At 68.4% G+C, this 56,131-nt stretch carries 54 protein-coding genes; 31 read left to right on the forward strand and 23 right to left on the reverse strand.

Features of this window, described 5'->3' with window-relative positions; translation table 11 throughout:
* The first annotated feature begins 50 nt into the window (after positions 1 to 50).
* From AB0B91_RS51715 to AB0B91_RS51725, 3 genes are all read left to right on the forward strand, one after another.
* Entirely contained in the window at positions 51 to 581 is a 531-nt protein-coding gene (locus AB0B91_RS51715; protein ID WP_214635196.1) for a PH domain-containing protein, read from the forward strand.
* A gap of 97 nt (positions 582 to 678) precedes the next feature.
* Positions 679 to 2,022 (forward strand): helix-turn-helix transcriptional regulator, encoded by a 1,344-nt coding sequence (locus tag AB0B91_RS51720; RefSeq protein ID WP_358337987.1) that lies wholly within the window; start codon positions 679 to 681, stop codon positions 2,020 to 2,022.
* A gap of 97 nt (positions 2,023 to 2,119) precedes the next feature.
* Positions 2,120 to 2,797, forward strand: coding sequence for a FadR/GntR family transcriptional regulator (locus AB0B91_RS51725; protein WP_219535040.1), 678 nt, complete (start codon positions 2,120 to 2,122; stop codon positions 2,795 to 2,797).
* Positions 2,798 to 2,806: 9 nt separating this feature from the next.
* Here the strand turns inward: AB0B91_RS51725 and dnaN are convergent, their stop codons facing one another.
* From dnaN to AB0B91_RS51740, 3 genes are all read right to left on the reverse strand, one after another.
* Positions 2,807 to 3,904 (reverse strand): DNA polymerase III subunit beta, encoded by a 1,098-nt coding sequence (gene dnaN, locus AB0B91_RS51730; RefSeq protein WP_358337990.1) that lies wholly within the window; start codon positions 3,902 to 3,904, stop codon positions 2,807 to 2,809.
* Positions 3,905 to 3,967: 63 nt separating this feature from the next.
* Positions 3,968 to 4,618, reverse strand: a complete 651-nt coding sequence (locus tag AB0B91_RS51735) for a response regulator transcription factor (RefSeq protein WP_219535042.1) — start codon at positions 4,616 to 4,618, stop codon at positions 3,968 to 3,970.
* Positions 4,615 to 6,048, reverse strand: coding sequence for a histidine kinase (locus tag AB0B91_RS51740; protein ID WP_358337993.1), 1,434 nt, complete (start codon positions 6,046 to 6,048; stop codon positions 4,615 to 4,617). The genes AB0B91_RS51735 and AB0B91_RS51740 overlap by 4 nt, the downstream gene beginning before the upstream one ends.
* Before the next feature lie 109 nt (positions 6,049 to 6,157).
* Between AB0B91_RS51740 and AB0B91_RS51745 the strand changes: the two genes are divergently transcribed.
* The gene (locus AB0B91_RS51745; protein ID WP_358337996.1) at positions 6,158 to 7,063 is read left to right on the forward strand and encodes an ABC transporter ATP-binding protein; all 906 of its coding nucleotides are present in this window, start codon (positions 6,158 to 6,160) and stop codon (positions 7,061 to 7,063) included.
* The gene (locus AB0B91_RS51750; protein WP_358337999.1) at positions 7,060 to 7,794 is read left to right on the forward strand and encodes an ABC transporter permease; all 735 of its coding nucleotides are present in this window, start codon (positions 7,060 to 7,062) and stop codon (positions 7,792 to 7,794) included. The genes AB0B91_RS51745 and AB0B91_RS51750 overlap by 4 nt, the downstream gene beginning before the upstream one ends.
* Before the next feature lie 2 nt (positions 7,795 to 7,796).
* Here the strand turns inward: AB0B91_RS51750 and AB0B91_RS51755 are convergent, their stop codons facing one another.
* Positions 7,797 to 8,726 (reverse strand): SMP-30/gluconolactonase/LRE family protein, encoded by a 930-nt coding sequence (locus tag AB0B91_RS51755; protein WP_358338002.1) that lies wholly within the window; start codon positions 8,724 to 8,726, stop codon positions 7,797 to 7,799.
* A 19-nt stretch (positions 8,727 to 8,745) separates the two neighbouring features.
* Between AB0B91_RS51755 and AB0B91_RS51760 the strand changes: the two genes are divergently transcribed.
* Genes AB0B91_RS51760 through soxR form a run of 3 tightly spaced genes read left to right on the forward strand, consistent with a single transcriptional unit; the run spans position 8,746 to position 10,438 of the window.
* Positions 8,746 to 9,183 carry an Lrp/AsnC family transcriptional regulator gene (locus tag AB0B91_RS51760; protein ID WP_358338004.1) on the forward strand — a complete coding sequence of 146 codons (438 nt, stop codon included), beginning with the start codon at positions 8,746 to 8,748 and terminating at the stop codon, positions 9,181 to 9,183.
* Between the two features lie 9 nt (positions 9,184 to 9,192).
* On the forward strand, positions 9,193 to 9,918 hold the full coding sequence (locus AB0B91_RS51765; RefSeq protein WP_358338007.1) for a metallophosphoesterase: 726 nt from the start codon (positions 9,193 to 9,195) through the stop codon (positions 9,916 to 9,918).
* Between the two features lie 4 nt (positions 9,919 to 9,922).
* Entirely contained in the window at positions 9,923 to 10,438 is a 516-nt protein-coding gene (soxR, locus tag AB0B91_RS51770; protein WP_358338010.1) for a redox-sensitive transcriptional activator SoxR, read from the forward strand.
* A 1-nt stretch (position 10,439) separates the two neighbouring features.
* On the opposite strand, the gene AB0B91_RS51775 is transcribed toward soxR, so the two are convergent.
* Positions 10,440 to 10,886, reverse strand: a complete 447-nt coding sequence (locus AB0B91_RS51775; RefSeq protein ID WP_358338013.1) for a universal stress protein — start codon at positions 10,884 to 10,886, stop codon at positions 10,440 to 10,442.
* Between the two features lie 134 nt (positions 10,887 to 11,020).
* On the opposite strand from AB0B91_RS51775, the gene AB0B91_RS51780 reads away from it, so the two are divergent.
* From AB0B91_RS51780 to AB0B91_RS51790, 3 genes are all read left to right on the forward strand, one after another.
* On the forward strand, positions 11,021 to 11,809 hold the full coding sequence (locus AB0B91_RS51780) for a phosphotransferase (RefSeq protein WP_358338016.1): 789 nt from the start codon (positions 11,021 to 11,023) through the stop codon (positions 11,807 to 11,809).
* 68 nt (positions 11,810 to 11,877) lie between these two features.
* Positions 11,878 to 12,423 carry an RNA polymerase sigma factor gene (locus AB0B91_RS51785; protein ID WP_358338019.1) on the forward strand — a complete coding sequence of 182 codons (546 nt, stop codon included), beginning with the start codon at positions 11,878 to 11,880 and terminating at the stop codon, positions 12,421 to 12,423.
* Complete coding sequence (locus AB0B91_RS51790; protein WP_358338022.1) at positions 12,420 to 13,055, forward strand: hypothetical protein; 636 nt, start codon at positions 12,420 to 12,422, stop codon at positions 13,053 to 13,055. Before AB0B91_RS51785 ends, AB0B91_RS51790 begins: the two co-directional genes overlap by 4 nt.
* 27 nt (positions 13,056 to 13,082) lie before the next feature.
* On the opposite strand, the gene AB0B91_RS51795 is transcribed toward AB0B91_RS51790, so the two are convergent.
* Positions 13,083 to 14,525: a S41 family peptidase gene (locus AB0B91_RS51795; RefSeq protein ID WP_358338025.1), complete on the reverse strand. Its 1,443-nt coding sequence runs from the start codon at positions 14,523 to 14,525 to the stop codon at positions 13,083 to 13,085.
* Between the two features lie 57 nt (positions 14,526 to 14,582).
* Positions 14,583 to 15,662: a serine hydrolase domain-containing protein gene (locus AB0B91_RS51800; RefSeq protein ID WP_358338028.1), complete on the reverse strand. Its 1,080-nt coding sequence runs from the start codon at positions 15,660 to 15,662 to the stop codon at positions 14,583 to 14,585.
* A 119-nt stretch (positions 15,663 to 15,781) separates the two neighbouring features.
* Here AB0B91_RS51800 and AB0B91_RS51805 point away from each other — a divergent pair, with 119 nt between their 5' ends.
* A complete protein-coding gene (locus tag AB0B91_RS51805) occupies positions 15,782 to 16,438 on the forward strand; it encodes a response regulator transcription factor (protein ID WP_358338032.1) in 657 nt (218 codons plus the stop codon).
* Positions 16,435 to 17,577: a HAMP domain-containing sensor histidine kinase gene (locus AB0B91_RS51810; RefSeq protein WP_358338035.1), complete on the forward strand. Its 1,143-nt coding sequence runs from the start codon at positions 16,435 to 16,437 to the stop codon at positions 17,575 to 17,577. The genes AB0B91_RS51805 and AB0B91_RS51810 overlap by 4 nt, the downstream gene beginning before the upstream one ends.
* 242 nt (positions 17,578 to 17,819) lie before the next feature.
* Here AB0B91_RS51810 and AB0B91_RS51815 read toward each other — a convergent pair whose 3' ends face one another.
* A complete protein-coding gene (locus tag AB0B91_RS51815; RefSeq protein WP_358338042.1) occupies positions 17,820 to 21,209 on the reverse strand; it encodes a replicative DNA helicase in 3,390 nt (1,129 codons plus the stop codon).
* Between the two features lie 282 nt (positions 21,210 to 21,491).
* Between AB0B91_RS51815 and AB0B91_RS51820 the strand changes: the two genes are divergently transcribed.
* Both AB0B91_RS51820 and AB0B91_RS51825 read left to right on the forward strand, forming a co-directional pair.
* Positions 21,492 to 22,793: an MATE family efflux transporter gene (locus tag AB0B91_RS51820; protein WP_358338045.1), complete on the forward strand. Its 1,302-nt coding sequence runs from the start codon at positions 21,492 to 21,494 to the stop codon at positions 22,791 to 22,793.
* 68 nt (positions 22,794 to 22,861) lie between these two features.
* Entirely contained in the window at positions 22,862 to 24,334 is a 1,473-nt protein-coding gene (locus tag AB0B91_RS51825) for an amino acid permease (protein ID WP_358338048.1), read from the forward strand.
* Between the two features lie 3 nt (positions 24,335 to 24,337).
* Here the strand turns inward: AB0B91_RS51825 and AB0B91_RS51830 are convergent, their stop codons facing one another.
* From AB0B91_RS51830 to rpsF, 7 genes are all read right to left on the reverse strand, one after another.
* Positions 24,338 to 25,081, reverse strand: coding sequence for an amino acid ABC transporter ATP-binding protein (locus AB0B91_RS51830; RefSeq protein WP_358338051.1), 744 nt, complete (start codon positions 25,079 to 25,081; stop codon positions 24,338 to 24,340).
* The gene (locus AB0B91_RS51835; protein WP_358338054.1) at positions 25,078 to 25,926 is read right to left on the reverse strand and encodes an amino acid ABC transporter permease; all 849 of its coding nucleotides are present in this window, start codon (positions 25,924 to 25,926) and stop codon (positions 25,078 to 25,080) included. The genes AB0B91_RS51830 and AB0B91_RS51835 overlap by 4 nt, the downstream gene beginning before the upstream one ends.
* Positions 25,923 to 26,798, reverse strand: coding sequence for an ABC transporter substrate-binding protein (locus AB0B91_RS51840; RefSeq protein WP_358338057.1), 876 nt, complete (start codon positions 26,796 to 26,798; stop codon positions 25,923 to 25,925). Before AB0B91_RS51840 ends, AB0B91_RS51835 begins: the two co-directional genes overlap by 4 nt.
* Before the next feature lie 127 nt (positions 26,799 to 26,925).
* Complete coding sequence (gene rplI, locus AB0B91_RS51845; RefSeq protein ID WP_219535071.1) at positions 26,926 to 27,372, reverse strand: 50S ribosomal protein L9; 447 nt, start codon at positions 27,370 to 27,372, stop codon at positions 26,926 to 26,928.
* Between the two features lie 14 nt (positions 27,373 to 27,386).
* Positions 27,387 to 27,623, reverse strand: a complete 237-nt coding sequence (gene rpsR, locus AB0B91_RS51850) for a 30S ribosomal protein S18 (protein ID WP_020543048.1) — start codon at positions 27,621 to 27,623, stop codon at positions 27,387 to 27,389.
* Between the two features lie 84 nt (positions 27,624 to 27,707).
* Entirely contained in the window at positions 27,708 to 28,286 is a 579-nt protein-coding gene (locus tag AB0B91_RS51855) for a single-stranded DNA-binding protein (RefSeq protein ID WP_358338060.1), read from the reverse strand.
* An 88-nt stretch (positions 28,287 to 28,374) separates the two neighbouring features.
* A complete protein-coding gene (gene rpsF / locus AB0B91_RS51860) occupies positions 28,375 to 28,665 on the reverse strand; it encodes a 30S ribosomal protein S6 (RefSeq protein WP_026214314.1) in 291 nt (96 codons plus the stop codon).
* Between the two features lie 177 nt (positions 28,666 to 28,842).
* Between rpsF and AB0B91_RS51865 the strand changes: the two genes are divergently transcribed.
* Positions 28,843 to 29,169 (forward strand): hypothetical protein, encoded by a 327-nt coding sequence (locus tag AB0B91_RS51865; protein ID WP_246653078.1) that lies wholly within the window; start codon positions 28,843 to 28,845, stop codon positions 29,167 to 29,169.
* Positions 29,170 to 29,239: 70 nt separating this feature from the next.
* Here AB0B91_RS51865 and AB0B91_RS51870 read toward each other — a convergent pair whose 3' ends face one another.
* Entirely contained in the window at positions 29,240 to 29,419 is a 180-nt protein-coding gene (locus AB0B91_RS51870) for a hypothetical protein (RefSeq protein ID WP_219535073.1), read from the reverse strand.
* Between the two features lie 72 nt (positions 29,420 to 29,491).
* On the opposite strand from AB0B91_RS51870, the gene AB0B91_RS51875 reads away from it, so the two are divergent.
* Positions 29,492 to 30,235 carry a deoxyribonuclease IV gene (locus tag AB0B91_RS51875; protein WP_358338064.1) on the forward strand — a complete coding sequence of 248 codons (744 nt, stop codon included), beginning with the start codon at positions 29,492 to 29,494 and terminating at the stop codon, positions 30,233 to 30,235.
* Positions 30,236 to 30,298: 63 nt separating this feature from the next.
* On the opposite strand, the gene AB0B91_RS51880 is transcribed toward AB0B91_RS51875, so the two are convergent.
* The 4 genes from AB0B91_RS51880 to AB0B91_RS51895 all read right to left on the reverse strand — a co-directional run bounded on the left by AB0B91_RS51880 (position 30,299) and on the right by AB0B91_RS51895 (position 35,900).
* The gene (locus AB0B91_RS51880) at positions 30,299 to 31,363 is read right to left on the reverse strand and encodes a mannosyltransferase family protein (protein WP_358338067.1); all 1,065 of its coding nucleotides are present in this window, start codon (positions 31,361 to 31,363) and stop codon (positions 30,299 to 30,301) included.
* A 2-nt stretch (positions 31,364 to 31,365) separates the two neighbouring features.
* Entirely contained in the window at positions 31,366 to 32,685 is a 1,320-nt protein-coding gene (locus AB0B91_RS51885; protein WP_358338070.1) for a glycosyltransferase 87 family protein, read from the reverse strand.
* Positions 32,682 to 35,054, reverse strand: coding sequence for a transglycosylase domain-containing protein (locus tag AB0B91_RS51890; protein ID WP_358338073.1), 2,373 nt, complete (start codon positions 35,052 to 35,054; stop codon positions 32,682 to 32,684). The genes AB0B91_RS51885 and AB0B91_RS51890 overlap by 4 nt, the downstream gene beginning before the upstream one ends.
* 393 nt (positions 35,055 to 35,447) lie before the next feature.
* Positions 35,448 to 35,900 (reverse strand): DUF5318 family protein, encoded by a 453-nt coding sequence (locus tag AB0B91_RS51895; RefSeq protein WP_358338076.1) that lies wholly within the window; start codon positions 35,898 to 35,900, stop codon positions 35,448 to 35,450.
* Between the two features lie 46 nt (positions 35,901 to 35,946).
* Here AB0B91_RS51895 and AB0B91_RS51900 point away from each other — a divergent pair, with 46 nt between their 5' ends.
* Both AB0B91_RS51900 and AB0B91_RS51905 read left to right on the forward strand, forming a co-directional pair.
* A complete protein-coding gene (locus tag AB0B91_RS51900) occupies positions 35,947 to 36,528 on the forward strand; it encodes a PadR family transcriptional regulator (protein WP_358338079.1) in 582 nt (193 codons plus the stop codon).
* Between the two features lie 13 nt (positions 36,529 to 36,541).
* Positions 36,542 to 37,621: an inositol-3-phosphate synthase gene (locus AB0B91_RS51905; protein ID WP_358338082.1), complete on the forward strand. Its 1,080-nt coding sequence runs from the start codon at positions 36,542 to 36,544 to the stop codon at positions 37,619 to 37,621.
* A gap of 27 nt (positions 37,622 to 37,648) precedes the next feature.
* Here the strand turns inward: AB0B91_RS51905 and idi are convergent, their stop codons facing one another.
* Positions 37,649 to 38,257 (reverse strand): isopentenyl-diphosphate Delta-isomerase, encoded by a 609-nt coding sequence (gene idi / locus AB0B91_RS51910; protein WP_358338085.1) that lies wholly within the window; start codon positions 38,255 to 38,257, stop codon positions 37,649 to 37,651.
* A 91-nt stretch (positions 38,258 to 38,348) separates the two neighbouring features.
* Here idi and AB0B91_RS51915 point away from each other — a divergent pair, with 91 nt between their 5' ends.
* Positions 38,349 to 39,638, forward strand: a complete 1,290-nt coding sequence (locus tag AB0B91_RS51915) for an MFS transporter (RefSeq protein ID WP_358338088.1) — start codon at positions 38,349 to 38,351, stop codon at positions 39,636 to 39,638.
* 32 nt (positions 39,639 to 39,670) lie between these two features.
* Here the strand turns inward: AB0B91_RS51915 and AB0B91_RS51920 are convergent, their stop codons facing one another.
* Positions 39,671 to 41,074, reverse strand: a complete 1,404-nt coding sequence (locus AB0B91_RS51920; RefSeq protein ID WP_358338091.1) for a CCA tRNA nucleotidyltransferase — start codon at positions 41,072 to 41,074, stop codon at positions 39,671 to 39,673.
* 227 nt (positions 41,075 to 41,301) lie between these two features.
* Between AB0B91_RS51920 and AB0B91_RS51925 the strand changes: the two genes are divergently transcribed.
* From AB0B91_RS51925 to trxA, 8 genes are all read left to right on the forward strand, one after another.
* Positions 41,302 to 41,748 (forward strand): YbaK/EbsC family protein, encoded by a 447-nt coding sequence (locus AB0B91_RS51925; protein WP_358338340.1) that lies wholly within the window; start codon positions 41,302 to 41,304, stop codon positions 41,746 to 41,748.
* A 47-nt stretch (positions 41,749 to 41,795) separates the two neighbouring features.
* The gene (locus tag AB0B91_RS51930) at positions 41,796 to 43,910 is read left to right on the forward strand and encodes a DUF6049 family protein (protein WP_358338094.1); all 2,115 of its coding nucleotides are present in this window, start codon (positions 41,796 to 41,798) and stop codon (positions 43,908 to 43,910) included.
* On the forward strand, positions 43,907 to 45,520 hold the full coding sequence (murJ, locus tag AB0B91_RS51935; protein ID WP_358338097.1) for a murein biosynthesis integral membrane protein MurJ: 1,614 nt from the start codon (positions 43,907 to 43,909) through the stop codon (positions 45,518 to 45,520). Before AB0B91_RS51930 ends, murJ begins: the two co-directional genes overlap by 4 nt.
* A 165-nt stretch (positions 45,521 to 45,685) precedes the next feature.
* Positions 45,686 to 47,191 (forward strand): protein kinase family protein, encoded by a 1,506-nt coding sequence (locus AB0B91_RS51940; RefSeq protein ID WP_358338100.1) that lies wholly within the window; start codon positions 45,686 to 45,688, stop codon positions 47,189 to 47,191.
* A gap of 16 nt (positions 47,192 to 47,207) precedes the next feature.
* Positions 47,208 to 47,843: an RNA polymerase sigma factor SigM gene (gene sigM, locus AB0B91_RS51945; protein WP_219535086.1), complete on the forward strand. Its 636-nt coding sequence runs from the start codon at positions 47,208 to 47,210 to the stop codon at positions 47,841 to 47,843.
* Positions 47,833 to 48,708 carry a zf-HC2 domain-containing protein gene (locus AB0B91_RS51950; RefSeq protein ID WP_358338103.1) on the forward strand — a complete coding sequence of 292 codons (876 nt, stop codon included), beginning with the start codon at positions 47,833 to 47,835 and terminating at the stop codon, positions 48,706 to 48,708. The genes sigM and AB0B91_RS51950 overlap by 11 nt, the downstream gene beginning before the upstream one ends.
* A 154-nt stretch (positions 48,709 to 48,862) precedes the next feature.
* Positions 48,863 to 49,795: a thioredoxin-disulfide reductase gene (gene trxB, locus AB0B91_RS51955; protein WP_358338342.1), complete on the forward strand. Its 933-nt coding sequence runs from the start codon at positions 48,863 to 48,865 to the stop codon at positions 49,793 to 49,795.
* Between the two features lie 10 nt (positions 49,796 to 49,805).
* Positions 49,806 to 50,120 (forward strand): thioredoxin, encoded by a 315-nt coding sequence (gene trxA, locus AB0B91_RS51960; protein WP_214635245.1) that lies wholly within the window; start codon positions 49,806 to 49,808, stop codon positions 50,118 to 50,120.
* Positions 50,121 to 50,202: 82 nt separating this feature from the next.
* Here the strand turns inward: trxA and AB0B91_RS51965 are convergent, their stop codons facing one another.
* The gene (locus AB0B91_RS51965) at positions 50,203 to 50,820 is read right to left on the reverse strand and encodes a GNAT family N-acetyltransferase (protein ID WP_219535088.1); all 618 of its coding nucleotides are present in this window, start codon (positions 50,818 to 50,820) and stop codon (positions 50,203 to 50,205) included.
* A 269-nt stretch (positions 50,821 to 51,089) separates the two neighbouring features.
* Between AB0B91_RS51965 and AB0B91_RS51970 the strand changes: the two genes are divergently transcribed.
* From AB0B91_RS51970 to AB0B91_RS51980, 3 genes are all read left to right on the forward strand, one after another.
* Positions 51,090 to 52,322, forward strand: a complete 1,233-nt coding sequence (locus tag AB0B91_RS51970) for a PLP-dependent aminotransferase family protein (RefSeq protein WP_358338344.1) — start codon at positions 51,090 to 51,092, stop codon at positions 52,320 to 52,322.
* 157 nt (positions 52,323 to 52,479) lie between these two features.
* Positions 52,480 to 53,436 carry a D-alanine--D-alanine ligase gene (locus AB0B91_RS51975; RefSeq protein WP_358338106.1) on the forward strand — a complete coding sequence of 319 codons (957 nt, stop codon included), beginning with the start codon at positions 52,480 to 52,482 and terminating at the stop codon, positions 53,434 to 53,436.
* A gap of 450 nt (positions 53,437 to 53,886) precedes the next feature.
* Entirely contained in the window at positions 53,887 to 54,936 is a 1,050-nt protein-coding gene (locus AB0B91_RS51980; protein ID WP_358338108.1) for an aminotransferase class V-fold PLP-dependent enzyme, read from the forward strand.
* Positions 54,937 to 56,131: the final 1,195 nt, after the last annotated feature.

Here is a 56,131-nt window from a genome sequence, read left to right on the forward strand (position 1 = left end):
ACCATGATCAACGGAGCCGACTCACTGGCTCAATTCGTGAACGTTCTCTCATGAGACTTGTGACCCACGGGGACTCTGCTCCGGCGTCGGTCAACCGTTACCTTCTCCCCCACGAACAACAGGTCATCATGGTACGGCGTCACCCAGCCGTGCTGCTTCGCCCGGTCGCCGAGGTCTTCGGCGGCCTGATCGTCGCCGGGCTGCTCAGCAAGATTTTCGGCGGCGAGGGGAGCAGCACGGCCCTCGTTGTCGTGTGGTGGCTCTGGCTGCTGCTGTTGATCCGTTTTGTATGGAAAGTCGCGGAGTGGTCGGTTGACTACTTTGTGGTTACCTCAAAGCGGATGTTGCTCACCACGGGCCTCATCACCCGCAAAGTCGCGATGATGCCTTTGGGCAAGGTCACCGACATGAGCTTCCAGCGATCTCTGCTTGGGCGCATGCTCGGCTACGGTGAGTTCATCCTCGAATCCGCTGGTCAGGATCAGGCACTGTCAACAGTCGAGTACATTCCGTATCCGGAGACCTTGTACCTCGAGGTCTGCCAGATGCTTTTCCCCAGCAAGGACGACAGCGACGATTAATCCTTGGCTCGGGGAATTCTTCACGTGGGGATACCCGATTGCGGGACTTCATGCAATCATTGCGGAGTGTTGACCCTTCCCCGCCTTGAGAGATGAGATGCCGAGTCAGGGAACCATCGGTGACCGCGTCCGAGGACTGCGGCTAAACAGGCGGATGTCTCAGGCCCAACTGGCCGGACCCGACCTATCTGACAGTTATGTCTCGCTCATCGAGTCGGGCAAGCGGACACCGACTCCGGTTGTAGCAAGACTCCTGGCCGAGCGCCTGGGGTGCACCACCGAGTTCCTCCTGCATGGGATCGAGCCTCGGCAGCGCATCGATACCGAGCTCGGCCTCCGCCACGCGGAGCTGGAGCTACAGCACGGCGACCCCATCGTCGCGGCCGACCGCTTCACTGAGATCGTGAAGGCATCCGACGAGGAAAACGCGCTGCTGACCGCGCACGCCCGCTTCGGCAGGGCGCGCGCCCTCGAGGCACAGGGACGGCTCGGCCAGGCGGTCGAGGCGTTCGAGCGACTGCGCAGGGAGGCGGCGGCGCATCCCGAGCGGCTGGCCGACCTGCCGCTCGCCGTGGCGCTGAGCCGCTGCTACCAGCGGGCGGGCGACCGTCTGCGGGCTCGAGACCTGGCCGCGCACGCGCTGGAGCAGGCGGAGCGGCTGGCGATCACGCAAGGCGAGATCGCCATCGATCTGGCTGCCGCACTGGTTGAGGCGCGCACCGGACGCGAGGGCGACTCCCCCGAGCTCGACTATGTCCGGCGGGTGCTCGACGCCGGCGGCGTGCCTGACATTGTGGACCGTTCCGCTGAGATCCACACCCTCTGGCAGGCGAGCGTCGCCGCGGCCGGTGGCGAGGACTCCGCGCTGGCCGTACGGCTGGCCGACGACGCGATCATGGCAGGCCGGCCCGCCAGGCTGGCGCTCCAGTTGGCCCGGGCGGCCATGCACTGGGCCAGTCTCGACTCGTCGCCGCTCGCCGAGGCCGACCTGTGGGCCGAGGCGGCGACTCGCGCGTTCGCGAGCACCGCGGGCAGCACGCAGGAGCACGGCGAGAGCCTCATCGCGCACGCCAGGGTCAAGCTGCGTGCGCAGGACGCCGTGCGGGCAGGAGAGCTGGCTACGTCGGCGCTCGACCTGGTGCACGACGCCCCGGGCACGGCACCGGCCGAGGCCCACCTGGTGCTCGCCACCGTCGCGCTCGCGCTCAACGCCGACACGGCGAGGCACCTGGGCGAAGCCCAGCGATTGCTCGACACGCTCAACCATCCAGTGTTCGGCTCTGACAGGCAGGCCGCACGCTGCTGGCGAGAGCTGGGCGACCTTTACGGCAAATCAGGAGACAAGGCACAGCAGACCCGCGCCTATCGCAAGGCGCTGGAAGCAGCCGGCGTCCATTCCGCACTGGCAGGGGTGAAGATCGACGCTTCTGTGTCCCGTTAGCCTCCGGGAGCTCCAGATTTGGTTTTTGAGTCTGGAATAATTAGGGTCTACCAGTCATTGACTCATGGGATGACTGGCACCCCGGAGGAGGCGGACTGTGAGTCTGCGTACGGCTCAGCGAGCTTCGCTCGTCGACCAGGTGATTGATCAACTCAAGGAGCAGATCACCTCAGGGTTGTGGCAGATGAACGGCAAGATTCCTACCGAGACGGTGCTCGCTGAGCAGCTCGGGGTGGGGCGCAACACCGTACGCGAGGCCGTACGCGCGCTCACCCACGCCGGGCTGCTGGAGTGCCGCCAGGGCGACGGGACCTATGTCCGAGCCACGAGCGAGCTCTCCGGCGCGATGCTCAGGCGCCTGCGCCAGGCGGAGCAGCTGGAGATCCTTGAAGTACGGCGCGCGCTGGAGGTCGAGTCGGCCCGCCTGGCCGCCACCAGGCGCACCGACGAGGACATCGTGCGCATCGAGGCCGCGCTCGCCGAGCGAGACCGCGCCTGGGAGCTGGACGACCCGGACGCCTTCGTCGAGGCCGACCTGGCGTTCCACATGTCGGTGGCGCACGCCACGCACAACCTTGTGCTGATCGACCTCTATGAGGACTTCTCAGCGGCGCTGCGGGCCAGCATCACGGCCGCGGGCACGTCGCTGAACAAGAGCTACATTCCCCACGACGCCATCGCGCGGGCCATCTCCTCGGGCGACGCCACCGCCGCCGAGCGCGCCGGCCACGCCTGCATGGAGCACATTCTCATCGCGCTCACCGAAGGCGAATGATCCAGCGGCTCAGCCGAGCCGCAGCGACATCACCAAATAGCGGAAGCTGGGCTGCGCGTCACCCGGAACGTCCTGGATGAGCGCGGCCCTGGTGGGTGACTCCATGTTGATGCGGGCCAGGTCGGTGTCGATGCCGGTCAGGCCGTCGAGGAGGAACTGCGACTGGAAGGCGATCTGGATGTCGTCGCCGCGCAGCTCGCACTCGACCACCTCGGAGCCGCGGCCGATGTCGCCGCCGCCGGCCTGGATGCGGACGTGGCCCTGGCTGAACGACAGCCGGATCGCGGTGTTGCGCTCGGCCACCAGCGCCACCCGCTTGATGGCGTTGACGAACGCCGTCACCGGCACATCGGCCCTGATCGACCAGTCGGCGGTCAGCCTGGTGCGGTAGTCGATGAACTGCTCGTCGAGCAGGCGGACCGTGGTGCTACGGCCGACGCTCTCGAAGCCCGCGACGCCGTCGCCCAGCGCCATCGCCACCTCGCCCCCGCGCAACGTCTTGGCCACGTCGACCAGCACGCGAGCGGGCACCATGGCGGACATGGCGACGTCGGGAGCCACCGGGCGCCAGGTGAGGTCGCGGGCCGCGATGCGGTAGCGGTCGGTGGCCGCCATCGTCAGCGACTCGCCCTCGATGTCGACCCTGATGCCGGTGAGCATCGGCAGCGTGTCGTCGCGGCTGGCCGCGGGCGCGACCTGGCTCACGGCCGAGGCGAAGACGCCACCGCCGATGGCGCCGATGCTCGGCGGCATCGTGGGCATGGTCGGGAAGTCTTCGACGGGCATCGTGATCAGGCCGAACTCGGCGCTGCCGCAGGTCAGGACCGCCTCTTGCCCTTCGGTGACGATCTCGACGTCCTCGGCGGGCAGGCTGCGGCTGATCTCCGCCAGCAGGCGGCCGGGAATGAGCACCTGGCCTTCCTCTGCCACGTCGGCCTCGATCCTGGCCTGCGCCGAGACGTCGTAGTCGAACGCGGACAGGCTCAACTCCTCATCGGCCCCCAGCAGCAAGCCGGAGAGCACGGGCACCACAGGGCGACTTGGCAGGACCCTGGCGGCCCATGCCACCGCGTCCGCCAGAACATCGCGGTTTACCCGGATCTTCACCTGACCCACCCTTTCGTGTCGCTGCCTCCTATGAAAGGTAGCCGGTGTCACCGACAATGCGGACTATCTGCTGTTGAGGTAGGCGAGCACCGCCAGGACGCGGCGGTTGTCGTCATCGGAGGGCCCCAGACCCAGCTTGGCGAAGATGCCGGCCGTGTGCTTGGCCACCGCGCTCTCGCTGAGGTAGAGCCGCTGGGAGATGGCGGCGTTGGACCGCCCTTCGGCCATCGCCTCCAGCACCTCCCGCTCGCGTGGCGTGAGGGCGGCCAGCGGTTCGTTGCGTGCGTTGCTGGCCAGCAGCTTGGCGATCACCTCGGGGTCCATCGCGGTGCCGCCTTCGGCGACCCGGCGAACGGCGTCGATGAACTGCTCGGCGTTGAACACCCGGTCCTTGAGCAGATAACCGATCGCGCCCGATCCGTCGGCCAGCAGTTCGCGCGCGTACAGCTGCTCGACGTGCTGCGACAGCACCAGGATCGGCAGCCCGGGCACCTGCTTGCGGGCCGCCAGCGCGGCCTGCAGGCCCTCGTCGGTGAAGGTGGGCGGCAGCCGTACGTCCACGATCGAGACGTCGGGGCGCAGCTCGATCAGGCCCTTGAGCAGCTCGGGCCCGCTCTCCACGGCGGCCACGACCGTGAAGCCGTGCGCCTGGAGCAGGTGAACCAGGCCGTCCCTGAGCAGGTAGAGGTCTTCGGCGATGAGAACGCGGTTCATCGGCTGAACCATAGACGGCGGGGTGTCGCCTCGGCCAGCCAGCGCTCCTTGTTGTGGCAGGCCGGAAGCAGTGCGGCCGTCAGGTACATGGCGGCGCCCAGTGTGATCATGAACAGGATGGCCGGCCACTGCCACGGCTCGGGCAGGTACAGCGCGAGGAACCACGACTTCTCCTCGATGCCGAAGACCTTGAAGATGCCCGCCACGATGCCTTGCGGGAACAGCGGGCACCAGGACGTCAGCCAGAGCGTGGCCACCACGGCGGCCTTCCAGCGCGGCAGCTTGGGCAGGCTGCCCGCCCAGTGCTGCGGCAGAACCCTGGGCATGTGCATGGTCACCGTGGTCGGCCCGCCGGGCGGGCTGCTCAGGGCCAGCACCCCGTCGAAGGCAGCGAGCCGCCGCTCGATGCCCATCAGGCCGGTGCCCTTGCTCGGGTCGGCGCCGCCCATGCCGTCGTCGGTCACGGAGATCCGCAGGTCGGGGCCGTTACTGCTGATGTCGATCGTGGCCGTGGCGGCGCCGCCGTGCCTGGCGGCGTTGGAGAGCAGCTCGCTGACCGCGAAGTAGGCGGCGGCCTCCACCGGCGGCTCCGGCCGGTGCGCCAGGTCGACGTCCACGCTCACCCGTAACGGGCTGTCGATGGCCAGGGCTCGAACGGCGTCGCCCAGCCCGCGTTCGGCCAGGACCGGCGGGTGGATGCCGCGGATGACCGTGCGCAGCTCGGTCAGCGTCTCCGAGGACGCCTCCTTGGCCTTGCTCAGCAGCGCCTTGGCCGCGGCCGGGTCGGTGTCGACGAGCTGCTCGACGGCCCCGAGCGTCATGCCGATCGCCACCAGCCTGGCCTGCGTGCCGTCGTGCAGGTCGCGTTCGATCCTGCGCATCTCGGCGGCCTGCGTGTCGGCGGCGAGGTTGCGTACGCGCTGGAGGTGGTTGACCTGTCCGGCAAGGCGGCTCGCGGCGGTCGCGGACAGGACCAGCTCGCTCCACAGGGCGTAGAGGCGCAGCCCGCGGTCGGGCAGCAGCAGGAACATCGGCAGCAGAGTCAGCTTGATCACCGGGTCCAGCAGCAGCCAGACGCAGTCGCGCCAGGTCGCCGGATCGGTGACCATCCATTTCCACCGGTCGTTCCAGGCCGGCACCCGCGGCGACTTGTACAGCGTGCGGTTCGACCGGTACATCCCGTCGGCCTGCCGCTGCGGAGGCGGCGGCTTGGGCAGGTACGGCGAGTCGATCCGGGTCCCCGTCCACTCCCCGAGCAGCCCTCTCGTGTGCTCCGCCAGCCGTCTGACGAGCCAGACCTGCAGCGGGAGAAGAGGGACCACGCCGAGACCGAAGGCCAGGACGAGCATGGTGAAGGAGGCGACGGCGGCGGGCACCTCGACGAGGATCAGCGCCAGCAGCACCGCGGCCTGGCCGTACCTTCTCAACATGCCTCCAGTGTGCGCGAGCCGGAGCTTCCCGCACATTGCACCTAGGTACACCTTCACCGGGTACCCAGCCCGATTCCCCGCGCGAGCCGGGATTCCTAGCGTCGAAGGCATGAAAATCATCGAGGTCAGGAACCTCCACAAGCGGTATCCCGACCATGTGGCGGTGGACGACGTGTCGTTCGAGGTGTCGGATGGCGAGATCTTCGGCATCCTCGGCCCGAACGGAGCCGGCAAGACCACGACCGTCGAGTGCGTCGCGGGGTTACGCACTCCCGATCGTGGCACCGTACGCGTGACCGGGATCGACCCCCAGCAGGACAGGGACGCGCTGCGCCGGGTGCTGGGCGCGCAGTTGCAGAGCGCCGCGCTGCCGGAAAAGATCAAGGTGTGGGAGGCCATGGACCTCTACGCCTCCTTCTACCCGGATCCGGCTGACTGGTCCGAGCTGCTCGACCGCGTCGGGCTCGGCGACAAGCGGGGCACGCACTTCGGCAAACTCTCCGGCGGCCAGCGGCAGCGCCTGTCCGTCGCGCTGGCGCTGGTGGGCAGGCCGCGCGTCGCGGTGCTCGACGAGCTCACCACCGGGCTCGACCCGCAGGCCCGCAGGGACACCTGGGAGCTGGTCGAGCAGGTACGCGACTCCGGCGTGACGATCGTGCTCGTCACCCACTTCATGGAGGAGGCCGAGCGGCTCTGCGACCGCGTCGCGCTCATCGACGCGGGCCGGGTCGTCGCCACCGACTCACCGGCGGGGCTGATCGCCCAGGTCGGAGGCGCGCAGCGGCTGCGATTCCGGCCGACCGGACCCTTCTCCGACGACCTCCTGCTGGCTCTGCCCGAGGTGACCGAGGTCGCCAGGAGCGGACAGCAGGTCGTGGTGACCGGCACCGGCGAGCTCGCGTCCGCCGTCATGCTGACGCTCGCCAACCACCAGATCGTCCCCGGTGACCTGCGCATCGAACAGGCCACCCTCGACGACGCGTTCCTCGCACTGACCGGAAGGAAGCTGTCATGAGGAAGATCCTCCTCGTCGAGACCAAGCTGCACCTGCGGCAGTGGCCCAACATGATCTTCACCATCGGCCTGCCGCTCGCCCTGCTGCTGGGGCTCGGCAGCCTCCCCGACCTGGGCAAGCCCGATCCGGCGATGGGCGGGCAGCGGTACATCGACACCCAGCTGCCGGCGCAGATGACCTTGCTGGCGATGCTGACGCTCGCCTGTTCGGTGCTGCCCGCCGTCCTCGTCACCTATCGCGAGCAGGGGGTGCTCCGGCGGATGTCGACGACGCCCGTGGCACCGGGGCGGCTGCTGGCCGCACAGCTCCTCATCAACCTGGTCGTCGGTACCGTGTCGGTCTTCCTGCTGGTGGTGCTCGGGTACGTGGTGCTCGGCGCCGCGATGCCCAAGCAGCTCCCCGGTTTCGTGCTGGTCTTCCTGCTCGGCTCGGCCGCGCTGCTGGCCCTGGGACTGGTGATCTCCTCGATCGCGCCTACGGGCAGGTCGGCGCCGGGGATCGGGTCGGTGGTGATGTTCCCGCTGATGTTCGTGGCGGGCATGTGGATCCCGCGCGAGGCCATGCCGGACGCGCTGCGCGCGGTGAGCGACTATTCGGTGGCCGGGCCGTTCGCCCAGGCGCTGCGCGACACCTGGGCGGGCCACGCGCCGCAGCCGCTGCACCTCATCGTCATGGCCGCCGGGCTGCTGGTCTTCGGCGGGGTCGCGATTCGGTTGTTCCGCTGGGAGTAGTGCTAGGACCAGACGGGGCGGGCGCCGGTGACGTTCAGCATCACCGAGTAGAGCGAGGTCGAGGCCGCGATGAACAGCCGGTTGCGCTTGAGCCCGCCGAACACCACGTTGGCGACGGAGTCGGGCAAGTGGAGCCGGCCGATCAGCGTCCCGTCGGGGTCGTAGCAGAGCACCGCCTTGCCCGCCGCCGCCCACACGCGGCCAGTGTCGTCCAGTCGCATCCCGTCGAAGGTGTCGCCGTCTGTCCCCTGCGCGAAGACCTTCCCGCCCGAGAGCGTGCCGTTGTCGTGCACATCGAACAGGCGTACGTGCCTGCGGCGGGTGTCGGCGATGTAGAGGCGGGACTCGTCCAGCGAGAAGGCCAGGCCGTTGGGCCGGTCGAAGTCGTCGGCCACCCGGGCCACCTCCCCCGTCACCGGATCGACGCGGTAGACGTGACAGCCGTCGATCTCGGGATCGGCCCGGTGGCCCTCGTAGTCGCTGTCGATGCCGTAAGCGGGGTCGGTGAACCAGATGGAGCCGTCGGAGCGGACCACCGCGTCGTTCGGGCTGTTGAGGCGCTTGCCCTGCCAGCGGTCGGCGATCACGGTGATCGAGCCGTCGGCCTCGGTGCGGGTGACCCGGCGCGCGCCGTGCTCGCACGAGATCAGGCGGCCCTGGCCGTCGAGCGTGTTGCCGTTGACGTAGCCGGCGGGCTGCCTGAACGGGCCCACGACGCCGGTCATCTCGTCCCAGCGCAGCATCCGGTCGTTGGGGATGTCGCTCCACACCAGGAAGCGGCCCGCCGGGAAGTAGACCGGCCCCTCGGCCCAGCGGGTGCCCGTGTAGATCCGCTCGACCAGGTCGTCGCCGCCGATCGCGGCGAAGCGCTCGTCCAGCACCTCGAACTCCGTGGGGATCGTGCTGGATGGGGTTCGGTAAATTTGCTCCATAGTCGAATAGCATACTGTCATGGACGAGATCGACAAGATGCTGATCGGCCTGCTTCAGGAGGACGCCACACGGTCGTACGCGGCTCTCGGCACGGCCGTGGGCCTGTCGGGCGGGGCGGCGCACGAGCGGGTGCGCAAGCTGCGGGAGCGTGGCGTGATCAAGCGCACCACGATCGAGGTGGATCCGGTGGCGCTCGGCCGGGACGTGGTGGCGTACGTGCTGGTCGACGGGGGCGCCTGGATGGGCGACGCCGCCGCGCGGCTGGCGGCGATCGCGCCGGTCGAGGAGGCGCACGTCATCGCCGGGCCCGCCTCGGTCCTGCTCAAGGTCCGTACGGCCGACACCCGGGAATTACAGCAGGTCCTGCGGCAGGTGTTCGAGGTCGACGGCGTGACCGGGACCCAGACGGTCGTCGTGCTGGAGACGTTCTTCGAACGGCCCATGCATGTGGAATAAAGTGCTCAGATGGCGATTTTTGCGCAGATCAGCGACGTGCACATCGGGGGCTCCGACGAGAGTGTCGAGCGCGCACGGCAGGTCATGCGGCACCTGCGTACGCTGCGTCTCGACGCCGTCCTGGTCACGGGCGACATCGCGGACCACGCGCTGCCGGAGGAGTACGCGATCGCGGACGAGTTGTTCCGCGGCGAGCTGCCGCTGGCCGTCTGCCCGGGCAACCATGACGCGGTGCCGGAGTTCGAGAAGCTGCTCGGCCCCGCCAACCAGGCGCTCAGGCTCGACGACGTGACGATCGCCCTGGCCGATTCGAGCGTGCCCGGCCACGCCCATGGCTACCTGGCCGACGAGACGCTGGCCTGGCTCGACGAGGTGCTGTCGGAGCGCCCTGACGTCCCGGCGTTCGTGGGGATGCACCATCCGCCGATCGAGCTCGGCATCCCGTACGTCGACAAGATCCGGTTGCGCGAGCCGGAACGGCTGGCGGACCTGCTGTCACGGCACCCGAACGTGGCCGCGGTGCTGACCGGCCACGCGCACACCGCCGTGTCGGCCCGCTTCGCCGGGCTGCCGCTGGTCGTCGCACCCGGCGTCATCTCGACCGCCCTGACCAGCGTGGAGACGGACGCGGAGTTCCCCGTCTCGTACGACCTGCCGCCCGCCTACGCGCTGCACATCTTCGACGGCGAACGGCTGGTCACCCACTTCCGCCCGGTAATCCTCAACTATTCTTGAGGTTATGACCAAGGTGGCATGGAACTCCAAGGAGCTGACGGTCGGCCAGCTCGCCGAGCGCAGCGGCGTGGCCGTGTCGGCGCTGCACTTCTACGAGGCCAAGGGGCTCATCGGGAGCCGCCGCACCGCGGGCAACCAGCGGCGCTACACGCGTGACACGCTGCGCCGGGTCGCGTTCGTCCGGCTGTCGCAGCGGCTGGGCATCCCCCTGCGGACCATCAAGGACGCGCTGGCCGAACTGCCGGAGGAGCGTACGCCCACCCGTGACGACTGGGCGCGGCTGTCGGCGACCTGGCGCGGCGAGCTCGACGACCGGATCGAGCAGCTCCAGCGGCTCCGCGACGACCTCACGGACTGCATCGGCTGCGGGTGCCTGTCACTCGACCGGTGCGCGCTGGCCAACCCGCACGACCGGCTGGGCAGCGAGGGACCGGGCGCCAGGCGCATCGACACGCGGCTCGCCCCGCCCCAGCAATGCTGCCCGGCCCCCGCCGAGACGGAGTCCTCGCAGGTCTGCTAGATCACTTCTTGGCCGGGGGGACGATCAGGGTCGGCCGGTGGGCGTGGTGCAGCACGTGGTTGGAGACGCTGCCCAGCAGCACGGAGCGCACGCCGGCCAGTCCTCGTGATCCGGTGACGACCAGCGACGCGTCGACCTCGTCCGCGACGTCCACGATCGTCCGCCAGATCGACTCGTTGTCGGCCACCGCCCGATAGGTCACGTCCGCGAGCCCTGAGGCGGTCGCCAGCTCGGCCCCTTCCTTGGCGTACTGCTCGGCCTGGATCCGCCACTCCTCACCGGAGTCGGAGACGACCCCGGCACCGGCCAGTGGATACCTCTTGATCTGCACGAGCAGGGGCTCCCACACGGTCACGATGAGCGTGGGCTCGGCGGCCAGGTGCTTGGCCGCGAACTCGATCGCGGCGCGCGAGTCGGCCGAGCCGTCGTAGGCGACGAGGATGGTCATGGCGTGCTTCCCTTCGCTTGAAGCTCACTCCCTTGTTGCAGCATCGGGACGATCAGCCGTGATTCCGTGCGCCGTTGTCTGTTGTGTCACACCTGGAGGACTGGCGAGGATCGGTTCTTGTGCCATTTCCCCGCGTGCCTCGTCTCGACATCGACGGCGTCCTGCGCCGGCTCGATGTCCCGCTCACCTATGAAGGCCCGTGCCCCGGCGGCCAGGTCGGTGCCGCGTACGTGCGCTGGCCCGACGGCCACCGGTCGGTGCTCACTCACGGGCCCGACGTGGGCGCGCTGCTGGAGGTGGCCCGCGCGGCGGGTGTCCCGGCGCCGCGCTACGAGCTGGTACGCCCGCCGATCGTGGTGCAGGAGCTGCTGCCCGGCTCTTCCCCGAACCAGCCCTCCCCGCGCACGATCGAGTCGATGCTCGACGTCAACCGGCGCTGCCGTGGCCTGCTGGCCGGCCGTACGGACCTGCCCGGGATGGCGCTCTTCCTGCGCGGCGACGGGCCGGGTTTCTGCCTGCACGAGCCGCTGCGGACGTACGACAGCCGGACGCGCCGCCTGCTCGACCAGGTGGAGGAGGTCGGCGCCGCCCTCCCGGAGCAGCTGGACGGCGACGACCTCGTCCACACCGACTTCCACCCCGAGAACGTGCTGGTCGACGAATCGGGCGCGGTCACGGGGGTGATCGACTGGGACGGCGCCACGCGGGGTGACGCCGACTTCGACCTCGTCACGCTGCGTTTCGACCTCACGCACCGGGCACCGGAGCTGGCTCGCCTGCTCGATGGGTTGGTGAGTGAGAAGGTGGCGCCGGCCTGCTGGGCCCACATGAGCCTGCGGATGGTCGACTGGGCGATCCGGCACTTCACCGCCGCCGAGGTCACCATCTGGCTCGACGTCGCCGAACTCCTTCGGCCGACCTGATCGGAAACGCTTCGCGGCCTTCGGTCCAAGTAGAGATGTAAGGGCGAACGACGAAGGGAGCGAGGCCTGTGCGCCTCAACGAAGACCCCGAGGCCTTTGAAGCCTTTTATCGCCGCCATGTCGATGGCCTCATGCGGTTCGTCGTACGCCGAGTGAGCGATCCTCATCTGGCCGCCGATCTGACTGCCGACATCTTCCTGGCGGTCCTGGACTCCGGGCACACCTACCGCCCCGGCCGGGGCAGCGAGACCGCTTGGTTGTACGGCGTGGCACGCAACGTCGTCTCCGCCCAGTATCGACGCAACGCCCGCGAGACGAAGGCGACCAGCCGCATCGCGGGCAGGCGAATGATGGACGACCACGATCTCGACCGGATGGAGGAACGGATCGACGCCGAGCGCCAGATGCGCCGTGCCCTGGAGGCCATGGGCAAGCTGCCCGAGGGCGAACGGGCCGTACTGGAGCTCGTGGCGATCGATCAGCTCACCGTCAAGGAGGCCGCCGCGGCCTTGGGCATCAACGGGGTGACCGCACGAGTCCGGTTGCATCGGGCCAGACGCGCCCTTGAAGACATCGCTTCGCCATCGGCTGTGTACGTGGAGGGACAGGCATGAGCAACTTCGAGGAGCGCCTGCTCAGTGCGCTCAAGGACGACATCGCCGCCAGGAAGGCGGACATGGTCGTCGAGACCCCGGTACGACGCCGCCGTGTCGTGGGACTGGCCGCCGCGGTGGCGGGGGTCGCGGCGGCCACGGTGGTGGCCATGAACGTGTACGGCGGAGCACCGGCCTTCGCTGTGACCAAGAGCGCGGACGGGTCGGTCGAGGTGCGGATCAACGAGTTCCGCGACTCGGACGAGTTGGCGGCCAAGCTCGCTGCGGCGGGAGTGGCGGCGGTGGTCGACTACCTGCCGGCGGGCCAGACCTGTAAGCAGCCCCGAGGCGAGCACGGGGCCGGCTACGGGCGGGTCGAGAACGGCATCAAAGTCGGGAGGGACGGGACGGGGATCGTGTTCCGGATCGACAAGGGGCAGGTGGTGGGCGATCAGACGCTGGTCCTGGCGGTCTCCGTCGACCAGGCGGACAAGCCGCCCATCGCGACCTCGCTGGAGGTGGTCAAGGGGACGGTGGCGCCCTGCGAGGCGACCCCGCTGAACCTCCCCCCGACCTCCGGCTCCACCGACGACGGCCCGTCCACCGACGAGAAGGCGGGCGAGGGGCCCGGCCCGACCACCAACAGCGGCTGACGTCCTCCGCCCTGGCCTGGAGTGCTCCTACCGGGCGGCCGGAAGCAGGGACAGGGCCTTGGCCATCGCTGGGTCGCGGCCCTTGCGCAGGTCCTTCGCGGTCAGTGGCAGGTAGTGGTCGGGCGCCACGCCGATGCCGTTGATCAATTCGTGGTTGGCGCCCACCTGGTAGGCCGCGGGCAGGGTCAGGAGGCTCCCGTCGTCCAGCGTGAACATCCCGGCGGATCCCGACACCATGCCCGACGTACGCGACCCGATCAGCGGCCCGACCTTGAGGTCCTTGACGGCGGCCGAGAAGGCGTCGCAGGCCGAGGCGCAGATGCCGTCGGTGAGCACGGCCACGGGCAGGCCGAGCAGCGGGACCGTGTCGTCGGTGCGGTTGGGCGTGCACGTGTCGTCCGGGGCGCAGTCGTAACTGTGCACCTTGCCGTGTACGAAGCCGCTGAGCAGCTTGACGACCTCGGCGGGCGAGCCGCCGTTGGTGCCGCGCAGATCGAGGACGAGGCCACGTAGCTTCTTGCCCTCACGCAGCCCGGCGATGGCGGCCAGGACCTGGTCGGCTGTCCCGGGCTGGAAGTTGGTGAGCTTGATCGTGGCCACGTCGCCGTCGAGCCGGCGGGCCGTCACGGGCCGCGCCGTGGGCGTGAACAGCTTCGGCCGCAGCGTCGTCTTCCTGACTCGTCCGGTGGACGGGTCGAGCAGCGCCAGCCGTACCGGGTCCGGGTGGGAACCGGAGTATTCGGGGTTGAGCAGGTTCATGGCACCGCTGGACAGGACACCGTCCACGAAGACGGGCGCGCCGTTGACGGATTGCACGATCTCGCCCGGACGGATACGGGCGGCGGCGGCCGGGCCGCCCTGCACGGCGTTGACGAACAGCGGAGCCACCGCCTTCTGCGGCGCCCGGTACGTGATCGAATAGCCGGGCGAGGTGGTGAAGCCGAGGCCATAGGCGTCGCCCGGCTTACCGGGCGGTTGCGCTCGGCGGCGCCACTGCGAGTGATTGTCGTGCAGGCTGCCCACCATGCCCTTGATCGTCGCCCCGGCCACGGCCTGTCGCAGTGTGGCGTCGTCCGGCAGAGTGGCCACCAATCGCTCGTACCCGGCCGCGAATGCGTTCAGGTCGGTCGTGCGGTTCCCGGTCAACGGCGGCATGGTGGCGTCGGGCCGGTCGGTGCCGAGGCGGTTCAGCTCCTCGGTGAGCCCGGCGAACCCGGCCGCGAGCACCGCCCGGTGGTCGAGTCGCTCGCGCCCGTAGAAGGCGGTGAAGATGCAGTCGTACGCCTGTTTGATGGTGCTCAGGCCGGTGGCGACGGGCTGATCCGGCTTGGAGTCGCAGGTGGAGGCCATGGTCCGTACGGCCGGCTCAGCCCGTACGACCGGCTCAGTCCGCACGGCCGCCACGGCGCCGGACGTCGCCAACGTCAGGACGCCGGTGCAGGCCAGCGCGGGTAGGCGGGAACGTTTCACGCTGATGGGTCTCCTTCACTCAGCTGGGCGGGTCTCGCGGTCCACGGATGGCTCCGGTTATTGGCCGGGGCAGAGGACGGCTTCCGCGGCCTCGTTGATGGCGTCACCGACGGCCATGGCCTGCTCGTTATCGATCTTCAATGTGGCGGCCACCGCGAACTGAACCCGGCCGTCGGTCGTGGAGAAGGTGATGGAGTTGATCCCGGGCATGCCGCCCGCGGCCGCCGCGACCGTTCCGCCGCACAGGCTGGGCCGTGGCCGCGGCGGTTGCATGTCCGGCGGCAGCAGCTTGCCCTGGTTGAGCGCGCTGTAGAAGGCGCTGACGTCGTGCGCGGTGGAGATCGCTCCTTCGGCGCCGATGGTGGCGTTGAGCCGGTCGACGTCGCGCGGCCTGCCCTTGGCATCGGGGTAGTAGCCGTGTCCGTGCGGACCCTTGATCTGGTCGGAGACCTTGGTGGCCAGATAGGTGTCCTTCATGCCGAGCGGGGTGAACAGGCGCCGCTTGAACTCGGTGGCCCGATCGTTGCCGGTCAGCTTCTCGATGATCATGCCGAGGAGGACGTAGTTGGTGGTGGAGTAGAGGTATTCCCCGGGCTCGCCCTTGCGAGGCACGGTACGCGCGGCCTTCACCAGGTCGATCGGCTTGTAGGCGGTGGTGAAGTCGAACACGTCGAACTTCCCACTCTCCATGAAGTCGGGGATGCCGGAGGTGTGACGGATCAGCTGCTGCACGGTGATCTCGCCGGCCCGATCCACATAGTCGTGCTTGGCCATATCGGGCAGGACGTCGCTGAGCTTGTCTTCCAGGCCGAGCTTGCCCTCCTTGACCAGTTGCAGGACGATCGTGGCCTCCATGAGCTTGGTCTGGGACGCGATGCGGTAACGGGAATCCGCCGGGATGCGCCCACCCTTGCCGCCGAGCAGGCGTGAGCCCGCCGTCCCCTGGCCCACCCGCCTGCCGTCGACGTACACCTGTCCGATGGCCCCCACCACGCCGTCGGTCTTCGCCACGGTCTCTATCGCCTGCTGGACGTCTCCCAGCTTGACCTGGTCGGCGGCGGCCGCGGGTGCTGGGACGCTCAACGCCAGCACCGCGCAGGCCAGCCCGGCCATGCCGGTTGCTCTGCCACGCCTCATGGTCGATCACCCTTTCCTGACGGGACTTCAAGGGCGACCAGATCTACCGGCCGGCACCGATCGGTGGCCGATCGGCGGACCATATCCGTGCCATATGCGGGCGTTGCGATACTGCCCTGATGCGCGTGCTCTTGGTGGAAGACGAGCAACCCCTCGCCGGGTACATCGAAGCCGGGCTGCGCAAGCACGGCTTCACCGTCGACGTCGCCCTCGACGGGCAGACGGCTCTGGACAAGTGCGAGATCACGCCGTACGACGTGGTGGTCCTGGACAGGGATCTACCCGTCGTGCACGGCGACGCGGTGTGCCGCCGGCTCGCCCAGCGGGGCAGGTCGCGGGTGCTGATGCTGACCGCGTCCGATGCCATCGAGGACCGGGTCGGCGGACTGATGCTGGGCGCGGACGACTACCTGGGCAAGCCGTTCGCGTTCTCCGAGCTGGTCGCGCGGGTCCACGCCCTGGTACGGCGGAGCGCGCCGGCCCGCCCGCCGGTGCTGCGCGCCGCCGGTGTGGCTCTGGATCCGGCCCGGCGTAGCGCCGAGCGGGATGGGCGGCTGCTGAGCCTGACGCCCAAGGAGTTCGGTGTGCTCCAGCAGTTGCTGGCCGCCGACGGTGACGTGGTCAGCGCGGAAACCCTGCTGGACAAGGTGTGGGACGAGTACGCGGACCCGTTCACCAACGCGATCCGGATCACCGTCGGCACGCTGCGCCGCAAGCTCGGCGACCCGCCGCTGATCGAGACCGTCACCGGCGCCGGCTACCGGATCGGACCGTGAAACTGACCGCCCGGGCTCGGCTCGCGTCGCTGCAGACCGCCCTGGTGCTGGCCGCCGGTGCCGCGCTGACCGGGTTGACCTACCTGCTGATGCGGCGCCGCGTGATCTTCACGCATCTGGACCCGATCGGCACTCCCTCGCCGGACACGCCGCCGCAGGACGGGTTGTCCGCCCTCGCCAACCGGGTGCAGGCCGACACCCTGTCCGCGCTGCTGCCCCAGGCCGCTCTGGCGCTCGTGGTGGTGACCGGGCTGGCCGCCGTACTGAGCTGGCTGGTGGCCGGTCGGGTGCTACGGCCGATCCGCGTGATCTCCTCCACCGCCCGGCGGCTGTCAGCCGAGAACCTCACCGAACGGGTCCCGGTTACCACCCCCGCTGACGAGCTGTCGGCGTTGGCGGGCACGGTCAACGGGATGCTGGACCGCATCCAGCGCGACGTGGCCGAGCGGGATCGGATCCTGGACAGCCAGCGGCTGTTCACCGCCAACGCCGCCCACGAGCTGCGGACACCGCTGACCACCGCGCGTACGGCGATCGACGTCACCCTGGACGGAGACCCCAGCCGTGCCGAGCTGCTCACGATGGCCGGCGACGTACGCGGCGCCGTCGAGCACATGCAACGCGTCCTGGACGGGCTGCTGCTGCTGGCCCGCAGCCAGGCCGGGCTCGGCGCGCGGGAACCGGTCGACCTGGCCGCCGTCGCGGCCGCCGCCCTCGACGCCGCCGGAACGCGGGCGGCAGCCGCCGGCGTCACCGTACGATCCGAACTCCGGCCGGCACCGGTCACCGGCGCACCCGTCCTGCTGGAACGGATGATCGGCAACCTGGTCGACAACGCGGTCCGCTACAACCGGGCGGGTGGGCACCTGGTCGTCGACACGGGTACGGCGGGCGGGCGTGCCGTCCTGCGCATCTCCAACACCGGCCGACAGATTCCGCCCGAGGAGGCCGAGACGCTGCTGGAACCGTTCGTGCACGGGCAGGGGACCCGCGTCCGTACTGACGGCCTGGGGCTGGGACTGTCGATCGTGCGCGCGGTCACACACGCCCACCGGGGACGGATCGCGGTCACCGCCCGCATCGGGGGCGGCCTCGACATCACCGTCGACCTCCCGCGGAGCCCGATGGCGGGTGTTTAGGGTCCAGGTTTCGGTGAGCATCGGTTCCTGAGAAAACGCCCACGTCACGAGGTGGCTTCCCCGACGAGAAGGCCCGCCTCGGCCGCGTGCGGCCGGCTCCCACCCCCGATTCCGCGGACGAGGCGGCTTCGGCGGTGGGACTGCTTCCTGCCGTTGTTGCGCCCCACGAGCCTGGCCCCGCGGATGACCGCCGAGCAGATGGCGAACAAATGTGCCGTAAGTTCGACATCGCGGAGCGACCCCTAATGCTGAGCCATGTCGACAAAGCGCGAATAATGTCCCTGGAAGGCGACAGTGACGGTGGCAGTTGGACCATTTCGATGCTTGGCAACTATCAGGTCCGCCTCACCCGCCCTGGGCGACTCACGCTCGTACGCGTCCTCGCGATGGAGCAAAATGACCATGTCCGCATCCTGCTCGATGCTGTTGTGAACGGATATGCCGTTGGCAACGAAGTTGTGGGCGCCCAGCACCGTGGCGTCATAGACCGACTGCTCGCCCAGGCTCTCGATCGAGGCGACCTCGTCCCAAAAGACGTCGTTCGTCGCCAGCATGTCCATCTGAGCGTCGTCCAGAATCGCCGCCACCCGGCCAAGGCGCTCGCGGCTGGGTGCGTGCTTCCACAGGGTGCTGCCGCAGAATTGGGTGCCCAGTTCGGCAGAGAACGCCCGATGGGTCATGCCCTTCTCTGTCAGCGCGCCACGAACACGGTCCCAGACTTCGCGCGGAACCGTGTCGAGGTTCGTGTTGCCCTTGGCCGCCCGAAGTTCCGGTATGCAGCGAGCGGCTTGTTTCGCCCGTTCGCCATGCACGCCCACCTCGTCCAGGAAGCGGAGCTGGTTGTCCGAGCCGTAGACGTGGAGCTGGAACCCCGGCCGGTGGTCGCCCTTCTGTGTCGTCTTGATGCGAGTCATCACATTGAACCGAAGGAGCAGCCGCGCAACGTCATCGATCAGGCGGCGGCTCGTCGAGGCGTAGTAGACCCGCGACTGGCCGCGCTTTTCGTCCCACCAGACGCATCCGTCGGTCGCCCACAGGTGCCGGAGGAACAGGGCGATCTGCTTCTTCGGCAGGGAGAAGACCCCCTGCGGAATGAACTTCTCGTGGCTGCGGAGGCCGAACAGCCCCAGACCGTCAAGCCAGGCGGCGATGGGGTTGCGCTTGCCGTGTGTGAGCCGGTAGGGAGCGGGGAGCCGGAGCGTGGTGACCCGCGCGGCGGGGTATTCGTCCCGGACCGCACTGACTCCGAAATGCGTGGCCGCTTTCGTGACCGCTTCCAGGCAAGCCTCGTCCTTGCTCGCGTACCGGATCGGCTGCCTCCTGACGAACGAACCGTCTCCGATCATGTGCCCCAGCAGGATGACTTCCTCTTCTGGCCACTCCTGAAGGTCCCGAGGGGGCGGGACGTGGCGCGGGACGGCGAGGCGAGCACCCGGGCCGACCTCCCCCAAGGGGCGCCAGCCGTCGTAGGTCATGAAGGGGTGATTGGCCGTCGCCTTGATCTCCCGACCCGACGTCAGCCGTAGTTTGAAGACCTCCTTCGTGCCACTGGGAAAGACATGCGTCATGGTGCACTGCACAAGCCGCATGTTCTCGTCCAGGGACCACACGGGGATGTCGCGTGCGCCGGACTCCAGAAGCTCGCCCAATGGCGCCTCCGCCCCCGTGTCGGCTCGCAGGACTCGGGTGTCAGCCGTCAGGCATCCCGATTCGCGCAGGTCGCTGACCGCGGGCCGCTTGTCCGTACGCTGCTCGGGGCCTCGGTTGAGCTGGGAGATCGCGATGACCGGCACCTCCAGCTCCTTGGCCAGCAGCTTGATCGCACGGGAGATCTCCGAGACCTCGTTCTGGCGGCTCTCGGTCTTCTTCGGCGAGCTCATCAGCTGGAGGTAGTCGATGACCACGAACCGCAGGTCGTTACGTTGTTTCAGGCGCCGGCACTTGGCCCGGATCTCCATCATCGACATGTTGGGCGAGTCGTCGATGAACAGCGGCGCCTCGGCCACCTCGCTCATCCGCCGGGCCAGCCGGGTCCAGTCGTCGTCGCCCATCATGCCGGAGCGCATCGCGTGCAGGGCCACCCGGGCCTCGGCCGACAGCAGTCGCATCGTGATCTCGTTGCGCGACATTTCCAAGGAGAAGATGACGGTGGTCATCCCATGCTTGATCGCTGCGGAACGGGCGAAGTCCAGCCCCAAGGTGCTGTTGTGGGTGGGGATGCACGTGCTGCCCGCGAGGTACAGGTGATCGGCGTTGTCCACCTCGACGCAGCGGACCGGCTGAGAGGGGATCGGGCGCACGTCCACGATGGAGCGAACCCCCGTGGTGAAGTCGATCACGTGGCCGGACTCCGGCTTGGTGCGCATGACGGCGTTGTAGCCGAGGCTCAGGATGAGCTCGTGAACGTCATGAGCGAGCCGTCGATCCGCCACGGCGAACTGGATCTGCCCGTCTCCGCCGGCGCGCCCGTCGGCGTCGAGCAGGCCCGCCAGCAGGTCACGCCGCTGGCTCTCCGACGCGCGCAGGTAGGGAGCGGGAATGTGCCTCTCTTCGCGGACACCCGAGCTCTCTCCGAGGACGCCCAGACCGTGTCCGTCGCCGTGTCCGTCGCTGTCGCCGAGTCGGACACCGAGCGCGTACGGCGGAAGAGGAAGATCCCGCTCATCGAGCGCGAATGCCGCCGACACCGCGACCGCGTGGTCCGCCCCTCGGTCGGCCCGGAAGATCTCCTCCGTGGTCGTCACACCGCGCGTCGTCCACCACTGGTGCCCGGCGTCCGCGATGATCACCGTACCGTCGCTGAACTCCACCTCGTAGCACGGCCTGCCGTGCATGACCTCGGTGGCCGCGACCACCAGGGTCGGCCGGCCGTCGGCCCCGATGAGCTGCTCGCCGACCGCGATCTCGCCCATGGTCGTCCAGCCCGTCGGCGTGGGCAGCGGCGTGTCGAGCGCCAGCGCCTTGCCGATGGCCGGGCGGGCCGCGACGACGATCATCTGGCCCGGGTGCAGGCCGTTGGTGAGCTGGTCGAGGTCCTGGAAGCCGGTGGGCACGCCGACCATCTGGCCGCCGCGGCTGCCGATGGCCTCCAGCTCGTCGAGGGCGCCCGGCATGATGTCGGCCAGCGGCGCGTAGTCCTCGGAGGTGCGCCGCTCGGTGACCTTGTAGATCTCCGCCTGCGCGCGGTCGACCAGGTCGTCGACCTCTTCGTTCTGGCCGCCGTAGCCGAAGGAGACGATGCGGGTGCCGGCCTCGATGAGGCGGCGGAGGATGGCCTGCTCGCGGACGATCTTCGCGTAGTAGCCGGCGTTGGCCGCGGTGGGGACGACGGCCGTCAACGTGTGAAGGTAGGCGGCGCCGCCCACCCGGGCCATCTCGCCGCGCTTCTGCAGGTCGTCGAAGACCGTGACCGCGTCGGCCGGCTCACCGCGACCGTAGAGGTCGGTGATGACGTCATAGATCATCTGATGGGCGGGCCGGTAGAAGTCGTCGGACCGGATGAGCTCCACGACGTCGGCGATCGCGTCCTTGGACAGCAGCATGCCGCCCAGAACCGACTGCTCCGCCTCGATGTTGCTGGGCGGCGTGCGCTCGAAACCCGGGCCTCCGCCGCCATCCTCGTCAATGCTCACCGCGCCCCCTCAACACCTTGCAGGCGGTCGCACCACCCCCACTTGTAGTCGACCGGTCTGACAGTTTCGCGGGTTCTCGGTGAGACGGCAACGCGGCCTGTGGATAACCCTGTGGTCAAGCTGTGCACTATCCCGCCCAGGGTGTTAAAGGACTGTGGACGGAGCTGTGGATAACTCTGTCCATAATCCACACCACCCACTCTGACCTGGTGAAACATTGTCCACCGGCTGTGGAGGAAAGAAAGTTGGCTCGACACGCCGTGTAATGGCCATAATGGGTAAATGCCCATTACGTCCCGGGACCGGGAGATCCTGCGCCTGGCGGTGCCCGCGTTCGGCGCCCTGGTCGCCGAGCCGCTCTTCCTGCTCGCCGACTATGCCATCGTCGGCCATGGGCTGGGCACCACCGCTCTGGGCGCTCTGGGCGTCGCGGGCACGGTTCTGGCCACGGTGGTGAACCTCTGCGTCTTCCTCGCGTACGGCACGACGGCCTCTGTGGCCCGTCAGACCGGCGCGGGCAACCACGAGAGGGCGATGCGCAGCGGCGTGGACGGCATCTGGCTCGCGCTGGCCATCGGCGCCGCGCTCATCGCGGTCTGCTGGCCGCTCAGCCCGTGGATCGTCGGCCTGTTCGGGGCGAGCCCGGAGCAGGCCGGGCAGGCCGTGACGTACCTGCGCATCTCACTGCTCGGCGCGCCCGGCATGCTCGTCGTGCTGGCCGGGACGGGCGTGCTGCGCGGCCTGCAGGACACGGTCACGCCGCTGGCCGTCGCGGTGGGCTCATTCGCACTCAACGCGGGGCTGAACGCGTGGTTCGTGCTCGGACTGCACTGGGGCATCGCGGGCTCGGCCTGGGGCACCGTGCTGGCCCAGACGCTGGGTGCCGCCGTCTACCTCGCCGTGGTGGCCAGAGGCGCGCTGCGGCTCGGGACGCCCCTCACCCCCGGCCTGGCGGGCGTCAGGCAGGCGGGTACGGCCGGCTTCGCGCTGCTCATCAGGACCGCCTGCCTGCGTGTCGTCCTGGTCGTGGCGACCGTGGCGGCCACCAGGCTGGGCCAAGCTCCGCTGGCCGCGTACGCCATCGCCGCCCAGGTCTGGACACTGCTGGCCTTCGCCCTGGACGCCATCGCCATCGCCGGCCAGGCCATCACGGGCCGTACGCTCGGCGCCGGCGACGTGGCCGCCACCAGGGCCGCGACCAGGCGCATGGTGCAATGGGGCCTCTGGTCGGGGCTCGCGCTCGGCGTGCTCGTCGTCGCGGCCAGGCCGCTGCTGCCCGGCCTGTTCGACGCCGATCCACAGGTCACGGAGCAGTTGCTGGCGGTGCTCTGGCCGGTGGCGCTGTTCCAGCCGATCTGCGGTGTGGTGTTCGTGCTCGACGGTGTGCTGATCGGCGCGGGTGACCAGCGCTACCTCGCGTGGGCGGGCGTGTGGACGACGCTCGCGTACCTGCCCTGTGCCTTCCTCGCCTCGGGATTCGGCATCGTCGCACTTTGGTGCGCGCTCGGGGCGTGGATGATCGCACGTTCGATCACGCTGGTGCGGCGCGCGGTCGGCACGGCATGGCTGGTGACCGGGGCGTAATCGTCCCGTGCTTGCTGTTGCGGGTGTGGTGAGGCACTGTGGGCGAGTCGCACGAGCGGGGTGTGCCTTTGTCCACGATTCTCCGACGCCTGCCGCCCGACGCGGCAACCGGGTTACGCACCGGCGCGCGCCACAGCCTCGCCGAGCTCTACCGGCCGGCCGACCTGGTCGTGCTCGGCCTCGGCGTGATGATCGGCGCGGGCATCTTCAGCATCGCCGGCCAGCAGGCCGCCACCATGGCGGGGCCCGGCGTGATCCTGTCGTTCATGATCGCCGGGATCGCCTGCCTGCTGGCCTGCCTGTGCTACGCCGAGTTGTCGTCCACGATGCCTACCTCGGGCAGCGCCTACACCTTTACTTACGTCATCTTCGGCGAGGTATGGGCGTGGATCATCGGCTGGGCGCTGATCCTGGAGCTGGAGCTGGCCGCCGCAGTGGTGGCCAGGGCCTGGGCCATCATCTCGGTCCGGGCGATCACCGGGTTCGGGGTGCGCCTGCCGTACCAGAACGTGGTCGAGGACGTGTTCGTGCTGCTCATCCTGGTGGTGCTCACGGGAGTCGTGGCGGTCAACGCGCGGGTCGGGCTGCGGGCGCTGTGGGTGATGGTGGCGGCCAAGCTGCTGGCCATCGGGGCGGTCATCGTCGTCGGGGCGCGGTACGTCAAAGTGGCCAACTTCGGTGACTTCTACGCCGAGCCGAAGCCGCTGACGACTCCGGCGGCGACCGTGCTCGACCTGGTCATGGGGCAGAGCCACGCGTTCGGCTGGTTCGGTGTGTTCGCGGCGGCGTCGGCCATCGCGTTCGCGTACATCGGCTTCGACGTCCTCGCCACCGCCGCCGAGGAGACCGTGAACGCGTCCAGGGCCGTACCCAAGGGCATGATCCGCAGCCTGGTGATCGCCACGATCATCTACCTCGCGGTGGCCGTGGTCATGGTCGGCATGATCCCCTACACCAGCATCTCCCGCGACTCGCCGCTGTCCAGCGCGTTCCGCGGGGTGGGCGTGGACTGGATGGCGCACATCATCGACATCGGCGCGGTGCTCGGGCTGACGACGGTCATCCTGGTGCTGATCGTGGGGCAGACGCGGGTGCTGTTCTCGATCGCCCGCGACGGCCTGATCCCGCGTCGCCTGGCCACGATCAGCCGCAGGTACCACTCCCCCACGCGGGTGACGCTGCTCATCGGGGTGGTGGCGATCCTGCTGGCCGAGTTCGTGCCGGTGCTCACGCTGCAGCAGCTCGTGGTGATCGGGACGCTGTTCGCGTTCATGTTCGTCGCGGCGGGCGTGATCGTGATGCGGCGCAGGATGCCGCACCTCGATCGCGGCTTCAGCGTCCCGCTCTCGCCGCTCCTGCCCGCGCTCTCCCTGCTCGCGACGCTCTGGCTGCTGGTGAACCTACAGGTGCTCACCTGGGTGTGGTTCGCCCTGTGGATGGCCTTCGGGCTGCTCGTCTATCTCTTGTACGGCCGGCGCCACAGCCTGCTGGCCGCGCCCGAGACGCTGGCGAACCACGCCCGGGGACGCCACCGGCGTTAGAGCCTAGAGCCGCCCCGAGTCGAGCACCGCGCGCAGGAACTCCCTGGTGTGAGCGTGCTCAGGAGCGGTGAAGATCTTCTCCGGCGGTCCCTTCTCCAGCATGACCCCGCCCTCCAAGAAGCACACCGTGTCGGAAATATCGCGGCAGAAGCCCATTTCATGGGTCGCCAGGATCATCGTCATGCCCGACTCCTTGAGCTCCCTGATGACCTGGAGCACCTCCACGACCAGCACCGGGTCGAGCGCCGAAGTGACCTCGTCGAGCAGCATCAGCCGGGGCTTGGTGGCCAGCGCGCGGACGATGGCCACCCGCTGCTGCTGCCCGCCGGAGAGCTGGTCGGGGTAGGAGCGGGCCTTGTCCGCCAGCCCGAACCTGGCCAGCAGGTCACCGGCCTGCTCCTCCGCCTCGGCCTTCGCCACGCCGTGCACCCGCCGGGGCGCGAGCGTGATGTTGTCGAGCACCGTCATGTGCGGGAACAGGTTGAACGCCTGGAACACGATGCCCAGCCGCCTGCGTACGTCGTCGACGTCCACCCGAGGATCGGTGATCTCCTCCCCGTCGAGGTAGATGGCGCCGTCGTCGACGGTCTCCAGCAGGTTGACGCAGCGCAGCAGCGTGGACTTGCCCGACCCTGACGCGCCGATCAGGCTGACCACCTCGTGCGGGCGCACCTCCAGGTCGATGCCGCGCAGCACGCTGTGGCCGCGGAACTCCTTCCACACCCCGTCGATGGTCAGCAGGCTCATCCGCGCCTCCTTCGGGTACGCGCGGCCAGGTGGTCGGTGAACCGGGCCATCGGGATGGTGAGCAGGATGAACAGCAGCGACGCCACCAGGTAAGGCGTGTAGTTGAACTTGCTGGTCGCGATGATCTGCGCCTGCCTGAGCGCCTCCAGCGGCCCGATGGTGGCCACCAGCGCCGTGTCCTTCTGCAGCGAGATAAAGTCGTTGAGCAGCGGCGGGACGACCCTGCGCGTGGCCTGCGGGAGCACGACGAACCGCATGGTCTTGCCGTGGCTCAGGCCGAGCGAGCGGGCCGCCGCCACCTGGCTGGGATGGACCGACTCGATGCCCGCGCGGAACACCTCGGCCACGTAAGCGCCGTACGAGAGCGTCAGGCCGATGATGCCGAGTGTGGCCAGGTCCGTCGGCACGCCCTGCAGCTTGAGCGCCGGCAGCCCGTAGCCGACCAGGTAGATGACCAGGAGCGTCGGCACACCGCGGAAGATGTCGGTGTAGAGCGTGGCCAGTGCCCGCACCGGGAAGAAGGCGGGCGCTGTGACGGACCTGGCCAGGGCCACCAACACCCCGACGACCAGGATCAGCGGCTCGGCGATCAGGAAGATCTTGATGTTGAGCAGGAACCCGGACAGGACGTTCGGCAGCGCCTTGACGAACCACGCCGGATCGAAGAACGACGCCTGCACCCGTGGCCAGCCGGGCGAGTTGGTGACCACCGACACAACCAGGACGATGAAAACGACCGTGGAGACGCCGGCGATGGAGGCCGAGCGCCGGGCCCGCGACCCGCGGACCCGCTCCCGTTCCCGCTGCCGCCCGCTCTTGGCCCAGCCCGCGGAGGTCTCGCTCACTTCAGCTCGGGCGCGCCCGCGGCCGCGCTGAGCCACTGCTGCTCGATCTTGGCCAGCTCGCCCTTCGACTTCAGCGCGTCGACGGCCTTGTCAACGCACGGCTTGAGCGCGCTGCCCTTCTCCATGACCAGGCCGAACTCCTCGGGCGTGCCGCCGGTCGAGCTGAACTGGCCGACGATCTTCGACTTCTCGACCTGGGCGGCCGTCACGTAGAAGGCCGTGGGCAGGTCCACGACGATCGCGTCGACCTGCTGGTTCTTCAGTGCGTTGATGGCGTCAATCTGGTCGTTGTAGACATTCGGGTCATTGGCCGGCTTGATGACCTCTTTGACCGCGTTGAGAGAGGTGGTGCCGACCTGCACGCCGATCTTGGCGTCCTTGAGCTCGGCCAGGCTCTTCGCGGCGGCGAACTTGCCGTCCTCGATGGCCACGACGGCCTGCTTGACCGTGTAGTAGCCGTGGCTGAAGTCGACCGCCTGGGCCCGGTCGGGCGTGATCGAGACCTCGTTGATGTCGAAGTCGAACTGCTTGGCGCCCGGTGCGAAGGCCGAGTCGAACTTGACCGTGCTCCACTGCACCTCGCTGCGGTCGAAACCGAGCTCACCCGCGACGGCGAAGGCCACCGCGCTCTCGAAGCCCTGGCCGTTGCTCGGGTCGTCGTCCTTGAACCACGGCTCGAAGGCGGGCTTGTCGGTGCCGATCGTCAGCTTGCCCGCGTTGACGAGCTTGAGCTGGTCCTTGGTACACGCGGTGGACGCTGCGGACGCCGTGGGGCTGAGCGAGGCGGTGCTCGACGGGGTGTCGACGGGGGCGCAGGCGACGGCCGCCGCCGCGAGCGCGCCGAAGGCCAGCAGCATCGAGGGTCGGGCCATGGGTGAGGGCCTCCGGGTGAGGAACGCGGGAAGAACGAGCAAATCCTACGCTGGTGGGAACCATGCGCTTATAACAGCGCTGCCCCCTCTCGGAAGCGAGAGGGGGCAGCGGCGGAGCTGAGAGTCGTCAGCCGGCGACGACCTCGACGTCGACCGACGCCGAGACCTCGGGGTGCAGCTTGACGCTGACCTTGTGCGAGCCGACGCTCTTGATCGGGTTGACGATCTCGATGCGGCGGCGGTCGAGGATGGGACCGCCGGCGGCCTTGACGGCCTCGGCGATGTCACCCGTGGTGATCGACCCGAACAGGCGGCCGGAGTCGCCCGCGCGGGTGACCAGGCGGACGCGAAGGGCGCCGAGCTGGCCGGCGACCTCCTTGGCCGTGCCCTGGTCGCGGATCTCGCGAGCGTCACGAGCCTTCTTGATGGACTCGATCTGCTTCTCGGCGCCACGCGTCCAGCGCATCGCGTAGCCGCGCGGGATGAGGAAGTTACGGCCGTAGCCGTCCTTGACCTCGACGACGTCGCCAGGGGTGCCGAGGCCGGAGACCTCGTTGGTGAGGATGAGCTTCATATCGACAGTCCTCCCTAGCGCGCGGTGCTCGTGTAGGGCAGCAGTGCCACCTCACGGGCGTTCTTGATCGCGGTCGCCACGTCACGCTGGTGCTGGGTGCAGTTGCCCGTCACCCGGCGCGCACGGATCTTGCCGCGGTCGGAGATGAACTTCCGCAGCAGCGCCGTGTCCTTGTAGTCGACGTAGGAGATCTTGTCGTGGCAGAACAGGCAAACCTTCTTCTTGGGCTTGCGCAGTGCCGGCTTTGCCATCGTGGTGCTCCTTTCAGAGCCCCGCCGTCAAGCGGGAATGGACTCGGGCTGGTGAACTTACGGACCTTGCGGTCTTCTTGAGACTTAGAAAGGCGGTTCGTCGCTGAAGTCGTTGCCGCCGCCGCCGAAGCCGCCGGAGCCGCCGCCTTGCTGGCCGCCGCCCTGGTAGCCGCCGCCACCACCGCCGCCACCGCTGAAGCCGCCGCCGCCCTGGGGCGGAGCGGGCGACGCGGAGGCCCACGGGTCGTCAGCGGGGCCGCCGCCGAAGCCGCCGCCTCCGCCGCCGCCACCCTGACGGGTGGTGCGGTTGACCTTGGCGGTGGCGTTGCGCAGAGACGGGCCGACCTCGTCGACCTCGACCTCGTAGACCGTGCGCTTCTCGCCTTCCTTGGTCTCGTAAGACCGCTGCTTGAGCCGCCCCTGCACGATGACCCGCATGCCGCGCTGCAGGCTCTCGGCGGCGTTCTCCGCCGCCTGTCGCCACACGTTGCAGGTCAGAAAGAGGCTTTCGCCGTCCTTCCACTCGTTGGTCTGACGGTCCATGAACCGCGGAGTGGAAGCGATGCGGAATCGAGCCACGGCTTGACCCGTGGGGGTGAAGCGCAGCTCCGGGTCATCGACAAGATTGCCGACGATGGTGATTACGGTGTCGCCTGCTGCCATGGCTAGCGCTCGCCTTCCTGCACGCCTTCGCTTTGGGTTACGGCTCAGAGTACGGCTGCCGCCCGACAAAAAGCCGGGCAACGGCTGCTTAGTGCACGTCGGGGCGGAGAACCTTGGTGCGCAGGATGCCCTCGTTGAGGTTCATCTGCCGGTCGAGCTCCTTGACCGTCGCGGGCTCCGCGGACAGGTCGATGACGGCGTAGATGCCTTCCGACTTCTTGTCGATGTCGTAGGCAAGACGACGACGGCCCCAGACGTCGACCTTCTCCACGGTGCCGCCGTCATTGCGGACCACGGTGAGGAACTGGTCGAGGGACGGCGCCACAGTGCGCTCATCGAGCGAAGGGTCCAGAATGACCATTACTTCGTAACGACGCATGCGGGACTCCAACCTCCTCTGGACTTTTGCGGTCACGACACTCTGCCGTGACAGGAGGACGCTGACGTCATGACCCGGACGCCCCTTTCGGCGGCTCGGGCTGATGGATCACCCATCACAACGCAGCTTGACCAGGTTACCAGCCGCGCGTGGATGGGAAGGACCTGTAGGAACACCATGGGGGTGACACCAGTGCCGCACATCCTTCAACCTCCGGAGAGCCAGCGGTTCAGACTCACACTCAACACTGACGGGGTCCCGCACCCGACCGAGAACATCCTGGCCATCGCCACCTTCCTCTGCGGTTTGGTGGCTTTCGTCTCGACGTTCTTCGTCACCGCGCACCCGATCTCGTCGTGGTTCGGCACGCTCGGCTTTGGGATGGGGCTCTACTCCCAGTACGTCTCCGTCACCACGCCGCAGCGCTCGCTCAACATCATGGGGCTGGTGGCGTCGTTCGTCGGGGTCGCGCTCGGCATCGCCCACGGCGGGTTCCTGCCGTAACCGGTCCTCCTGCCATGGCCTCCCACCATGACAAACGGTCCCGGCCGGGGCCGGGACCGTGCGCCTCGGGTCACTTGCCGATATGCAGATCCACGCCGAGCAGCACCAGGAACCAGAGGAAGACCGCGAGCAGCGCCTCGGCGATGTCCCTGAGGATGCCCGGGGTGATGTAGTGGTAGACCCAGGCCACGTAGATGCCTATCAGCACGTAAATTAGGAAGATCAGTGAGCGCCAGCGCCAGCGCGTCATGTCGTTCTCCTCGCGTAGGGGGCGTCTGGCGACTTCCCTGAGCCTCCTTCTCCAAACGGATAGGCTCGTGACATGGTGCGCATCGGAGCTCACGTAGGTCAGGACGACCCCGCCGCCCACGCCGCCGAGATCGGCGCCGAGGTGGTGCAGTTCTTCCTGGGCGATCCGCAGGGCTACAAGAAGCCCGTGCTGCCCGCCGAGCCGGTCGAGGGCGTCGACATCTACATCCACGCCCCCTACCTGATCAATGTGGCCACCACCAACAACCGCATCAGGATCCCGAGCCGCAAGCTGCTCGCGCAGCATCTGGAGGCGGCCGCCGGGCTCGGCGCCAAGGGCCTGATCGTGCATGGCGGCCACCTGAACAAGAACGACGACCCGCAGATCGGGTTCGACAACTGGCGCAAGGTGTTCGAGCGCATGGAGTGCCCGATCCCGGTGCTGATCGAGAACACCGCGGGCGGCGACAACGCGATGGCCCGCAAGCTCGACCGCATCGCCCGGCTCTGGGACGCGCTCGACGGTTTCGACGTGGGCTTCTGCCTCGACACCTGCCACGCGCACGCGGGCGGCGAGGAGCTCCTCGACCTGGTCGACCGGGTCAAGGCGATCACCGGCCGGATCGATCTGGTGCACTGCAACGACTCGCGCGACGAGTTCGACTCCGGTGCCGACCGGCACGCCAACCTGGGCAACGGGAAGATCGACCCCGAGCTCATCCTGGCGGTCTGCCGCGCGGCCCAGGCGCCCATCGTCGTGGAGACGCCCGGCGAGGGGCAGGCCGAGGACATCGCCTTTCTGAGGAAGAATCTCTAGCGAATACACACAGCCTGTGGATAACTTCCCTGGATTACCAAGTCCAGAGAGTGGGTAGAAAGATCAGCCCGCCCAGGCGCCGCTCAGGAAGCGGACCGCGTCGAGCAGCATGAGCGGCCCCGACACCAGGGCGTACACCACGATCACCCACTGATGCTTGGCCACCAGCCGGCCGAACGCCACCCACAGGGGAAACCACAGCAGCAGCGAGCGCGGGATCGACAGGTAATAGGCCGAGGTCATGAGCGCGCCCGCCTGTAAGCCTGTGTAGACCAGCTCGCTCCACCTGCGCATCACCAGCAGCCAGACCAGCACGGCCACGGCCACGGCCGCGCCCGCCAGCTCCATGCGGAAGGCGACGGCGAAGTCGCCCGCGCCCATGGCCGAGCCCCACGTGGTGATCCACGACTCCCACGGCCACACCAGTTGCCGTCCCCAGCCGGCCTCCTGGGCGTGCTTCCAGGCGAGCCAGTCGCCCGAGCGGCTGTAGTGGAAGAACGAGTACGCCACCAGGGGCAGGAAGGGGACCAGCAGCCACGGCGCCTGCCGCACGGGCTGCCTGCCGGTGACGAACTCCACGATCAACGCGAGCGCCAGGAACAGCCCCGTGATGCGTACGCAGGAGGCGCCCGCGGCCAGCGCGACGGCCAGCGGCCAGCGGCGCTGCCGGGCGGCCAGCCAGGCGGGGATCGCGAACGCCAGGAACAGCGCCTCGCTGTAGCCGGCGGCCAGGAAGACGGCCGTCGGGAACAGCAGCAGCCCGGCCACGGCGGCCCATCCCGAGCCGCCCTCCAGCTCGGTCAGCCTGGCCAGCGCCGTCATGGCCACCAACCCGGCGGCCAGTGAGACGATCAACCCGCAGGCGGTCCAGTCCGGCACCACCAGGTGGACCACGCGCATCGCCAGCGGCATGCCGGGGAAGAAGGCGGGCAGCCCGGCGTCGGGCGGTTTGCCGGGTTCGCCGTCGTAACCATGCTCGGCGATCGTGATGAACAGCCCGGCGTCCCACTTCTTCCACGTGCCCACGTAGTCGTGCAGCGCGACGCCGAATAACGTCGCGACCAGCAGCCCGGCCCGCGAGGAGAGCCAGAGCAACGCCGCGTCGCGATCGACCGAGCGGGTGATCATGGCTAGGCGGAGCGCAGGGTGAACCGGTCCGGCGCGTCGTTGAAAACCCCGCCGGCCTGGTCGTCGATGCCTGCCTGCCGTACGACGTCCTTGTCCGGACGCAGAATGTCACGCACCACGAACGCCATCATGATGGCGATGGCGATGATCCGTCCCCAGACGGCGGTGAAGTAGGTGTTGTCGCCGATGCCCAGATCGGCACGGCTGACCGGAGACTGGGAGAGCAAGTAGAGCCAGATCGCGCAGAAATACCAGATCTCGGCGACCTGCCAGAGCCCGATCGGCTTCCAGTTGGGCCTGGCCAGCACCGCGAAGGGCACCAGCCACAGGACGAACTGCGGCGACCAGACCTTGTTCGTCATCATGAACGCGGCCAGCGCGAGGAAGCAGATCTGCGCCAACCTCGGCCGGCGCGGCGCGGCCAGCGTGAGGACCGCGATGCCCAGGCAGAGCAGGCCCAGCGAGACCATGCCCAGCCTGCTGACGTCGGTGTCGCCCAGGATCGGCCAGCCCTTGTTCTGGAAGAACAGCCAGGGCGAGCCCCAGTCGACGCCGCGTTCCTCGGAGAAGACGTAGAACCGGCGCCAGCCGTCCCAGGCCAGCACCATGAACGGCAGGTTGACCGCCAGCCACGCCCCGGCGGTCGCGGCCATCGTGACGAGGAACGGCCGCCAGCGCCCGGTGCGCATGGTGAGCAGCAGGAGCGCGCCGACGAACATCAGCGGATAGAACTTCGTCGCGATCGCCAGGCCGAGCAGCACGCCCGCCAGCACCTGCCGCTGCCGGGCCCAGGCCAGCAGCATGCCCATCGACAGCGCGCCGGCGACCAGGTCCCAGTTGATGTAGGCGGCCAGGATGACCGAGGGGGCGAGTGCGTACCAGAGCGCGTCCCACCGCCTCGTCGGCCCGGCCACCGCCGCCATCAGCAGGACGCCGGCCACCAGGCAGACGCCGAGCAGGACGACGGTGATGTCGTAGAACTTGACCGCCTGGGCGACCACATCGCGCTCCAGCCAGCGGGCGATCCAGCTGATCACCTGCATGACCTCTCCGAGGACCACCGGATACTCGACGTGCTTGTCGAACGGCACGTCGGCGAAGTAGGGGTTCTGGGTGGCCAGCTGCCGGTCGAAGTAGAGCGGGTAGATGTCGGTGTAGCAGAAGTTGGTGTACGTGGACACCTGGTCGTTCCACCCGCCCGTGCGGCACGGCAGCCGCACGATGTAGGCGAGTGTGGCCCCCAGGGCCGCGAACAGCCCCAGGGGAAGGTACGGCACGGCCCGCGTCTCAAGCGGCGGGCGGACCTCGGTGCTCGACTTCACCAGTCCTCGCGTCTGGTCGGCGTCGGCCCGGGAACCACGACCGGGTTCGATCCCTGGCTGCCCCGTCCGTCGAAACCGCCGCCGTCGTCCTGCTGCTGCGTGCCGTTCTCGTTGGGGTCGACCGTGATGATCTGGTCGTCGTCGGTGCACGGCGGGACGACGCCGCAGTTGGCGTTGGGGTCCTCTTCCTCAAGCGGGTCGTCGGTGGGTGTGGGCGTGGGCGTGGGACTGGGCACGATGTTGTCCGGCTGCCCGATGTCGGCCCTGGTGGGGAACTGCTCGACCGGCTTGTTCTCGAGCGCGGCGGTCATGAACGCGCGCCAGATCGTCGTGGGCGTGTCCGCACCCTCGAATTGCAGCGTCGTCTCATACGCACTGGTGTAGGGCTTGTTCTCGTTGTACTTCTTGGATGGCGGCTGGCCCTTCGGGGTGATGGGGCAGTTCGAGTTGATGGGTTGGACGACCCTGCCCTTCTTCGTCTTGCACACCTCACGGTACATACCGACCGCCGTAGAGAGCTGCGGGGTGTAACCGACGAACCAGGCTTCCTTCTCCTCGTTGTTCGTACCGGTCTTGCCCGCCGCCGGGCGGTTGCCCAGGCCCTTGCCCCGAGCGGTGCCGCTCCGCAGCACCTCCTGCATGGCGACCGTCGCGTCGGCGGCGGCCTCGGGACTGATCACGTTCTTGGGGGTCTTCTGCTCGGGGTAGGCGACCCGCCCGTTCAGCTCGATCTGCTTCACCACGTGATATTTGGTGTACTTGCCGGCGTTAGCGAAGATCGAGTAGCCGGCCGCCTGCTCCACGGCGGTCACCGGTGCGCTGCCGATAGCGAACCCGTAGCCGTGGTCATCGACGTCCTTGTCCATGCGCGTCTTGCTGAACCCGGCCGCCTCGACGAGGTTCTTGACGTCGTCGATCTTGTCGGGCAGCGCGAACGCCATCGACACGTAGGCGGTGTTGACCGACTGCGCGGTCGCCTTGACCACGTCGATCGAGGCGCCCACGCTGTGACTGTTCTTGAATCCGCCGGGCTGCTGCCCAGGCAGCACCTTCGGCACCGTCACGGCGCCCGGCACGTAGCTGTTGATCGATTTCCCGGCCTTCAGCCAGGCGGCCAGGACGTAGGGCTTGAACGCGGAGGCGGCCTGCTTCGCGGAGTCGAACGGCTCGTTCCACGGGTCCTTGAGATAGTCGGTGCCCCCGTAGAAGGCCACCACGCGGCCGTTCTTGGGGTCCACGGCGGCGAGGCTCGTGTGGAACTCCTTCGACATACCCCTCGTCGAGTCGCGCACCGCGGTCTGGGCGGCCGTCATGAGCTTCTTGTCGAAGGTGGTGACGATCTTGTAGCCGCTGCTCTCGATGGCGTCCTCGGTGATGCCGCGTGCCGCGAGCTCCCGCTTCACCGCCTCGATCATGTAGCCGTTGATGCCCGCCATGGAGTCGTCGGCGTTGGCCTTCCTGATCTTGGGCCACTTCGCCGTCTTCGCCTCCGCGGCGTACTTGTCCGGCCACTGCTTGGCCATGTAGTCCAGAACGGTCTGCCAGCGGTATTTGAGCGCGGGGTCCTCGGAGCCCCAGCTCGGCGTCTGGATGTGCGCGGCCAGGTAGGCCGCCTGCGACAGGGTGAGGTTCTTGGCCGTCTTGCCCTTGCCGAAGTATGCCTCCGCTGCCGCCTCGACGCCGTAGGCCCGGCCGAAGTTGACGGTGTTGAGGTAGGTCTTCAGGATGTCTTCTTTGCGCTTCGTCTGGTTGAGCTTGACCGCGATGAAGATCTCGCTGACCTTGCGCTTGATCGAGACTTCCGAGCTGAGGCCGCCGTAGTAACCGCGGGCCATCTGCTGGGTGATCGTCGAGGCGCCCTGCAACTGCTGGCCCGTCGCGGTCATCCACAGCGAGCGGGCCATGCCGGAGATGGAGATGCCGGAGTCCTCGTAGAACGTGTCGTTCTCGATGGCCACCGTGGCGTCCCTGAGCTTCTCGGACATCTGGTCGTACCGGATGATCTTCCGGGGTGTGCCGAGCTTGGCGATGAGCGTCTTGCCGTCGGCGTAGTAGACGGCGCTGCCCTGTGCGGTCGCGTCGGCCTGCGTGTCGCTGTCGTCGGGCACCGGGGTGTTGACGTAGGCCACCGCGATCATGCCGAAGATGCCGGCCGCGAGGACGGTCATCGAGGCCATGACGATCTTCCAGCTGGGGATGAAGCGGCGCCACTTCGGCCGCTCGTCCCCGGGCCGCTCCGGGCCCTCGGGACCACCGGGGCCACCCGGCCCCTGAGGGCCGCCGGAACCTCGACCGCGCGCCCGCCTGGGGCCGTCGCTGATCATGGTCTCCTGGTTGCTGCGGGCGCGGGTGTCGTTGTCGCCGCCCATACGGGGCGCGCCGTCACGCCCGCTCTGGCGGCGCCGTCCCGGCTCTCGGGGCTCGGGGGCGCGCCGGGCCGGTTGCTGTGGACCCGGTTGCTGTGGACCTGGCTGCTGTGGACCTGGCTGCTGTGGACCTGGCTGCTGTGGACCGGGGTATGGCTGGGCGGCCATCGCGCCGGTCTGCTCGTAGGCGGCTTCCGGACGACGCTGCGGCGGTCCGCCCCAGCCCGCCTCGCCGGTTTGTGGCGAGGTCTCTTGGGGCATAGAACGGGATGAGTTGGAGCGACGGCGCCTTCCCGGCCGGCCCGTCCCCTCATTGCTGCTGTTACTCACACGTCCTCACAACGTCGTCGGATAGCACGGCGGATGGGCGTGGGGTGCCTCGCCGTCCTCGGTCTTCTACGGTCGCCCGACGAGATCCGGCGGTCCGTTGCCGAGGACGAACGACGCCGTCAGGTGGTTCCAGGAACAACCTTGGCAGACCTCGACGACGTACACCCGGAACTCGTCGTAATCATGAGCCATCTCGACGGGTTGCGACGCGATCTTTGCCGCACCGGACTGACTCTTGAGCGAATCCCCGTAGACATAAGTCTCGTTGGTGACGTTCTCCTTCTCGCACCTCGGGCAGAGGTGGCGTGCCGCGCGAAGGAGGTATGGCTGTGCGTCACAGACCGCTCCGGGAGACGTACGCCCGGAGCGCTGGGGTTCGACCACGGCTCGCTTCAGAAAGCCGCAATCCACCACCTTTCGCTGTGACCACATGAGCGCCAGACTACGGCGTTTTGCTGAATCATCCCAACGGCTTGGCAAAGTCGTTAATTGCGGCGATATAGCGGCGCGACGTATCATCGGGATGTATCGGCTCGATACATCGACGTGAGAGGGGGCGGTTCCAGTGACCAGCGGACAGGGCAGAGTGCTGGAGCTGGCCGTGCTCGGGTCGCTGCACGAGACACCGCTCCACGGCTATGAGCTGCGCAAACGGCTCAACGCCTTGCTGGGCATGTTCCGCGCGTTCTCCTACGGGTCGCTCTACCCCTGTCTGCGATCACTGTTGGAGCAGGGCTTCATCGTGGAGGAGCAGCCGGCGCCCACCACGATCGTCGGAGGCCGTTCGAAGATCGTCTACAAGCTGACCGCGGAGGGCAAGGAACGGCTCCAGGACCTGCTGACGCAGGCGGGGCCGTCCGCGTGGGAGGACGAGAGCTTCGGCGTCCACTTCGCGTTCTTCAGACACACGGAGGCGGAGGTGCGGCTGAGGATCCTCGAAGGCCGCCGCAGCCGCCTGGAGGAACGGCTCGACAGCGTGCGCACCGCCCTGGCACGCACCAGGGAGCGCCTCGACAGCTACACGCTCGAACTGCAACGTCACGGTCTCGAATCGGTCGAGCGCGAGGTGCGCTGGCTGAACGAGCTGATCGCGACGGAAAGACGGGGCTCCTCTGAGGAGAACCCTGAGAGATCAACTGATGAGTAAGGGAGCGAGTGCGATGGGTTCGGTTCGCGTAGCCATTGTCGGTGTTGGCAACTGCGCGTCGTCGCTGGTTCAGGGCGTTCACTATTACAAGGACGCTGACCCGGACATGCGGGTGCCGGGCCTGATGCACGTGAAGTTCGGCGACTACCACGTGGGCGACGTCGAGTTCGTCGCCGCGTTCGACGTCGACGCCAAGAAGGTCGGCCGCGACCTGTCCGAGGCGATCGGGGCCAGCGAGAACAACACGATCAAGATCATGGACGTGCCGCCGACGGGGGTCATCGTCCAGCGTGGCCATACCTTCGACGGCCTTGGTGACTACTACCGCGAGATCATCGAGGAGTCCGACGAGTCGCCGGCCGACGTCGTCCAGGTGCTCCGCGAGAACCAGGTGGACGTCCTGGTGTCCTACCTGCCGGTGGGCTCCGAGGCGGCCGACCGCTTCTACGCCCAGTGCGCGCTCGACGCCAAGGTGGCGTTCGTCAACGCGCTGCCGGTGTTCATCGCCTCCGACCCGGAATGGGCGGAGAAGTTCACCGAGGCCGGCGTGCCGATCGTCGGCGACGACATCAAGTCGCAGGTCGGCGCCACCATCACGCACCGCGTGCTGGCAAAGCTGTTCGAGGACCGCGGGGTCGAGCTGCTGCGCACGTACCAGCTCAACTTCGGCGGCAACATGGACTTCATGAACATGCTGGAGCGCAAGCGCCTCCAGTCGAAGAAGATCTCCAAGACGCAGTCGGTCACGTCGCAGATCCCGCACGAGATGGCCAGGGCCGACGTGCACATCGGCCCGTCGGACCACGTGCCGTGGCTCGACGACCGGAAGTTCGCCTATGTACGGCTGGAAGGGCGCTCGTTCGGTGACACGCCGCTCAGCCTGGAGTACAAGCTGGAGGTATGGGACTCGCCCAACTCGGCGGGCATCATCATCGACGCGGTGCGGGCCGCCAAGATCGCGCTCGACCGTGGGATCGGGGGGCCGATCCTGAGCGCCTCCTCGTACTTCATGAAGTCGCCGCCGGTCCAGTACTCCGACGACGAGGCACGCGACTACGTCGAGAAGTTCATCCGCGGCGAGGTGGACAGATAGGTCTCCGGTGAGGCGCCGTGCGGCGCCTCACTGTCTGTTGGCCGGTTGAGCGGCACTTCGGGCGGCCGGCGGCAGGTCCTTCAGCGGAGCCGGGCGCCAGTCCAGGGGATTGGTGCCCAGTTCGTTCAGCAGGGGGACCTGTTCGCGGCACCACGGGCTGATCGCCAGCAGGGTGCTCAGGACGCCGTCCGCGAACTCCTTCCAGGGCATCCAGCGGACTCCGTCCACCTCCTCCGGGTTCGGGGTGGCCGAGGTGTCCACCACCACGCGGTAGACGGGGCAGAGTTCGTATTCGACGATGCCGTTGGGCATGACCGCGCGATAGGTGAACGTCGGCAGCATGAGGTCCGCCCGGTCGACCGTCAGGCCGAGCTCGTAGGAGAGCCTGCGGATGACCGCGTGGTCCAGGGCCTCGCCGGGCAGCGGGTGGCCGCAGCAGCTGTTGGTCCACACGCCCGGCCAGGTGAGCTTGTGCGTGGCACGCCGGGTGAGCAGCACGCGACTGTCCTGGTCGAACACGTAGCTGGAGAACGCCAGATGGAGCGGTGTTTCCTGGCCGTGCACCGAGGTCTTGGGTGCGGTGCCGATCGCGTTGCCCTCGCTGTCGACCAACACCACCTGTTCTTCCTTCGTCACGCTACGAAGCGTACGTGATCATGATGGCCACTGGATACGAATGAATGCCTGCTGTACCAACCTGTGAATCGGGCGGAAGTAGGCTGACTGCGTGTCTTTCGTCGCCGATCTTCGTGTGGTCCTGAAGGGCCGGGACTTCAAACGGCTGTTCGGTACGCGGCTGGTGTCCCAGTTCTCCGACGGGATCTTCCAGTTCGGCGTGGCCGGATTCGCCTTCTTCAGCCCGGAGTCGCAGACCACGGCTCTGCAGGTCGCCGCCGGGCTGGCCGTGCTGCTGCTGCCGTACAGCATCCTGGGGCCGTTCGTCGGCGTCTTCATCGACCGGTGGTCGCGGCGGCAGATCCTCGTCATCGCGCCGCTCGTGCGCGGCGCGCTGCTGCTCGTGGCGGCGGCGCTGGTCGCCGTCGGCGTGCCCGACCCGGTCTTCTACGGGGCCGCGCTCGGCGTGCTCGCGGTCAACCGGTTCTTCCTGGCCGCGCTCGGCGCGTCGCTGCCGCACGTGGTGCCGCAGGAGCGGCTGATGGCCGCCAACGCGGTCACGCCCACCTCAGGCACGGTCATGACGTTCGTCGGCGCCGGGGTGGGGTTCCTGCTGCGCGAGATCTTCGGCAGCGGCGACCTGGGCGTGGCGCTGCTCCTGGTCGTCTCGGGCACGGTCTTCGGGCTCAGCGCGCTGATCGCCCGCACCATGGAGCGCTCGCTGCTCGGCCCCTCCTTCGACCCTCAGCGTCCGCAGGCCCGCGAGGCCGTGCGCAACGTGCTCGTTGGCCTCGTCGACGGCGCCAAGCACCTGGTGAGCCATCGCAGGGCCGCCGCCACGATGGGCGCGATGGCCACGCACCGATTCATGTACGGCATGGCGACCGCGCTCGGCATCATCCTCTATCGCTACTACTTCTCCGGCGGCGACTCCGAGGTTGCGCTGCGCGGGATCAGCCTGGTCGTGGCCACCTCGGGTGTCGGCTACTTCCTCGCGGTGATCATCACGCCGTATGCCACCGAGCGGTTCACGATCGAGCGGTGGGTGTCGATCGCGCTGGCCGCGGCCGGCGTGCTCACAGCGGTGCTGGTCGCGCCGTTCCAGGCGTGGAGCCTGCCGGTCGCCGGGTTCGTGCTCGGCATCGCCGGGCAGAGCGTCAAGATCTGCGCCGACGTCACGGTCCAGCGTGACGTGGAGGACGCCTACCTGGGCCGCGCCTTCTCGATCTACGACATGCTCTTCAACGGCATGTACGTGCTGGCCGCGGCCCTGTCGGCGGGGATCCTGCCCAGCAACGGCAAGTCGTACGCGGCCGTGGTGATCATCGCGGCCGGTTACCTGGTAGGCGCCCTGATCTACCGGATGATCACCCCGACGCCGCACGCCGCGGCCTCCCGCTGATCAGGCGGGCGCCGCTGGGGCGCGCGGCCTGATCAAGCGGGCGCCGCGCCGGTCTCCCGCGCCCACTCCAGCAGCGCCTCGGTGGCGGTCTCCTTGCCGACCATGCCCTTGTCCAGCCGGAGCTCCAGCAGGAACTTGTACGCCTGCCCGACGACCGGACCGGGACCGACGCCGAGGATGCGCTGGATCTCGTTGCCGTCGAGCTCCGGGCGGATCTTGGCCAGCTCCTCCTCGTCGGCGAGCCGGGCGATGCGCTCCTCCAACTGGTCGTACGTACGCGACAGGGCGCTCGCCTTGCGCTTGTTGCGGGTCGTGCAGTCGGCCCTGGTCAGCTTGTGCAGCCGGTCGAGCAGTGGACCGGCGTCGCGCACGTAGCGGCGCACCGCGCTGTCGGTCCACTCGCCCGTGCCGTAGCCGTGGAAGCGCAGGTGCAGCTCCACCAGCCGCGAGGTGTCGGCCACCACATCCTTGGGGAACTTGAGCTCGGCCATGCGCTTCTTGGTCATCTGCGCCCCGACCACCTCGTGGTGATGGAAGGAGACCCGCCCGCCCGCCTCGTGCCGCCGCGTCTTGGGCTTGCCGATGTCGTGCAGGAGCGCGGCCCAGCGCAGGATCCGGTCGGGCTTGCCGTCGTCCTCCTGGGCGATGGCCTGGTCGAGGACGGTCAGCGTGTGCTCGTAGACATCCTTGTGCCGGTGGTGCTCGTCGATCTCCAGGCGCAGCTTGGGCAGCTCAGGCAGCACGTGCGCGGCCAGCCCGGTCTCGACCAGCAGGCGCAGGCCCTCGCGCGGGTAGGTGCCGCAGATCAGCTTGTCGAGCTCGTCGCGGATGCGTTCGGCCGAGACGATCTCGATGCGCTCCGCCATGTCGGTCATCGCCTCGATCGCCTTGGCGTCGACCGTGAAACCGAGCTGCGAGGCGAACCTGGCGGCGCGCAGCATGCGCAGCGGGTCGTCGTCGAAGGACTGCTCCGGCGTGCCCGGCGTGCGCAGCAGCTTGGCCGCCAGGTCGGTCAGACCACCGTAGGGGTCGACGAACTCGTGCCCTGGCAGCCGCACGGCCATCGCGTTGACCGCGAAGTCGCGCCGCTCCAGGTCGGCCTCCAGCGTCTCGCCGTACATGACGTCGGGCTTGCGGGACTTGGGGTCGTACGACTCGCTGCGGTAGGTGGTGATCTCCAGCAGCAAGCCACCCTTGCGCACGCCGACCGTGCCGAAGTCGATGCCGATCGTCCAGACCGAGTCGGCCCAGTCCCTGACCAGCTCGAGCACCCGTTCGGGCCGGGCGTCGGTGGTGAGGTCGAGATCGTTGCCCACGCGGCCGAGCAGGAGGTCGCGCACCGGGCCGCCGACGAGGGCCAGCTCGTGCCCCTTCGCGGCGAACAACCGGCCGAGCTCGTCGGCCACCGGAGCGATCTTGCGGAACAGGTCGTTCATGGCCCGCTGTTGGCTTTCGGTCAGATTTGAGTCGGACAAGCTGGGTAGGTCCTTTGATTCCGGAACATATCCCCCGAGCCACATCCAGTCGGGGTTACCGTCGGTCAGGGGACCGTCGGGGGCCATGGAACCAGGCAAGGAGGTCTTCTATGAAGGACGCCCTCGCGATCCATCGCTGGCTCCTCGCACACCAGGTCCATCATGAGATCGTACGCCTTCCGCGCCCTATGACTTGCGTGGACGAGCTGCCTGATGCGGTCTCCGCCGCGCCCGAGCGGTGCGTCGCGGTCACGGTGTTCGAGGTCGCCACGAGAATCGGCCGCGAGGTCGTCGTCGCCGTCGTCTCCGCCGTCTCCGATCCGCCGCAGCCCGGGGCCGTGGGCGGCGCGCTCGGTGTGCGGAAAGTGCGGCTCGCCCCGGCTTTCCTGGTCAACTCCGCCACTGACTACGCGGCCGGGCTCATCAGCCCGTTCCTGCTGCCCGACGACCTGGCCATGGTAGTGGACGACCGTCTCCGCGCCGATGCCGGTGCGATCTTCACGGCCACCGGCGAGCGCCACACGGCCCTCACCATGCGGGCCCTTGACCTGCTGACACTCCTGCGTGGCAAGACGGTGAACCTGCGTGTCCCACGACCCAGAGGAAGTCGCCAGGCGGTCGCGCTGCGGCACTGAACCCGTACCATTGCGGGCGTGCGTCGTACTCCAGCTCGGGCGGACGCGTGATCCGTAAGGCCACGCTCCTCGCCGTACTCTCCGCCGCGTTGCTCGCGCCTACGGTCGCGACGACGCCGAGTACGGCTGCCGTGAAGACGCCGGGCACGACCGCCGCGAAGGCGGTCAGGCAGCAGATGGCGCTCTCGATCACATCCATCACGCCGGACGCGCCGCCGAGCCTGACCACGCCGATAAAGATCACTGGCACGGTCCGCAACGACATGGGCGAGACGATGACCGGGCTGAGCGTCCGGTTGCTGTACACGGCGCAGAAGTTCACCGACCGCGCCACCATGACCGCCTACCAGTCCGACCCGAACCCGGCGACTCTGCCAGGGCAAGTCGCGCTCAGCTCGGCCGTGCTGCTCCCGGCCATGGAGGCGGGCGCGTCCAGGACCTTCGAGATCACACGGACGCCCGTGGAGCTCGGTTTCACGTCGTTCGGCGTCTATCCCATTGCCATTGAAGTGTCCCGGGCCGGCGTGCCGTTCTCCGTACAGCGCACGTACGTGACGTACGCGCCGCCGACCCCGCAGAAGCTGCCGCCCAACCGGCTGGCCATCGCGCTGCCCATCATCGACCAGGCGCATCGCGCCGAGAACGACAACTTCGTCGACGACAAGCTGGGCGCGGAGCTGACCGGCAAGGGCCGGCTCGCCCAACTGGCGGGCATCGCCTCGACCGCGCACAAGAGCGTCACCTGGTTCCTCGACCCCGCGCTCCTCGACGACGCGCAGGCCCTGTCCAAGCCGCACCGGCTCAAGGGCAAGAACCAGCCCGCCGACCCCAACGCCGCCAAGTGGCTCGACTCTCTGCGCACCGCGCTGGCCGACTCTCCGGTCGTGGCCACCCCGTACGCCGATCCCGACGTCGCCGCGCTCGCCCACCAGGGCCTGGACGGCCAGACCGGCAAGGCGATCGAGATGGGCAGGCAGATCGCCACCGAGTTGCTCAAGCGCGACGTGCCGCTGACCACGAACTGGCCGGTCGGGGGCGTGCTCGATCCCGACGCGCTCGACCTGCTCTCCGTCGCCAAGGTCGACCGGGTGCTGCTCAACTCCACGAACCTGCCGCCGCAGCCGCCGGTCACGGTCACGCCCGACGCCGCCGGCACGCTCGACAGCGTCCAGGGGCCGGTCACCGCGCTGGTCGCCGACGCGGAGCTCACCCGCACGTTCGAGCCGGATTCCACCGCGCCGAGCTCGGTCGTGCTGAACAAGCAGCACTTCATCGCCGAGACCGCGATGATCGCCGCCGAACCCGGCCAGACGAAGCCCAGGTCGCTGGTCATCGCGCCCTCGCGGCGCTGGGACCCGAGCCCGACGCTGGTCAACACCCTGCTCAAGACCGCGAGCCGGCTGCCGTGGCTGGCGCTGACCCCGCTCAGCTCGATCAAGCCGAGCAAGACGCCCACGCCCAGGGCCGCGCTCACCTACACCGACCAGGACCGCAAGGAAGAGCTCAGCGCGAAATACCTCGGCCCGATCAAGGACGTCGCCGCGAAGGCGCAGCTCACCGCTCAGATCACCGCGGAGCCCAAGCCGCACTCCGACTTCGACGCCGCGGTGCTCAGGCTGACCTCCGCGTCCTGGCGCAACAGCACGCGCGCGGGCCGCTCGGCCACCAGACTGGTCGACGGGGCCATCCAGACCGAGATGAACAAGATCTCCATCACCGGCGCCGACCCCGATCGGCCGCGCACGCTGGCCGGGAGCAACGGCCAGGTGCCCATCAGCGTGAAGAACGCGATCGGTGACACGATCGCCCTCTACATCGACGTGAAGAGCAACAACCCCGGGCTCCTCCAGATCGACCCCTCGCCGTCGAGGAAGCTGCTGACGATCCCCAATGACAACACCGGCGGCGTCCAGGTGCCGATGAGCGCGACGACCAGCGGTGACGCCACGGTGAGCGTCCAACTCGTGACCAGGAACGGCTTGCCGTACGGCAAGCCCGTCAAGCTGACGATCCGCACCACCGGCTACACGGGGATCGCCCTGGTGATCGTCGGGGCGGCGCTGGCGGTTATGCTCGCCGCCGTCGTGACACGGTTGCTACGGCGCCGATCGCAGCGACGGCTCGCACGGGCCGCCAAGAGCCGGGAAAGTGAGACCGTATGAGCCGCATGTTGCGGGCCAGCGCCATCATGGCGGCGGGCACGATGGTGTCCAGGGTCACCGGATTCGTGCGGACGATGGTGCTCGCCTCCGCGATCGGCACCTTGGCGATGGGCGACGCCTACAACGCCGCGTACGCCATCCCGTACAGCATCCTCGACCTGCTGCTGCTCGGCGTGCTCAGCAGCGTCGTGGTGCCGATGATCGTCAAGGCGCAGCAGCGCGACTACGACGGCGGCCGGGCGTACGAGCAGCGACTGATGACGCTGGCCACGGTCGCGCTGCTGGTCGTCGCCGTGCTGGCCGTGCTGGCGGCCCCGCTGCTCATCGACCTCTACACCACCGACTGGGAGCCCGGCAGCCGCAAGTTCGAGGTCGCGGTGCTGCTGGCCAGGTTCATCCTGCCGCAGCTGGCCTTCTTCGGCGTCGGCGCGGTCGCCGGAGCCATTCTCAACACGCGTGACCGCTACGCGGCCCCCATGTGGGCGCCGGTGGTCAACAATCTCGTGGTCATCTGCGTGCTGGTGCTCTACTTCGTGGTGGCCGGCAAGGCCGGCGGTGACATCGCGCTGGTCACGAACGGCCAGATCGCGCTGCTCGGCGTGGGCACCACGGCGGGCATCGTGGCGCAGGCCGCCGTGCTGATCGTCGCGCTCAAGCGGATCGGGTTCTCCTTCGTGCCGCGTTTCGACGTGCGCAACGCGCGGCTGGGCGAGATGGGCCGGGCGGGGATCTGGACCATCGGCTACGTGGTGGTCACTCAGCTCGGCTTCATGCTGACCACCAACCTGTCCAGCGCGGCGGGCGACGCGGTGCAGGGTCACGGCATCAGCCCGTACACGCTGGCCTTCCAGCTCTTCCAGCTCCCCTACGGCGTCATCGGCGTCTCGGTGATCACGGCCATGCTGCCCAAGATGAGCCGGGCGGTGGAAGAGGGGCGGCTCGACGAGGTCCGCTCCGAGTTCGGATCGAGCGTGCGGCTCATCAGCTCGGTGATGGTCCCGGTGTCGCTGCTGCTGATGGTGCTCGGCCCGGCGATCACCGTGCCGCTGTACGCCCATGGCAACACCTCGGCGGACTCGGCCGTCTACATCGGCAACGTGCTGCAGGTCTACGGCCTGGCGCTGGTGCCGTTCTCGATCTTCCAGTTGCTGCTGCGGGTCTTCTACAGCTTCGGCGACACCCGGACGCCCGTTTACGTCGGCGCGGCGACGACCGCGGTCAACGCGCTGCTGATGGTACTGTTCAACGTCCTGCTGCCGGCTCGCTACGCGGTGATGGGATTGGCCTTCGCCTATGCCGTCGCCTATACGATCGGGGCGGGTGGGGCCTGGATTCTCGCCGCTCGTCGTGTCAGAGGGCTGGGTGGCTGGAAGATCGGAATGGCTCTGACCAGGATGTACCTGTCGGCACTGCCCACCGCGGTGCTGGCGCTGGTCTGCGTCTGGGCGGTTCAGGACGTGTTGGGCGGCCTTACCTTCCTCAACTCGCTGATCGCGCTGGCCGTGGGCGGCGGGCTGGGCATGCTGCTGTACCTGGGCGTCGCCCATCGCATGCGCATCCCGGAGATCAACTCGATCGTTGGGATGGTTGCCGGGCGGGTAGGCCGGTAAAGAACGCGGGTGGAACCAGCGCGGCACTAGCATGGTGCCGACACGCGCGAATGGAAGCAGGAGGGGCGTGGGCGGATCCACCCGGCATAGCGTGCCTACGTGGTACACCCCCACGCAGGTGAGTCGAGTCATGTGCACCCCCGAGCGGCCGAGCGGAGTGAGTCAGTGAGCACGTCGTCGGTCGAACCCGGCACCCGTCTCGCCGAACGCTTCCGGCTTGAGGACAGGGTGAGCGAGTCCGATGGAGCCACCCTGTGGAAGGCGATCGACGAGATCCTCGCGCGACCCGTCGCGGTTCACACCTTCTCCCCTGACTTCCCCCGCGTCCACGAGGTGGTCACTGCCGCCCGCGCCGCCAGCAGGCTCACCGATCCGCGTCTGACCCAGGTGTTCGACGCGGCCGAGCACGACGACCATTCGTACGTGGTCAGCGAGTGGGTGACCGGCGACACCCTGTCCGACCTGCTCGCGGCCGGCCCGCTGGAGCCGGAGCGGGCAGCCGGCCTGGTCGCCGAGGCCGCCGAGGCGCTGACCCACGCCCACGAGTCCGACCTCTACCACCTGTGCCTGCGCCCCGAGCACCTGGTGTGGACGACCGGCAACACGGTCAAGGTGCTCGGCGTCGCGGTCGACGCGGCGCTGTCCGGCCTCACCACCGACCAGCCCGCCCTCGACGACGCCGAAGGCCTGGGCCGCCTGCTCTACGCGGGTCTGTCCGGCCACTGGCCGGGCGACGAGGAGGACACCGGCCTGCCCACGGCGCCGATGATCGACGGGCACTTCTGCTCGCCGCGCCAGGTCACGGCCGGAGTACCCGGATACCTCGACGCGGTCACCATCAGGGCCTGCCTTCCCGAGTCCCGCAAGGGCCACGCCGCGCTGACCAGCCCGTCCGAGATCGCCGACGCCCTCGCCAACGTGGCCCGGCCCATGCCCATCCCGATCGCCTATCCCCCGACGCCGGCGGTGCAGTCGGCCTCGCGCTCCGAAGGCATCGAGACCGAGCGGCGCCCGCCGCTGCCCACGCAGCCCCGGCCCATGCCGCCCCGCGCGCAGGGTGGCGGCAGCACGCTCAACCGGGTGCTGATGACCGTCGTGGTGCTGCTCGTCATCGCCGCGGTCGGCGTCGGCGCCTGGACGATCGGCCGCAGCCTGGGCAGTCCGAACGCCCCGCAGGCGGAGACCTCCCCGACCGCCTCGGCCTCCGCGTCCGCGCAGCCGATGGTCGTCGTGAAGCCAGAGAAGGCGACAGGCTTCGACCCGCTCGCCGACCGGGACGAGAAGAACGAGATGGCACCGCTCGCCATCGACGGCAAGCCCAGCACGCTCTGGAAGACGGAAAATTACAACAGCGCCGACCTGGGCAATCTCAAGGACGGCGTGGGTCTGCTGCTCGACATGGGCAAGTCCATGCAGATCGGCGACGTGGTGGCTACGCTGGCCGAAGCGTCCGGTGCGAGCATCGAGCTGAAGGTCGGCGACGCGCCCGAGCTGGGCTCGCTGAAGACCGTCGCCAAGGAGAAGAACGGGGCCGGGAAGATCACCTTGAAGCCTGATCAAGCCGCAAGCGGTCGGTACGTTTTGATCTGGTTTACCCGTCTTCCGGCAGATGCGGGCAAGTTTCATGGCACCATCTATGAAGTAGTGGTGCATTCTCCCGGATCGGCATAACCCAGGAATCCCTCTTGTGAACTCCCCACCTGATACACCTTCATCCGCGGAGCGGCCCGCCGTCACCGACGCCGAGCTGCTGACCGCGCACATCAATGGGGATCCTCACGCCTTCAGCGAGATCGTCAAGAGACACCGTGACCGCATGTGGGCCGTGGCCCTGCGCACGCTGGGCGATCCCGACGAGGCGGCCGACGCCGTGCAGGACGCTTTCGTCTCCGCCTACCGGAAGGCGGGCACGTTCCGCGGCGAGGCCGCGGTCACCACGTGGCTGCACCGGATCGTGGTCAACGCCTGCCTTGACCGGATGCGCCGTAAATCTGTCAGACCGGTCGCCGATGACGAGCTCATCGAGGCCGCCGAGCGTGACACGCCAATGCCCGATCAGACGGGTGAGCGTGAGGTTTCGATGGAGGTTTCGGCCGCTCTGAAAATGCTTCCCACAGACCAGCGGGCCGCGCTGGTGCTCGTCGACATGATGGGCTATTCGGTCGAAGACGCAGCTCAGGTGCTCGAAGTGCCCAGCGGGACGGTGAAGAGCCGGTGCGCGCGGGGGCGCGCGAAACTTGCCCCAATTCTTTCGCATCTGCGGAACCGATCGGACCTCAGTCGCGTCTCATCCGCGAAGGGAGCAGAACTTCGTGACGGGTGATACGCACTACGATCTGGAAATCCTGGCCGAGTTGGCCGAGGGTCTCCTAGACGCTGGCACGGCCCGCCAGGTCCGCGAGCATCTCGCGGTATGCGACCCCTGTGGGGAGCTACTGGCCGACCTGGCAGCGGTTCGCGAGGTGCTCGCGGCGACTCCGACTCCGGCCATGCCGATGGGGGTCGCACTGCGCATCGACAAGGCGCTGGCCGCCGAAGCGGGATCCGGGCGAGGGGGTGTCGGCCTGGCGGAACCACCCAACTGGGATGAGCTCATGCGGGACTCTCCCTGGGATGCGGCGGGAAACGACCCTCAGCCGGAGCCGGTACGCCTCGGAGTGGTCTCCGACGACGGCACCATCGTCCCGGCCGGGCGCAAGGCCGCACGACGACGCCGGTGGGCGATGCCCGCGGTCGCCGCTGCTGCCACGGCGGCTGTGGTGGGCACCGCGGTGATCTCGACCAACCTGTTCTCGGGTGGCGCCACCGTCGTCGCCGGACATCAGGGAGCGACCGTTGACCCACCGTCGCCGACCAAGGTGGCTGTGCCGGGCAAGGCGTACGCGCTGACCGACAGCGGGCACAACTACAGCGACCAGGAGTTGAAGCAGCCACTCGAAAACTTTTTCGGGCCTGCTCCCATAGTGGGTGGCGGCTCCTCTGACGTCGATGCGGTCGACAAGTGCGTCAACCGGGTGGCCGACCGTACGAAGCTCAAGGTCTTCGCGGTCGACCAAGGGCAGTACAACGGGCAGGAGGCCGTCATCATGACCTCCTGGAAGAACAAGTCGGCCAAGACGCTCCGCATCGACATCGTCGACCCGTTCAACTGCAAGAACCTGCGCAAGCCCACAGTGGGCAGTTGGTAGCTTGATGAGCCGCTGGTAACTTGATTCCCACGTCAGAGCCCGCTTCGGCGGGCTCTTTCGTTATGGGCGTACGTTGATGACGAGCCGGGGAATCACGGCGGCCCAGGATCTGTTGAGGCGACAAGCAAGAGCAGACGAGGAAGGCGTGAGAGCGTTGAGCGACGTGCGTAACGTGATCATTATTGGATCCGGCCCCGCTGGATACACGGCGGCCGTTTACTCCGCGCGTGCCGAGCTCAAGCCGCTGGTCTTCGAGGGCTCGGTCACGGCGGGCGGTGCCCTGATGAACACCACCGACGTCGAGAACTTCCCCGGTTTCCCCGACGGCATCATGGGCCCCGACCTGATGGACAACCTGCGCAAGCAGGCTGAGCGGTTCGGCGCCGAGCTGGTCGCGGACGACGTACTCGAAGTGGACCTGGCGGCCAATCCCAAGGTGATCAAGACCCACAGCGAGACCTACTACGCCAAGTCGGTCATCCTGGCCATGGGCTCCGGCTACCGCGAGCTCGGCCTGCCCAACGAGAAGCGGCTGTCCGGTCGCGGTGTCTCCTGGTGTGCCACGTGTGACGGCTTCTTCTTCCGCAACAAGGACATCGTGGTCGTCGGCGGCGGCGACACCGCGATGGAAGAGGCCACGTTCCTGACCCGCTTCGGCCGCATGGTCACCGTCGTGCACCGCCGTGACGAGCTGCGGGCCAGCAAGATCATGCAGGATCGGGCGTTCGCGAATGACAAGATCCGCTTCGTCTGGGACAGCGAGGTCGTCGACGTCCTCGGCACCGACCGGGTCGAGGCCGTCAAGCTGCGCAACCTCAAGACCGGCGAGGAATCCGAGCTGGCCACCGACGCGTTGTTCATCGCGATCGGCCACGACCCGCGCACCGAGCTGGTCAAGGGGCAGATCGACCTCGACGACGACGGCTACGTCAAGGTGTCCGCGCCCACCACGGAGACCAACATCGACGGCGTCTTCGCCGCGGGTGACGTGGTCGACCACATCTACCGGCAGGCCATCACCGCAGCCGGCACCGGCTGCTCGGCGTCTCTCGACTCCGAGCGCTGGCTGGCCACGAACGACAACTAAGGAGCGCACCGTGAAGGCAGTAACCGACGCCACCTTTGAGGCCGAGGTCCTCAAGAGCGACAAGCCCGTGCTCGTCGACTTCTGGGCCGAGTGGTGCGGCCCATGCCGTCAGGTATCGCCCATCCTCGAGGAGATCGCCAAGGAGCACGGCGACAAGCTGGAGATCGTCAAGCTCAACATCGACGAGAACCCGGATGTCCCGCGCAATTACGGTGTGCTCCAAATCCCCACGCTGAACGTCTACAAGGGTGGAGAGGTCGTGAAGCAGATCATCGGTGCCAAGCCGAAGGCCATGCTGCTGCGCGAGCTCGAGGGCCTCATCTGACGCGCCCGTACCGTTTCAACCGGAAGCCCCCTGGCGAGATTCGCTCAGGGGGCTTCCGTCTGTTGTAGCGGCTGAGAAGGCGTCAGACGGGGCGAAGGGCTCTTTCCGGGCTCATGGAGCCGAGCAGGCGCTCCAAGGCCACCTCGACGTCCTCACGCCACGAGACGGCGGTCTTCAGCTCCAGCCGGAGCCGGGGGAACCGCAGATGCGGGCGTACCGTCTTGAAACCTACGGAAAGCAGATAGTCGGCCGGCACCACACAGCTCGGCTCCTCCCACTTGAGATCGCCGAACGCCTCGATGGCCTTCACCCCGCGGCGCGTCAGGTCCTTGGCCACGCCCTGGATCAGCATCCGGCCCAGGCCGCCACCCGAGAACTCCGGAATGATGTGCGCGGTCATCAGCAGCACCGCGTCCGCGCTGACCGGCGAGGTGGGGAAGGCCACCGAACGGGGGGTGTAGAGCGGCGGGCTGTAGACGACGAATCCGGCGGGCACCCCGTCGACGTACACGATCTTGCCGCAGCTGCCCCATTCGAGCAGCGTGCCGGAGAGCCATGCCTCTTTCTCCAGCGCTGGATCACCGGAATCGATCGCGCGCTCCCCGCTGACCGGGTCGAGCTCCCAGAAGACGCACCGTCGACAGCGGCGCGGCAGATCGTCCAGATTATCCAGGGTTATGTTGACCAGCCGACGCGACAACTACGGCCCCAATCGTTGACCCGGAAAAGCGCGCGAAAAACGCGTCCCCACCTGGCATCGTAGCCCAGTGACGGTCCCGCTATCGGCTAGCACCACGGTCAGGCCCGGTCACAGCCGACATGTCCGGCTGGCGTAATCTGGTAGTTCAGCGACAAATGACACCAAGGAGGTGGACCGTGACGGAAGAGCTTGATCACGGTCAGACGCCCGCGACCCAAGGGTCGCGCATCGACGCCTATGTCGATCGGTACGCCGCGCGAGCTACCGGGATGGTCGCCTCCGAGATTCGAGCTCTTTTCGCCGTCGCGTCGAGGCCCGAAGTGGTCTCGCTCGCGGGCGGCATGCCGTACGTCACGGCCCTCCCTCTCGACATGGTCGGCGAGCTGGTGTCCGATCTGGTCACCAGGCGCGGTACCGTCGCGCTGCAGTACGGCTCCGGGCAGGGCGATCCGCACCTGCGTGAGCAGATCTGCGATGTGATGCGGCTGGAGGGGATCCAGGCCGGGGCGAACGACGTGGTCGTCACCGTAGGTTCGCAGCAAGCGCTTGATCTGATCACCCGGATCTTCATCGACCCGGGTGACGTGGTGCTGGCCGAAGGCCCGTCGTACGTTGGCGCTCTCGGCACTTTCGCCGCATACCAGGCCAAAGTGGTTCATATCGCCATGGACGATCAGGGCATCATTCCCGAATCTCTCGCGCAGACCATCTACGCGCTTGAGACCGCGGGTGCCCCGATCAAGTTCCTCTACACGATCCCGACCTTCCAGAACCCGGCCGGCGTCACCCTGAACATGGCGCGGCGGCAGCAGGTGCTCGACATCTGCCAGCGGGCCGGGGTGCTGATCATCGAGGACAATCCGTACGGGCTGCTCGGCTTCGACGGCGAGCCGATGCGCGCGCTGCGGGCCGACAATCCCGACGGCGTGGTCTATCTCGGGTCGTTCTCCAAGACGCTCGCCCCCGGGTTCCGGGTCGGCTGGGCGCTGGCGCCGCACGCCATCCGCGACAAGCTCGTGCTGGCCATGGAGTCGGCCGTGCTCTCGCACTCGTCCTTCACCCAGCTGGCCGTGGGCCAGTACCTGGCCACGCAGCCGTGGCGGGAGCAGATCAAAACGTTCAAAGAGCTCTATCGTGAGCGACGCGACGCGCTGCTCGACGCGCTCTCGGCGCTCATGCCCCCCGAGGTCAGCTGGACCCGACCGGCCGGGGGCTTCTTCGTGTGGGCGACGCTGCCGGAAGGCCTGGACTCGAAGGCCATCCTGCCGCGGGCCGTGGCGGAGCGGGTGGCGTTCGTGCCCGGGACCGGGTTCTTCTCCGATGGGAGTGGGGCTCGGCAGATGCGGCTGTCCTACTGCTTCCCCGAGCCCGATCGGATTCGGGAAGGGGTTCGGCGGCTGGCCGGAGTGATCGAGCAGGAGATCCAGCTGCGGGACACGTTCGGGACGGGGTCGACTCGGGGACACGCCGGCGTGGACACGCCCGGGCCTGACTTGGCCTGACCTTCTCTTGGCCGGCGTCCGGAGCGGGCGCCGGCTTGGCGTGTACCGATGTGCCCGGAACCTCCATTGCTCACACGGTAGAAAGCACCTGCTGTACACCATTCCACCCCAGCGCCGGTACGGTTGGACAGCGTGTGCGATCAGCGGAGGAGAACTAATGAGCGATCTGGGCCACGTGCTCGTGCTGGCCGGGGGACTCTCCTATGAGCGGGAGGTGTCCCTGCGCTCCGGTCGCCGGGTGAGCGAGGTGCTGCGGGCGGTGGGCATCGACGTGGAGGCCCGCGACACTGACGCGTCCCTCGTGCCGTACATCCTGGCCGATCCTCCGGACGCGGTCTTCGTCACGCTGCACGGCGGCGCGGGCGAGGACGGCGCCATCCGTTCCATCCTCGAACTCCTGAACGTCCCTTACGTCGGCGCCGACCCCGACGCGTGCCGGGTCGCCTTCGACAAGCCCACCGCCAAAGCCGTCGTGCGCTCGGTCGGCCTGCGCACCCCCGCGTCGGTCACCCTACCCAAGGAGACCTTCCACGACCTCGGTGCCACGGCCGTCCTGGGCCGCATCGTGTCGCATCTCGGCCTCCCCCTGTTCGTCAAGCCCGCCCGCGGCGGTTCCGCCCTGGGCGCCTCGATCGTCCGCACCGCCGAAGAACTCCCCGCCGCGATGGTCGGCTGTTTCGCGTACGGCGACACGGCGCTGATCGAGCGTTACGTGGGGGGCGTCGAAGTGGCGGTCTCGGTGGTCGACCTGGGCAACGGCCCGATCGCCCTGCCTGCCGTCGAAATCGTCCCGGACGAGGGCGTCTACGATTACGCGGCCCGCTACACCGCCGGCCACACCGAGTTCTTCGCCCCCGCCCGCCTGTCCGCCAAGGCAGCGGCCGCCTGCGCCGAAACCGCCGTGACGGCGCACACCGCCCTGGGCCTCCGCGACATCTCTCGCACCGACCTCATCGTCGACGCCTCAGACGAGGCTCACTTCCTGGAGGTCAACGTGGCTCCCGGGATGACGGAGACGTCCCTGCTGCCGATGGCTGCGGAGGCAGCGGGCCAGGACCTTGGCGACCTCTGCCGGGTCCTCCTCCAGAACGCGGCGTCCCGCTTCCAGGCTTAACCGCATCCGCCGGGCGCCGATCCTGGCTGCCCTTCATGCGTCTTTTTCGTACGTCTTTCGTACGTCCAGCGCCGTCCTCACCTCACCTCGCCTTCGTATGCCCAGGCGCTCCCTCGGCCGTACCCGGTTCGTCCTCACCCGCCTTCTCCACGTCGGCTGGCGCTGGGTCGCCCGCTGGCCTGCTTCCCCCGCGCAACCCGCTCCGCCTCGCCTTTACACTCCGAGCGAAGACCTTGCCCTGCCTTCAAGCCCAGACGCGACCCTGCCTCCCCTTCTCCTCCAGGGTCGATCTCCTGCTCGGCTCCGCGTCCTTCGCACCAACCCCACCTCGCCTTACCCCCGCGCGGCCAGCGTCGAGCGGGCCGATCCCTCCTGGCCACCTTGGTCACTCGCCGCGCCGTCCGCGCGGTCTCCCCTCCCCTCTCCAACGCCTGAAAGTAGCCTGACCATGTGCTGACCGATTCGACCTACCCCAAGAGCTTCGCCAGCGACAACCACGCAGGCGTCCACCCCACCATCCTCGAAGCCATGACCGCGGCGAACCACGGGGACGCACCCGCCTACGGCGGCGATCGCTGGACATCGACCTTCGAGCACCACATTAAAGACATCTTCGGCCCCAAGGCGGAAGGCTTCGCCGTCCTGAACGGCGCCGGCGCCAACATGGTCGGCCTCGCCCCCATGCTCGGCCGCTACGACGCCATCGTCTGCGCCGACACCGCCCACATCGCCACCCACGAGACAGGCGCGGCAGAGCGACTACTGGGCACGAAGCTCCTGACAACTCCTACAGCCGACGGCAAGCTCCGCCCCCAGGACATCACGGCACGCCTCAGCACCTTGGGCAGCCACCACGAGCCCCAGCCCCGCGTGGTCTCCATCTCCCAAGTCACCGAACTCGGCACCTGCTACTCCCCCGAAGAAATCGCCGCCCTCGCCGACACAGCACACGCCGCCGGCCTGCTCCTCCACATGGACGGCGCCAGACTGGCCAACGCCGCCGCCCACCTGAACACCACCCTCGGCGCGATCACCACGGAAGTCGGCGTTGACATCTTCAGCTTCGGCGGCACAAAGAACGGCGCCCTAGCGGCTGAAGCGGTGATAGTCCTCTCCCCTTCCCTCGCCCACGCCATCCCCTTCCTCCGCCGCCAGTCCCTCCAACTGGCTTCCAAGATGCGCTTCATCTCCGCCCAACTCTCCGCCCTCCTCACCGACGACCTCTGGCGCCACAACGCAACCCATGCCAACCAAATGGCCACCCGCCTCGCCAACGGCATCGCCGAACTCCCCGGCATCACCATCGCCTACCCCGTCCAATCGAACGCCGTCTTCGCCACCCTCCCCAAGGCAGCCACCGCTGCCCTCCTCAACCGCTACCTGTTCCACCACTGGGACGAAGCTGCCGGCACCGTCCGCTGGATGACCGCCTTCGACACCACCCCGGACCACGTAGACGACTTCCTCGACGACATCCGCAAATCCCTCGTCGTCCCCTGACCCCCGCCCGGCCGTTCTCCAAAGCTCCCGACTCATCCGCTCCGCCAGGCGCCTGACTCCCCGGTTTCACGTGAAACATCGCCGCAGACCCCAGCCAACGAACCCGCAACACCCCCTGTTTCACGTGAAACCACCCACCACCCACCACCCCGACAAGCTCGCGGCAGCCTCCTCCTCGCCCGACAGAGCATCCACCCAGCCGCAGCATCAATCCGCCTTACTGAGCCACGTAATGGCGAACCGCACCACCAATGCGCGTCACGCGAACTACGCCACCAAAAGGGAGCGGGCGCACCCGGCGACCCTCTCTGGAGCCCCGGCACTACGTGCCACAGAGAACGACCGCAAAGTGTGGGGGTTCCGCTGAATGCGCCGAAGCCCACAACACTTTCGCGACACCGAGTCAGGCCCAGGCCCACCAGAGCCCCCCGCTCCCACGACCTCGTCGCCACACCCTGCCCCGCCACCTTCCATGCCCCACGTCCCCACCCGCATAGGGCCTGACGGCAAGTGGCCGCCCGGAGTTGGGCCACACAAACCGGTCGTCCTCACTGCGGCTGCGGCGTGCGAGCAGCCGTGCCGCATGACCGCACTCGCCCCACACCAGACCAGCACCCCACACCCCGCCGCCACCCATCCCACCCGCACCTGCCCCCGTGCCCCACGCCGCCAAGCCACGCTCCGCCACTCTGAGCCCGCTAGGTTCGGGGGCAGTTAGGGCTTCATGCCCTACGCACGACTCGCCCGCTCCTTCGTGCTCACCTCCGCCATGTTCAGGGCAATCACGCTTCGAGCCCTGCGCACAACTCAGTCACTCCGCAGCCCCCGGCCAAAACTCCCCTTCGCAACGCCCGCCCCGCCCCGTCACGTCACGCCCCCTCCGCCTTGTCACGCCACGCCGCACCTCCTCGCCCTGCACCTCCTCGCCCTGCACATCCGTACCTACGCGCCTCTGAGCCTGCTGGCCTCGCCTCCTCGCGTCGCACCTCCTCGCGCCGCATCCCCGTGCCTCCGTCGCCTCCGCACCTCTGAGCCTCCGCACCTCTGAGCCTCCGCACCTCTGAGCCTGCTGGCCTCGCCGCCTCCCGCCGTACCCCCACCCCGCCGTACCCCCACCCCGCCGTACCCCCACCCCGCCGCACCTCCTCGCGCCGTAGCCCCGCACCTCCACCTCCACCTCCGCACCTCCGCGTCT

Source organism: Nonomuraea sp. NPDC049141, from assembly GCF_040648415.1.
GTDB lineage: Bacteria > Actinomycetota > Actinomycetes > Streptosporangiales > Streptosporangiaceae > Nonomuraea.

What these genes read in the sequence shown, in the direction of transcription:
- AB0B91_RS51745 (WP_358337996.1), top strand. Translation starts at nt 6,158, where the DNA reads ATGAAAATCATCGAGGTCAGGAACCTCCACAAGCGGTATCCCGACCAT.
- soxR (WP_358338010.1), top strand. Translation starts at nt 9,923, where the DNA reads ATGACCAAGGTGGCATGGAACTCCAAGGAGCTGACGGTCGGCCAGCTC.
- AB0B91_RS51755 (WP_358338002.1), bottom strand. Translation starts at nt 8,726, where the DNA reads ATGGAGCAAATTTACCGAACCCCATCCAGCACGATCCCCACGGAGTTC.
- rpsF (WP_026214314.1), bottom strand. Translation starts at nt 28,665, where the DNA reads ATGCGTCGTTACGAAGTAATGGTCATTCTGGACCCTTCGCTCGATGAG.
- AB0B91_RS51870 (WP_219535073.1), bottom strand. Translation starts at nt 29,419, where the DNA reads ATGACGCGCTGGCGCTGGCGCTCACTGATCTTCCTAATTTACGTGCTG.
- AB0B91_RS51805 (WP_358338032.1), top strand. Translation starts at nt 15,782, where the DNA reads ATGCGCGTGCTCTTGGTGGAAGACGAGCAACCCCTCGCCGGGTACATC.
- AB0B91_RS51750 (WP_358337999.1), top strand. Translation starts at nt 7,060, where the DNA reads ATGAGGAAGATCCTCCTCGTCGAGACCAAGCTGCACCTGCGGCAGTGG.
- AB0B91_RS51975 (WP_358338106.1), top strand. Translation starts at nt 52,480, where the DNA reads ATGAGCGATCTGGGCCACGTGCTCGTGCTGGCCGGGGGACTCTCCTAT.
- murJ (WP_358338097.1), top strand. Translation starts at nt 43,907, where the DNA reads ATGAGCCGCATGTTGCGGGCCAGCGCCATCATGGCGGCGGGCACGATG.
- AB0B91_RS51855 (WP_358338060.1), bottom strand. Translation starts at nt 28,286, where the DNA reads ATGGCAGCAGGCGACACCGTAATCACCATCGTCGGCAATCTTGTCGAT.
- AB0B91_RS51740 (WP_358337993.1), bottom strand. Translation starts at nt 6,048, where the DNA reads ATGTTGAGAAGGTACGGCCAGGCCGCGGTGCTGCTGGCGCTGATCCTC.
- AB0B91_RS51875 (WP_358338064.1), top strand. Translation starts at nt 29,492, where the DNA reads ATGGTGCGCATCGGAGCTCACGTAGGTCAGGACGACCCCGCCGCCCAC.
- AB0B91_RS51880 (WP_358338067.1), bottom strand. Translation starts at nt 31,363, where the DNA reads ATGATCACCCGCTCGGTCGATCGCGACGCGGCGTTGCTCTGGCTCTCC.
- AB0B91_RS51760 (WP_358338004.1), top strand. Translation starts at nt 8,746, where the DNA reads ATGGACGAGATCGACAAGATGCTGATCGGCCTGCTTCAGGAGGACGCC.
- AB0B91_RS51830 (WP_358338051.1), bottom strand. Translation starts at nt 25,081, where the DNA reads ATGAGCCTGCTGACCATCGACGGGGTGTGGAAGGAGTTCCGCGGCCAC.
- AB0B91_RS51920 (WP_358338091.1), bottom strand. Translation starts at nt 41,074, where the DNA reads ATGAACGACCTGTTCCGCAAGATCGCTCCGGTGGCCGACGAGCTCGGC.
- AB0B91_RS51840 (WP_358338057.1), bottom strand. Translation starts at nt 26,798, where the DNA reads ATGGCCCGACCCTCGATGCTGCTGGCCTTCGGCGCGCTCGCGGCGGCG.
- AB0B91_RS51970 (WP_358338344.1), top strand. Translation starts at nt 51,090, where the DNA reads ATGGTCGCCTCCGAGATTCGAGCTCTTTTCGCCGTCGCGTCGAGGCCC.
- AB0B91_RS51865 (WP_246653078.1), top strand. Translation starts at nt 28,843, where the DNA reads ATGGGGGTGACACCAGTGCCGCACATCCTTCAACCTCCGGAGAGCCAG.
- AB0B91_RS51820 (WP_358338045.1), top strand. Translation starts at nt 21,492, where the DNA reads ATGCCCATTACGTCCCGGGACCGGGAGATCCTGCGCCTGGCGGTGCCC.
- AB0B91_RS51765 (WP_358338007.1), top strand. Translation starts at nt 9,193, where the DNA reads ATGGCGATTTTTGCGCAGATCAGCGACGTGCACATCGGGGGCTCCGAC.
- AB0B91_RS51775 (WP_358338013.1), bottom strand. Translation starts at nt 10,886, where the DNA reads ATGACCATCCTCGTCGCCTACGACGGCTCGGCCGACTCGCGCGCCGCG.
- AB0B91_RS51715 (WP_214635196.1), top strand. Translation starts at nt 51, where the DNA reads ATGAGACTTGTGACCCACGGGGACTCTGCTCCGGCGTCGGTCAACCGT.
- AB0B91_RS51890 (WP_358338073.1), bottom strand. Translation starts at nt 35,054, where the DNA reads ATGGGCGGCGACAACGACACCCGCGCCCGCAGCAACCAGGAGACCATG.
- AB0B91_RS51790 (WP_358338022.1), top strand. Translation starts at nt 12,420, where the DNA reads ATGAGCAACTTCGAGGAGCGCCTGCTCAGTGCGCTCAAGGACGACATC.
- rplI (WP_219535071.1), bottom strand. Translation starts at nt 27,372, where the DNA reads ATGAAGCTCATCCTCACCAACGAGGTCTCCGGCCTCGGCACCCCTGGC.
- AB0B91_RS51735 (WP_219535042.1), bottom strand. Translation starts at nt 4,618, where the DNA reads ATGAACCGCGTTCTCATCGCCGAAGACCTCTACCTGCTCAGGGACGGC.
- AB0B91_RS51895 (WP_358338076.1), bottom strand. Translation starts at nt 35,900, where the DNA reads ATGATACGTCGCGCCGCTATATCGCCGCAATTAACGACTTTGCCAAGC.
- AB0B91_RS51800 (WP_358338028.1), bottom strand. Translation starts at nt 15,662, where the DNA reads ATGAGGCGTGGCAGAGCAACCGGCATGGCCGGGCTGGCCTGCGCGGTG.
- AB0B91_RS51905 (WP_358338082.1), top strand. Translation starts at nt 36,542, where the DNA reads ATGGGTTCGGTTCGCGTAGCCATTGTCGGTGTTGGCAACTGCGCGTCG.
- rpsR (WP_020543048.1), bottom strand. Translation starts at nt 27,623, where the DNA reads ATGGCAAAGCCGGCACTGCGCAAGCCCAAGAAGAAGGTTTGCCTGTTC.
- AB0B91_RS51720 (WP_358337987.1), top strand. Translation starts at nt 679, where the DNA reads ATGCCGAGTCAGGGAACCATCGGTGACCGCGTCCGAGGACTGCGGCTA.
- AB0B91_RS51925 (WP_358338340.1), top strand. Translation starts at nt 41,302, where the DNA reads ATGACTTGCGTGGACGAGCTGCCTGATGCGGTCTCCGCCGCGCCCGAG.